Annotated in this window: 52 protein-coding genes (2 of these 52 running past the window's edge); 30 read left to right on the top strand and 22 right to left on the bottom strand. The window is 68.8% G+C overall.

Features of this window, described 5'->3' with window-relative positions; translation table 11 throughout:
- The 3 genes in view from EV137_RS33045 to EV137_RS33035 are tightly spaced (at most 24 nt apart) and all read right to left on the bottom strand, a layout consistent with a single transcriptional unit that may run on beyond the window.
- A protein-coding gene (locus EV137_RS33045; RefSeq protein ID WP_134132081.1) for an NAD(P)/FAD-dependent oxidoreductase crosses the window boundary here: on the bottom strand, window positions 1–392 show its start. Its footprint begins 748 nt before the window's first position; only the first 392 of its 1,140 coding nucleotides appear in the window; it begins with the start codon at window positions 390–392; its stop codon lies beyond the left edge, outside the window.
- On the bottom strand, window positions 368–3,658 hold the full coding sequence (locus tag EV137_RS33040; protein WP_134132080.1) for a LodA/GoxA family CTQ-dependent oxidase: 3,291 nt from the start codon (window positions 3,656–3,658) through the stop codon (window positions 368–370). Before EV137_RS33040 ends, EV137_RS33045 begins: the two co-directional genes overlap by 25 nt.
- Window positions 3,659–3,682: 24 nt before the next feature.
- Window positions 3,683–4,219: a hypothetical protein gene (locus EV137_RS33035; protein ID WP_134132079.1), complete on the bottom strand. Its 537-nt coding sequence runs from the start codon at window positions 4,217–4,219 to the stop codon at window positions 3,683–3,685.
- A gap of 70 nt (window positions 4,220–4,289) precedes the next feature.
- On the opposite strand from EV137_RS33035, the gene EV137_RS33030 reads away from it, so the two are divergent.
- On the top strand, window positions 4,290–4,730 hold the full coding sequence (locus tag EV137_RS33030) for an SRPBCC family protein (RefSeq protein WP_134132078.1): 441 nt from the start codon (window positions 4,290–4,292) through the stop codon (window positions 4,728–4,730).
- Between the two features lie 42 nt (window positions 4,731–4,772).
- On the opposite strand, the gene EV137_RS33025 is transcribed toward EV137_RS33030, so the two are convergent.
- Complete coding sequence (locus tag EV137_RS33025; RefSeq protein WP_202871254.1) at window positions 4,773–5,255, bottom strand: MarR family winged helix-turn-helix transcriptional regulator; 483 nt, start codon at window positions 5,253–5,255, stop codon at window positions 4,773–4,775.
- Between the two features lie 84 nt (window positions 5,256–5,339).
- Between EV137_RS33025 and EV137_RS33020 the strand changes: the two genes are divergently transcribed.
- Window positions 5,340–5,912: an NADPH-dependent F420 reductase gene (locus EV137_RS33020; protein WP_134005360.1), complete on the top strand. Its 573-nt coding sequence runs from the start codon at window positions 5,340–5,342 to the stop codon at window positions 5,910–5,912.
- Here the strand turns inward: EV137_RS33020 and EV137_RS33015 are convergent.
- Complete coding sequence (locus EV137_RS33015; protein ID WP_134132077.1) at window positions 5,909–6,541, bottom strand: LysE family translocator; 633 nt, start codon at window positions 6,539–6,541, stop codon at window positions 5,909–5,911. The two genes, EV137_RS33020 and EV137_RS33015, sit on opposite strands and share 4 nt — an antisense overlap.
- A 106-nt stretch (window positions 6,542–6,647) precedes the next feature.
- On the opposite strand from EV137_RS33015, the gene EV137_RS33010 reads away from it, so the two are divergent.
- A complete protein-coding gene (locus EV137_RS33010) occupies window positions 6,648–7,943 on the top strand; it encodes a BNR-4 repeat-containing protein (RefSeq protein WP_134132076.1) in 1,296 nt (431 codons plus the stop codon).
- A 130-nt stretch (window positions 7,944–8,073) separates the two neighbouring features.
- Here EV137_RS33010 and EV137_RS33005 read toward each other — a convergent pair whose 3' ends face one another.
- Window positions 8,074–9,513, bottom strand: coding sequence for an alkaline phosphatase PhoX (locus EV137_RS33005; RefSeq protein ID WP_134132075.1), 1,440 nt, complete (start codon window positions 9,511–9,513; stop codon window positions 8,074–8,076).
- A 275-nt stretch (window positions 9,514–9,788) separates the two neighbouring features.
- Between EV137_RS33005 and EV137_RS33000 the strand changes: the two genes are divergently transcribed.
- Window positions 9,789–10,043, top strand: a complete 255-nt coding sequence (locus tag EV137_RS33000; RefSeq protein ID WP_134132074.1) for a DUF8738 domain-containing protein — start codon at window positions 9,789–9,791, stop codon at window positions 10,041–10,043.
- Between the two features lie 175 nt (window positions 10,044–10,218).
- Here EV137_RS33000 and EV137_RS32995 read toward each other — a convergent pair whose 3' ends face one another.
- The gene (locus tag EV137_RS32995; RefSeq protein ID WP_134132073.1) at window positions 10,219–11,493 is read right to left on the bottom strand and encodes a S8 family peptidase; all 1,275 of its coding nucleotides are present in this window, start codon (window positions 11,491–11,493) and stop codon (window positions 10,219–10,221) included.
- Window positions 11,494–11,541: 48 nt separating this feature from the next.
- On the opposite strand from EV137_RS32995, the gene EV137_RS32990 reads away from it, so the two are divergent.
- From EV137_RS32990 to EV137_RS32980, 3 genes are all read left to right on the top strand, one after another.
- Window positions 11,542–14,238 carry a CHAT domain-containing protein gene (locus tag EV137_RS32990; RefSeq protein ID WP_134132072.1) on the top strand — a complete coding sequence of 899 codons (2,697 nt, stop codon included), beginning with the start codon at window positions 11,542–11,544 and terminating at the stop codon, window positions 14,236–14,238.
- Between the two features lie 78 nt (window positions 14,239–14,316).
- On the top strand, window positions 14,317–14,901 hold the full coding sequence (locus tag EV137_RS32985; protein ID WP_134005346.1) for an RNA polymerase sigma factor: 585 nt from the start codon (window positions 14,317–14,319) through the stop codon (window positions 14,899–14,901).
- The gene (locus tag EV137_RS32980) at window positions 14,882–15,370 is read left to right on the top strand and encodes a hypothetical protein (RefSeq protein WP_134005344.1); all 489 of its coding nucleotides are present in this window, start codon (window positions 14,882–14,884) and stop codon (window positions 15,368–15,370) included. Before EV137_RS32985 ends, EV137_RS32980 begins: the two co-directional genes overlap by 20 nt.
- A gap of 9 nt (window positions 15,371–15,379) precedes the next feature.
- Here the strand turns inward: EV137_RS32980 and EV137_RS32975 are convergent, their stop codons facing one another.
- From EV137_RS32975 to EV137_RS32965, 3 genes are read right to left on the bottom strand one after another with little or no spacing between them, the layout of a single operon-like run.
- A complete protein-coding gene (locus EV137_RS32975) occupies window positions 15,380–15,811 on the bottom strand; it encodes a VOC family protein (protein WP_134132071.1) in 432 nt (143 codons plus the stop codon).
- Window positions 15,812–15,819: 8 nt separating this feature from the next.
- Window positions 15,820–16,641 (bottom strand): IclR family transcriptional regulator domain-containing protein, encoded by an 822-nt coding sequence (locus tag EV137_RS32970; RefSeq protein ID WP_134005340.1) that lies wholly within the window; start codon window positions 16,639–16,641, stop codon window positions 15,820–15,822.
- 23 nt (window positions 16,642–16,664) lie between these two features.
- Entirely contained in the window at window positions 16,665–18,113 is a 1,449-nt protein-coding gene (locus EV137_RS32965; protein ID WP_134132070.1) for an amidohydrolase family protein, read from the bottom strand.
- 137 nt (window positions 18,114–18,250) lie between these two features.
- On the opposite strand from EV137_RS32965, the gene EV137_RS32960 reads away from it, so the two are divergent.
- From EV137_RS32960 to EV137_RS32940, 5 genes are read left to right on the top strand one after another with little or no spacing between them, the layout of a single operon-like run.
- Window positions 18,251–19,402 (top strand): CaiB/BaiF CoA transferase family protein, encoded by a 1,152-nt coding sequence (locus EV137_RS32960; protein ID WP_134132069.1) that lies wholly within the window; start codon window positions 18,251–18,253, stop codon window positions 19,400–19,402.
- Entirely contained in the window at window positions 19,399–20,172 is a 774-nt protein-coding gene (locus EV137_RS32955; protein ID WP_134132068.1) for a citryl-CoA lyase, read from the top strand. The genes EV137_RS32960 and EV137_RS32955 overlap by 4 nt, the downstream gene beginning before the upstream one ends.
- Window positions 20,173–20,193: 21 nt before the next feature.
- On the top strand, window positions 20,194–21,057 hold the full coding sequence (locus EV137_RS32950) for a DODA-type extradiol aromatic ring-opening family dioxygenase (RefSeq protein WP_134132067.1): 864 nt from the start codon (window positions 20,194–20,196) through the stop codon (window positions 21,055–21,057).
- Window positions 21,054–21,416, top strand: a complete 363-nt coding sequence (locus tag EV137_RS32945; protein WP_134005331.1) for a hypothetical protein — start codon at window positions 21,054–21,056, stop codon at window positions 21,414–21,416. Before EV137_RS32950 ends, EV137_RS32945 begins: the two co-directional genes overlap by 4 nt.
- 9 nt (window positions 21,417–21,425) lie before the next feature.
- Window positions 21,426–22,391 carry a quinone oxidoreductase family protein gene (locus EV137_RS32940; RefSeq protein ID WP_134132066.1) on the top strand — a complete coding sequence of 322 codons (966 nt, stop codon included), beginning with the start codon at window positions 21,426–21,428 and terminating at the stop codon, window positions 22,389–22,391.
- 70 nt (window positions 22,392–22,461) lie between these two features.
- Here the strand turns inward: EV137_RS32940 and EV137_RS32935 are convergent, their stop codons facing one another.
- Complete coding sequence (locus EV137_RS32935; protein WP_134005327.1) at window positions 22,462–23,148, bottom strand: ClpP family protease; 687 nt, start codon at window positions 23,146–23,148, stop codon at window positions 22,462–22,464.
- A 65-nt stretch (window positions 23,149–23,213) separates the two neighbouring features.
- Window positions 23,214–24,149, bottom strand: coding sequence for a nucleoside hydrolase (locus EV137_RS32930; RefSeq protein ID WP_134132065.1), 936 nt, complete (start codon window positions 24,147–24,149; stop codon window positions 23,214–23,216).
- 66 nt (window positions 24,150–24,215) lie between these two features.
- Here EV137_RS32930 and ftsH point away from each other — a divergent pair, with 66 nt between their 5' ends.
- Entirely contained in the window at window positions 24,216–26,261 is a 2,046-nt protein-coding gene (gene ftsH, locus EV137_RS32925) for an ATP-dependent zinc metalloprotease FtsH (protein WP_134132064.1), read from the top strand.
- Window positions 26,262–26,328: 67 nt separating this feature from the next.
- Here ftsH and EV137_RS32920 read toward each other — a convergent pair whose 3' ends face one another.
- The 3 genes from EV137_RS32920 to EV137_RS32910 all read right to left on the bottom strand — a co-directional run bounded on the left by EV137_RS32920 (window position 26,329) and on the right by EV137_RS32910 (window position 30,686).
- A complete protein-coding gene (locus EV137_RS32920) occupies window positions 26,329–27,738 on the bottom strand; it encodes a DUF4832 domain-containing protein (protein WP_134132063.1) in 1,410 nt (469 codons plus the stop codon).
- 9 nt (window positions 27,739–27,747) lie between these two features.
- Window positions 27,748–29,490, bottom strand: a complete 1,743-nt coding sequence (locus EV137_RS32915; RefSeq protein WP_134132062.1) for a DUF4832 domain-containing protein — start codon at window positions 29,488–29,490, stop codon at window positions 27,748–27,750.
- A gap of 62 nt (window positions 29,491–29,552) precedes the next feature.
- A complete protein-coding gene (locus tag EV137_RS32910; protein WP_134005317.1) occupies window positions 29,553–30,686 on the bottom strand; it encodes an ROK family transcriptional regulator in 1,134 nt (377 codons plus the stop codon).
- A 180-nt stretch (window positions 30,687–30,866) separates the two neighbouring features.
- Here EV137_RS32910 and EV137_RS32905 point away from each other — a divergent pair, with 180 nt between their 5' ends.
- Window positions 30,867–31,847: a Gfo/Idh/MocA family protein gene (locus tag EV137_RS32905; protein WP_134132061.1), complete on the top strand. Its 981-nt coding sequence runs from the start codon at window positions 30,867–30,869 to the stop codon at window positions 31,845–31,847.
- A 12-nt stretch (window positions 31,848–31,859) separates the two neighbouring features.
- The gene (locus tag EV137_RS32900; RefSeq protein WP_134132060.1) at window positions 31,860–32,861 is read left to right on the top strand and encodes a Gfo/Idh/MocA family protein; all 1,002 of its coding nucleotides are present in this window, start codon (window positions 31,860–31,862) and stop codon (window positions 32,859–32,861) included.
- A gap of 14 nt (window positions 32,862–32,875) precedes the next feature.
- Here EV137_RS32900 and EV137_RS32895 read toward each other — a convergent pair whose 3' ends face one another.
- Window positions 32,876–33,778 carry an SDR family oxidoreductase gene (locus EV137_RS32895; RefSeq protein ID WP_134132059.1) on the bottom strand — a complete coding sequence of 301 codons (903 nt, stop codon included), beginning with the start codon at window positions 33,776–33,778 and terminating at the stop codon, window positions 32,876–32,878.
- Window positions 33,779–33,877: 99 nt separating this feature from the next.
- Here EV137_RS32895 and EV137_RS32890 point away from each other — a divergent pair, with 99 nt between their 5' ends.
- Complete coding sequence (locus tag EV137_RS32890; RefSeq protein WP_134005309.1) at window positions 33,878–34,441, top strand: TetR/AcrR family transcriptional regulator; 564 nt, start codon at window positions 33,878–33,880, stop codon at window positions 34,439–34,441.
- Here EV137_RS32890 and EV137_RS32885 read toward each other — a convergent pair.
- Window positions 34,431–35,612 (bottom strand): low temperature requirement protein A, encoded by a 1,182-nt coding sequence (locus EV137_RS32885; protein ID WP_202871253.1) that lies wholly within the window; start codon window positions 35,610–35,612, stop codon window positions 34,431–34,433. The two genes, EV137_RS32890 and EV137_RS32885, sit on opposite strands and share 11 nt — an antisense overlap.
- A 127-nt stretch (window positions 35,613–35,739) precedes the next feature.
- On the opposite strand from EV137_RS32885, the gene EV137_RS32880 reads away from it, so the two are divergent.
- From EV137_RS32880 to EV137_RS32855, 6 genes are all read left to right on the top strand, one after another.
- On the top strand, window positions 35,740–36,495 hold the full coding sequence (locus EV137_RS32880; protein ID WP_134005307.1) for an SDR family oxidoreductase: 756 nt from the start codon (window positions 35,740–35,742) through the stop codon (window positions 36,493–36,495).
- Window positions 36,468–36,707 carry a hypothetical protein gene (locus tag EV137_RS32875; protein WP_134132058.1) on the top strand — a complete coding sequence of 80 codons (240 nt, stop codon included), beginning with the start codon at window positions 36,468–36,470 and terminating at the stop codon, window positions 36,705–36,707. Before EV137_RS32880 ends, EV137_RS32875 begins: the two co-directional genes overlap by 28 nt.
- Window positions 36,700–37,566, top strand: coding sequence for an RNA polymerase sigma-70 factor (locus EV137_RS32870; protein ID WP_134132057.1), 867 nt, complete (start codon window positions 36,700–36,702; stop codon window positions 37,564–37,566). The genes EV137_RS32875 and EV137_RS32870 overlap by 8 nt, the downstream gene beginning before the upstream one ends.
- Before the next feature lie 12 nt (window positions 37,567–37,578).
- Window positions 37,579–37,944, top strand: coding sequence for a sigma-70 family RNA polymerase sigma factor family protein (locus EV137_RS32865; RefSeq protein WP_134005301.1), 366 nt, complete (start codon window positions 37,579–37,581; stop codon window positions 37,942–37,944).
- Between the two features lie 67 nt (window positions 37,945–38,011).
- Window positions 38,012–39,049 (top strand): LLM class flavin-dependent oxidoreductase, encoded by a 1,038-nt coding sequence (locus EV137_RS32860; protein ID WP_134132056.1) that lies wholly within the window; start codon window positions 38,012–38,014, stop codon window positions 39,047–39,049.
- Window positions 39,046–39,717, top strand: coding sequence for an NADPH-dependent F420 reductase (locus EV137_RS32855; RefSeq protein ID WP_134132055.1), 672 nt, complete (start codon window positions 39,046–39,048; stop codon window positions 39,715–39,717). Before EV137_RS32860 ends, EV137_RS32855 begins: the two co-directional genes overlap by 4 nt.
- A gap of 381 nt (window positions 39,718–40,098) precedes the next feature.
- Here EV137_RS32855 and EV137_RS32845 read toward each other — a convergent pair whose 3' ends face one another.
- Window positions 40,099–40,989, bottom strand: coding sequence for an EamA family transporter (locus EV137_RS32845; RefSeq protein WP_202871251.1), 891 nt, complete (start codon window positions 40,987–40,989; stop codon window positions 40,099–40,101).
- A gap of 72 nt (window positions 40,990–41,061) precedes the next feature.
- Here EV137_RS32845 and EV137_RS32840 point away from each other — a divergent pair, with 72 nt between their 5' ends.
- From EV137_RS32840 to EV137_RS32820, 5 genes are all read left to right on the top strand, one after another.
- On the top strand, window positions 41,062–41,949 hold the full coding sequence (locus tag EV137_RS32840; protein WP_134132054.1) for a LysR family transcriptional regulator: 888 nt from the start codon (window positions 41,062–41,064) through the stop codon (window positions 41,947–41,949).
- A 129-nt stretch (window positions 41,950–42,078) separates the two neighbouring features.
- Window positions 42,079–42,426: a hypothetical protein gene (locus EV137_RS32835; protein ID WP_134132053.1), complete on the top strand. Its 348-nt coding sequence runs from the start codon at window positions 42,079–42,081 to the stop codon at window positions 42,424–42,426.
- A gap of 161 nt (window positions 42,427–42,587) precedes the next feature.
- Entirely contained in the window at window positions 42,588–44,624 is a 2,037-nt protein-coding gene (locus EV137_RS32830) for a hypothetical protein (RefSeq protein WP_134132052.1), read from the top strand.
- Window positions 44,625–44,633: 9 nt separating this feature from the next.
- Entirely contained in the window at window positions 44,634–45,746 is a 1,113-nt protein-coding gene (locus EV137_RS32825; protein ID WP_134132051.1) for a hypothetical protein, read from the top strand.
- 6 nt (window positions 45,747–45,752) lie between these two features.
- Complete coding sequence (locus tag EV137_RS32820) at window positions 45,753–46,526, top strand: hypothetical protein (RefSeq protein WP_134132050.1); 774 nt, start codon at window positions 45,753–45,755, stop codon at window positions 46,524–46,526.
- Window positions 46,527–46,543: 17 nt separating this feature from the next.
- Here the strand turns inward: EV137_RS32820 and EV137_RS32815 are convergent, their stop codons facing one another.
- Window positions 46,544–48,274 carry an L-aspartate oxidase gene (locus tag EV137_RS32815; RefSeq protein WP_134132049.1) on the bottom strand — a complete coding sequence of 577 codons (1,731 nt, stop codon included), beginning with the start codon at window positions 48,272–48,274 and terminating at the stop codon, window positions 46,544–46,546.
- A gap of 132 nt (window positions 48,275–48,406) precedes the next feature.
- Here EV137_RS32815 and EV137_RS32810 point away from each other — a divergent pair, with 132 nt between their 5' ends.
- Both EV137_RS32810 and EV137_RS32805 read left to right on the top strand, forming a co-directional pair.
- Window positions 48,407–49,120, top strand: a complete 714-nt coding sequence (locus EV137_RS32810) for an alpha/beta fold hydrolase (RefSeq protein WP_134005293.1) — start codon at window positions 48,407–48,409, stop codon at window positions 49,118–49,120.
- Between the two features lie 63 nt (window positions 49,121–49,183).
- Window positions 49,184–50,524 carry an NAD(P)/FAD-dependent oxidoreductase gene (locus tag EV137_RS32805; RefSeq protein ID WP_134132048.1) on the top strand — a complete coding sequence of 447 codons (1,341 nt, stop codon included), beginning with the start codon at window positions 49,184–49,186 and terminating at the stop codon, window positions 50,522–50,524.
- Here the strand turns inward: EV137_RS32805 and EV137_RS32800 are convergent.
- From EV137_RS32800 to EV137_RS32790, 3 genes are all read right to left on the bottom strand, one after another.
- Complete coding sequence (locus EV137_RS32800; protein WP_134132047.1) at window positions 50,502–51,851, bottom strand: peroxidase family protein; 1,350 nt, start codon at window positions 51,849–51,851, stop codon at window positions 50,502–50,504. The genes EV137_RS32805 and EV137_RS32800 overlap by 23 nt on opposite strands.
- Window positions 51,852–51,935: 84 nt before the next feature.
- Window positions 51,936–53,942, bottom strand: coding sequence for a heparinase II/III domain-containing protein (locus EV137_RS32795; RefSeq protein WP_238175724.1), 2,007 nt, complete (start codon window positions 53,940–53,942; stop codon window positions 51,936–51,938).
- Window positions 53,943–54,029: 87 nt separating this feature from the next.
- Window positions 54,030–55,403, bottom strand: coding sequence for an MFS transporter (locus tag EV137_RS32790; RefSeq protein ID WP_134132046.1), 1,374 nt, complete (start codon window positions 55,401–55,403; stop codon window positions 54,030–54,032).
- 160 nt (window positions 55,404–55,563) lie between these two features.
- Here EV137_RS32790 and EV137_RS32785 point away from each other — a divergent pair, with 160 nt between their 5' ends.
- Window positions 55,564–56,816, top strand: the start of a protein-coding gene (locus EV137_RS32785; protein ID WP_134132045.1) for a GH116 family glycosyl hydrolase. 2,368 nt of this gene lie beyond the right edge of the window; the window shows 1,253 of its 3,621 coding nt (coding positions 1–1,253); its start codon is at window positions 55,564–55,566; its stop codon lies off the right edge, out of view.

Raw genomic sequence — 56,816 nt, 5'->3', positions numbered from 1 at the left:
GCTGCGGCTGCCGCGTCGCACAGCATCCGGTCGAACAACCGGCGATCAACATGCCAGCCGCTGCCGTAACCAGTTTCGAGATGCGAATGCGCAGCAGGTGCCGTGCTGCTCCAGATGCTCCGCGTGCCCCACGATGGCAAGGGGCCCAAGGCAACAAACCGCTCCCAGACCCCGAGGCCCTGCAACAGCGGCTGGATGCTCGGGGCAAGCGTTTCGCCGACGCGCGGCCGGTCGAAGCGACTGCGTTCCAGCAACGCGACGGAGAACCCAGAACCAGCCAGCCGCAAGGCGGTCGCTGCGCCGGCGGGACCTCCGCCGGCGACAACGACGTCATACGCCGTGACCATGTCGACCACGTCGAGCATGGTCAGCAGCCGCAACCGCGCAGGCACTTGCGGAGCGCGTCGAGGTCGAACCCGAGCCGCCGCAGCCGCTCGATCAGCTTCTCGTCGATGACCCCGTCCTTGAACAGGCACGACAACCACTCGCAGAACGCATCACCGCCAGGAGTAGTCGGTGGGGTGTCGCCGCCCCGCCACACCGCCGCCGTGAGCGTACGTTCCCGGGTGAACGGCCGTCCCACGCGAGTACGTCCGCGAGCGCGCACGCGGATCCGGTAGACACCAGGCAACGCCGTACCGAAGCTTGCCGCGAACTCACCGGCCGCAACCTGATCCAGAACGAGCGTTGCCGGCGATCCGTCAGGGCGCGTCACGTCGGCCCACACAGAAGGCTCGCCGTCGACCGGTACGCCGGACTGTGTGAGCGTCGCGTTGATCGTCACCAAGGCGCCGGGCTCGAAGGATCGCTGGTCGGCCGTGGCGCGCAGCGACACGTTCGAGTAGGAGTGCACCACCAGGCTGTACGGAAGACCACGCCGCCCGGGCTGCTCACCCTCGATCGGCTCGTTCGCGACGGCGAAGGCGCGCTCGAACTCGAACGGGCGCCGCGCGGGTGGAGCCGATCGCACCGGCTGGTTGGCGCGGCCGCGGAGGATCGACAGGTCGACGCCATCGGAGTCATCAGGGGTCCTCCCGGTATGCGGTCGCCCGATCGTCAGTAACGCGTGCCAGGTCCCGGCCTGGTCGAAACGGCTCGGCCGGAGCTGGACGGGCAGCGTGATCCGGTAGTACGCGACGCCGTCGCCGGTCACGTACCGCATCGCCGGCTCCGCCTGCGCCCGCCATGGTTCGATCAGCAGACCGTTCGGCGTCTGGAGCCGGAAGTCGACGGCCTCCGGACGTGGTGTCAGCAGTACGACGTCCACACCCGAGTCCCCGTCGGAGAGCTGGAACGGGATGCGGTGCACCGCACCGGCACTCAGCTCGCCGTCCGGGTCGAGCACCACCTCGGCGTTGCTGATCCCCGCCAGCACCTGCAGGAAGTACTTCTGCAACAGGAACCTGTTGTCGGTGGTGATCGCGCCGGTCACCAGCAGGTACCCGCCGTTGTTGCCGGAGATCGTCTGCAAGGCGGGCACGCTGATGTTCTGCGGCTGCCCGAGCCCGACGGTGTACGTGCGCTCGTTGATCTGCGCGGCGACGTCGGAGATCAGGCGTGGACTGTTCTCGATGCCGTCGGTGAGCACGACCAGCGATTTCACGTCGTACGGCGGTGCCGCGTCGAGCAGCGCGCGGCCCTCGAAGATGCCGTCGCCGATGGAGGTCGCGCCCTGCGGATCGAGGCCGGTGCCGTTGATCGTGTCGTGGGTCGCGTTGCGGTTCAGATCGGACAGCCCGCCCGCGCCGAGCTCGAGAACGGACTGCAACGGCTGCGCGTCCTCGTTGTAGCGGACGATGCCGACGCCGTCGCCTTCGAGCATCAGGTCGACGAAGATGTTCGCGGCCTGCTGTAGTGCCACGTGTTTGCTCTGGCCGTCGCCGCGGTCCTCAGTCATGCTGCCCGAGCGGTCGAGCACCAGTGCGGTGGCTGCCGTCTTGCGCGCAACGGTGTTGCCGGTGACAGTCACGTCCCAGGTCTGACCGGACGCGGCTTCGCGGACCGTGAGTACCTGCGGCGGGATGGAGGACGGCGCCACGCCGGTCCTGTACACGACCCACAGCCGAGCGGTCGCCACACCGTTGGGCGCGGTCGGTCCGACCGTGACCGAAGTAGTGGCGGCGACCAACTGGGGATGCGCCGGCGCACCTCCGGGCGCGTAGTCGAGCGTGACGGCGGATCCGGGCGACAGCACCTCGAAGCTGATCGCCAGTGCGGCCTCGCGCACCATGCCCATCGGCCCCTGCGGTACGTCGATGAAACGCAACTCCGGCGTGAGCAGCGTGATGGACGACTCGTCGCAGTGCTCGACCTCGACGTGCTCGGCCCCTTGCTCGACGACGAACCCGAGGGTGTGCCACAGCGTCACCATGTCGTCCATGCTCGTGACGTCACGATCCCAGCGGGCCTGGCTGCCGGTGTCCTGCGCGATCACGTCGTTCGGTCGCGGCACCGGCCACCAGTTGTCACCGCACGCCTTGAAGTCGGCGTGCCACGGCAGCGCCATCGCCTGGCTGATCGTGCCGGCGGTGGACGAGATCCGGAACGCCGCGGCGTACGACGTCTCGATGATCGGCCGGTCGCCCGCGGACAGCCCGCCGGCCTCGATGCCGGGGAAGAACGCGCCGCCGACACAGGCCTCGAGGGCCGCGCGATCCATACCGTCCGGGGTCAGGTCGGTCTGCGGCGCCGGTACGCCGGTCCAGTCCGCGGCGTAGTTGCCGGCCTGCCACCGCTGCATGTGTGCGTACTGGGTCGGCGTCAGCGCGGAGTCGCCGCCGTTGAGCCTGGGCATGTCGCCGGGCGGTCGCAGCCGCGCGAAGATCGCGTCGACGAGCGGCTGCGACGTCACCGGATCCGGCCAGCTGTGCGCGCCGAAGATCCCTTCCACCCAGCGCATGTCGCGGGCGCGCTGCAGGATCGGATAGACGTCGTTCGTGTACGACGTCGTGGTCGGCGCCGGCACGAGTCCGAGGTCGATCATGTGCTGCAGGACCCGGTCGTAGAGCGTGGTCACATTGTCCTGGTGCGGGGCGAACTTCGGCGGCGCGACGATCGCCCAGGCGCCCTCGACCGGTGGTGTCGAGTTGTCTGAGCGCAAGGTGATCGTCGCCGTCACGGGTCCGTCCGACACGTCGTCGTACCAGCCGGCGTTTCCCCAGAAGCTGCCGATCACATTGCCGGCCGGGGACGCGGCGGCGCCGTGCCCGCCGAGGACGAGCAGGTGGTTGTCGTCGTCGCTGCGGATCTCGCCGAGCGGTACGGTCACCGACGGCTGTCCGGAGAAGTCGATCGTGCCTGTGTCGAAGAGCTCCCGCTGGTCGGGCCCGGTCAGGGTTCGTGGGCCCGGGTCGATCGCTAGCTGACCGATCGGCTCGCTGTTGCCGCGGTTCGGGTGCGCGGCCTTGGCGTTCACCAGGTGAACGGTCCACGAGATCTCGGCGGAGGCGTCGTCGATCTCGTCCACGCTGCCGTCGTCGTGGTGCGCGAAGATCCGGAAGCGTGCCGCCTGCCGTTTGACGCGGCACTGGGCGTCCTTGAATCCGCCCGGTGGTTCCGGTCGCTCGCCGAGGTGCTCCGGTCCGACGAAGAACTCGTCCGGGCTGTTGCCGACCCGGGCGATGCCGATCGCCGGATGGATCTTGTAGGTCGTGGCCATTCGTTCTCCCCCTGAGTCAGTGCGCTAGCTGGTTCTGGTCCGGGCGCCGCGGTCGAGCATGCGGCGGAGGCGGCGCAGGACCTGATCGGTGAACAGGCCGGCCAGGCAGCCGGTCAGCACGAGTACGGCGATCGCGGCGCTGGATGTGCTGTCGTCGCCGATGCTGAGCAGACCGGTGTTGACGGCGATGACCGACACCGAGCCGAGCAGGGCCGACCAGAGCGGCCGCATGACGTACCACGCGGCCGGATGATCCGGCGCGGCGTTGCGAGCGAACGCCATACTCTGCTGGATCACGCTGCCGACCGCCCCGGCGGCGGCGCCGACGATCAGCAGACTCATGTTCAGCGTGATCGCGAGGTGCGCGACCGACTGGCTCGCGACGTGGTGCGGTCCGGCGGTCTCCTGGACCGCGACGAGTCGCTCGGCAAGGCCGTATGCCGCGACAAGACACGGCAGGGCGACGACGGCCTCGGTGATGTTGATGGTGACGATCGCGCGCCGTGTGTTCCGCCGTACGGCGGTGGTCCGCTTCCGCTGTGGCCCGAGTGTGTTGCTCATGACAGTTCCTCCCCTTACTCGGACGGAGTCGTCCGCGGCCGCGGCGATACATTCGAATCCAGGAGGAGCCATGACAGTCGACGTACTGACCGAGATCGTGATCGAGCGGCCGGTGGAGGCGGTGGCGGAGTACGTCGGGGATCCGTCCAACGCGCCGCAGTGGTACGCGAACATCGAGTCGGTGGTGTGGCAGACAGACCCGCCCGTCGAGGTGGGGTCGCGGATGGACTTCGTCGCGCATTTTCTGGGGCGGCGGCTGGCCTACACCTATGACGTGGTCGAACTGGTCCCGGGCCGGCGGCTGGTGATGCGGACGGCGCAGGGACCGTTCCCGATGGAGACCAGCTACGAGTGGTCGCCGGTGGGGGAGGCGGCGACCCGGATGACGCTGCGGAACCGCGGTGAGCCGAGCGGGTTCGCCGGAGTCGCGGGGCCGTTGATGGCGGCGGCGATGCGGCGGGCGAACAACAAGGACCTCGGCCGGTTGAAGGACCTTCTCGAGGCGACGTGATTGTGACCGACCGCGCGGTCGCGTCGACGGTGCTGCTCGACCTCAGCGGCGATACACAGCGCTGAGGTTGCCCTCGGGGTCGACCGACTCGAGGATCGCGCCGGTGATGTCGGCGAGCTGGGCGATCTGCTCGGGCGTCAGTACGTCGACCACATGCTGCCGGACCGTCTCGACATGGCCGGGTGCGGTCGCGCGGATCTTCTTCCAGCCGGCCGCGGTCAGTCGCGCGTTGGTGGCGCGGGCGTCCTCCGGGCAGGGGAACCGCTCGACGATGCCGCGGTCCTCGAGGCGCTTCACCACATGCGACAGCCGGGGGAGCGTGGCATTCGTCCGCTGCGCCAGCGCGGTCATCCGCAGCGTCCGCTTCGGCGCCTCGGACAGCATCGCCATCACGTAGTACTCGTAGTGCGTCAGCCCGGCGTCCCGTCGCAGCTGCGAGTCGAGGACACCGGGCAGGAGCTCGAGTACGGCGGCCAGCCGCACCCAGGCCGTCATCTCCGCGTCGTCCAGCCACCGTGTGCTCACGGAAAACATTCTGCCACACATGGTTGTAGCTACAACTATTCTGCGCTATCGTGATGGTTGAAGGTACAACCAAAAGGAGTGAGTATGGCGCACGTCAGCATCATCGGCAGCGGGAACATGGGACAGGCGATCGCGGCCGTCGTCGCCAAGGGCGGCAACACCGTCGAGCTGTTCAACTCCACCGACAAGGACAAGCCGGTCACCGGCGACGTCGTGATCCTCGCGACGCCGTACCCGGCGTATGACCAGGTGCTCGCCGACCGCGCCGACCAGCTGGCCGGCAAGGTTGTCGTCGACATCAGCAACCCGCTGAACTTCGAGACCTTCGACTCGCTGGTGGTCCCCGCGGACGGCTCCGCGGCCGCCGAGCTCGCCACGCGGCTCCCGTACTCCACGGTGCTGAAGGCGTTCAACACCAACTTCGCAGCGACCGTCGCGACCGGGAAGGCCGGCGAGGCGCCGACGACCGTTCTGATCGCGGGTGATGACGCGGACGCCAAGGCGCAGCTGGCCGGGATCGTCTCCGCCGGTGGCCTGAAGGCGGTCGACGCCGGTGCCCTGAAGCGCGCCCGCGAGCTCGAAGCGGCCGGCTTCCTTCAGCTCACCCTCGCCGTCGGCGAGAAGGCATCCTGGACCGGCGGTTTCAACCTCGTTTAGCGCAGGAGGGCGAGGCGGACGCCGAGTCCGATGAAGATGCCGCCGGTGGCGGTGTCGATCCGGCGCCGGGCGGTACGGCGGGTGCGCAGCCAGTTCCCGATCCGCCCGGCCAGCAGGCCGACCGTCCCGTCGACCAGGAACTCCAGCACGATCAGGATCGCGCCGAGCACCGCGAACTGCAGCCACACCTGCCCGTGGGACGGCACCACGAACTGCGGCAGGAACGCGATCGTGAACGTGACCATCTTCGGGTTCAGCAGGTTCGTGGTCAGCCCGGTCAGGTACGCCTTCCGTCCGGACATCGCGGCGTCGCCGGCCGGCCCGTCGTCGACGGCGTCGTTGCGGTGCCGGATCATCTGTACGCCGAGATAGACCAGGTACGCCGCACCGACGATCCGCACCGCGGTGAACGCGACCGGCACCGCCGCGAACAACGCGGCCAACCCGGCCGCGGCCACCGCGACGTGCACAGCCTCACTCGTCGCCACCCCGGCGGTCGCGAGCAGACCGGCCCGCGGACCACTGCGCATCCCGCAGCCGAGGATGAACAGCATGTCCGGTCCGGGCGTGATCATCGCGACGGTCGTGGTCAGCAGAAACGCGAGCAGAAGGTGCAGGTCGATCGGCATACCCCGATCCTCGCACCGCTCGCGCTGCGGGATGCCGTCGTCTCACCTGACCACATGCTGGCAAGCGCTTACCCATTGCGTCGGTTCCCTGCCACACTGGGTGGCCATGGATGCGGCTCGGGTGATCAACGACAACGGTGCATGGTGCTGGTTCCAGGACGAGCGGGCGGTGGTGGATCCGGACGGCGGAGTCCTCGTCGTCGGGTCGATCGCGGCTCCGGAGGGCCCTGGGGGAGACGCGCGGGCAGGCAATGTCGAGCTGACCGTCGTGGAGTTGGACACCGGTTCGGCGGACGTCGTCGTACTGCATGAGCGGTTCGAGGCCGACGATCATGATGTGCCGGCGTTGTGGCGACGCAGGGACGGGCGCTGGCTGGCCGTGTACACGAAGCACAAGACCGACGACCTGACGCGGTGGCGGGTCAGCGAGCCGGGCGATCCGCGGAAGTGGGGTCCGGAGCAGACGTTCGACTGGAGCGAGTTCACCGGCGGCCGCGGCGTCACGTACTCGAACCTGCACGAACTCGACGGCCGGTTGTACTGCTTCGCGAGAGCGGTCAACGACGACCCGTGCGCACTGGTGTCCGACGACGACGGCGACACCTGGACGTACGCCGGGAAGCTCTTCACCCGCCCGAAGATCGGCTACGTCAACGGCTACACCCGCTACGTGTCGACGCCGACGCGCGTGGATCTCATCACGACGGATCACCATCCACGCGACTACAACAACTCGATCTACCACGGGTACCTGGAGGCCGGCGCGCTGCACCGGACCGACGGGACCGTGGTGGACGAGGTCGCGCTGGACGCCGACGCACCGTCGCAGGTGGAACTCACCACGGTCCTCGCGGCGGACTCGGTCTGGGACCGCGAGCCGATGACGCATTGCTGGACCGTCGACATCCGCCGCGCCGACGACGGCACGCTCGCGGCGATCCTGCTGGCCCGGCACGACACTCCCGCGCAGCCGGAGGACGCCTTCGCGCGGCAGCATCCGGTGCCGGATCACCGCTTCTTCTATGCGCGCCTCGCTCCGGGCGGGACCTGGCAGGTACATCAACTGGCCAAGGCCGGGCACGGTCTCCTGCCGCACGAGAACGACTACACCGGCCTGGTCGCGATCGACCCGTACGACCTCGACTCGCTCTACGTCTCCACCCCGATCGACCCACGCGACGGCGCCGCACTGAAGCACCACGAGATCTTCCACGCCCGTACGGCGGACGCCGGGACGACGTGGACGTGGACACCGGTAACGGAGAACTCGACCGCCGACAACCTCCGCCCGATCGTGGCTCCCGGCGACCCGAACCGCGTACCGCTCCTCTGGTTCCGCGGCCACATGACCGCCTCCCAGCACTACGACTGCGAGATCGTCCTCCTCAACCAACCCCGGTAACGCCCGCGGAGTGGCGCGACCTTGGGCTCCGGCCAACCACGGAGCGGCGACCTTGAGCACCGATCAACCAAATGATGGTGATGAAAATGGTTGGTGGGTGCTCAAGGTCGCGTTCGAAGAGGGGCAGGGCTCAGCCGAGGTAGTCGCGCCACGGGCCGGTGATGGCCAGCGTGATGCCCGGCGTCTGGATGTTGACGAAGAGCACCTTGCCGTCCGCGGAGAACGTCGGGCCGGTGAACTCGGAGTCGTTCAGCATGTTCCGGGCGACGGCGTACGTCGGGCCGCCCGGCGTCGCGCTCAGCACGTGGCTGCTGGCCTGGCCGTCCTCGGCGAGGATCAGCGAACCCCAAGGCGTCACGGTGACGTTGTCCGGGCCGTCGAAGTTGAGGTCCTGGAACTTCGACTCGAGGGAGTTCGCGGCGGCGTTCTCCGGGAAGTACGTGACCAGCTGGATGGTCTTCGCGTCGTAGTTGTAGAACCAGACCATGCCGTCGTGCGGGACCGCGTCGGCGGGCAGGTCGGCGGTGCCGGACTCGGCGTACGAGTTCACGACGTACACGCCCTGCTTGGTGCCGTAGACGCCCTCGAACTTCTTGCCGCGGGTGATCTGGCCGTCGGTGAACTGCTTGCGCACCGACGTCGTGGTGCCGTCGCGGTCCGGTACCGGAACCCAGGCTACCCGGAACGGGCGGAGCAGCTGGGCCGACGTCAGGTACGCGACGTCGGGGATCGGCTTACCGTCGTCACCGAGGATGGCCAGCGCCTCGAGGGTGCCGAAGTCCTTGTTCTGCAGGTCCTGCCAGCTGCGCGGGCCGAGCTTGTAGCCGCGCGGCGCCGACCAGCGGTAGAAGGTGCCGTTCGGGCCGGAGGCGTCCTCGGACAGGTAGATGTGGGTCCGGTCCTCGTCGATCGCCAGCGCCTCGTGGGCGTAGCGGCCGAGCGCCTTCAGCGGCACCGGGTGCGCGGTCTTACCGTCGCCCCAGACCTCGAAGACGTACCCGTGGTCCTTCAGCCGGGTGGTGCCGTTGGCCTTGTTCTCGGTCTCCTCGCAGGTCATCCACGTGCCCCACGGCGTCGGGCCGCCGGCACAGTTCGTCAGCGTGCCGGAGATACCGACCCACTCGCCGAGGTTGGTGCCGTCCTTGTCGACGTCGATGACGGTGCAGCCGCCGGCCGCGCCGACGCCGGTGTCGTACACGGTGCCTTCGATCTGCGGTACGCCGAGCTCGCCGGCGCTGCTGATCTCGTGGTTCTGGATCAGCCGGTAGTGGTTCCCGGTGCTGAACACGGCGGTTCCGTCGTGGGCGTTCGGCGTCGCCTGGCCGCTCTTCAGCTTGGTCTCACCGGCCTTGGTGACGACCTTGTACTTGAAGCCGGCGGGCAGTGCCAGGAGACCCTTCGGGTCGTCCAGCAGCGGCGGGAAGGGCTTGTGCTGCGGGAACGGCGAACGGTCGCCGTGCGAGGCCGGCGCGGCCTCGGCGAGCGTCGGCACGGCGCCGACGGTGGTGAAGCCGACCCCGGCGGCGCCGACGGCGGCACCTCGGAGGACGGAACGACGATCGACAGACATGGCTTGACTCCTGCTGACTACGTGGACGGGACGTTGCCGCGATCCTCCACGCCGACGGCTGCCGGACGGCAAACAGAACTTGAACAAAAGACCTGCAACGAACCGGCTGGGGGAGACGTCTACTGTGGGAGGTGATCATGATGCGCAGTGTGACGACCGTGCTGGCGGCAGCCGTACTTTTGGTTGCGTGTGGCAATGAATCCGTGACTGGAGGACAACCGTCGATGACGCCGAGCAGCAGTAGCAGTAGCAATAGTTCCGAGCCGGGTGGAAGTGTGGTCGATCAAGCCAAGGCTGATCTCACCAAGCGGCTGGGCGTGGATGCGGCGCAGGTGTCAGTCGTCAGCTCCGAGGACGTCACCTGGCCGGACGGCAGCCTCGGCTGCCCGGAGCCGGGGATGCGCTACACCCAGGCGCTGGTGCCGGGGAACCGGACGGTCCTCGAGGCCGGCGGCAAGCAGTACAGCTACCACTCCGGCGGTCACCGGGCACCGTTCCTTTGTGAGCACCCGCAGCCGCCCAGCCGTTGAAAACTTTCCGGACAACCGGATGTATCAACCCGCACCGAGGGTGACTCCGCAGAAGTGGGGGGAGGCCTTCGGGCCGCTGCAGGGGGGAGGGCGGCGCGGGGGCACGCAAGAGGGGGAGCTGACGCGGTGCGAGAGTCCGGGCGGCCAGGCCGGAAATCCGCACCGCGTCGGCGCGTTAGTTCTGGCCGAGTGACCCGAGCGCGTCGCCGGCCCGCAGGACCGGCCCGGTGCCCGGCTCGGGTTGCGTGAGCGCGAAGGCCAGCAGGGCGTCGGCCGCCTGCTTGGCGCTCTCACCGGTGACCGACATGCGGCCGGCGATCAGACCGGCCACGAGCGGCGTCGCGAACGACGTACCGCTCCACCGGGCCATGCCCTGGAACGAGCGAAGCTGGCCGGTGTTCGGCGGTTCGGTGCACTCGTAGTCGCCGGTCAGGAACGCGTTCACCAAGTGCTCGCCCGGTGCATAGACGTCGACCCAGCCACCGAAGTTGCTGAACGACGCCCGGTCCCGCCCGTTGTCCGCCAGCGCTCCGACGCCCACAGCCTCGGGGAACGCGGCCGGCCAGAAGTAGTCCCTGGACGACTCGTTACCCGCCGCCGCGACCAGCGTGAGGCCGTTGACGCGGTTCAGCCGGGTCTGGATGAAGACGTCCAGAGCGAGCGGCGCGAGGTCGAATCGCGTCCTGGTGCCCGCCGACAGGCTGATGATGTCGGGCGCCAGATCGAGGATCTCGTCCAGTGCCTGCGCGAGATCGAACTCCCACATCGCGCCGGCCGTGGTGAAGTAGCTCTTCACCACTATCTCCACGTTGCGCGCGATCGCCCGCATCACTCCGGCGATGAAGGTCCCGTGACCGGCGTACGGCTTGATGTGCCCGGACCCGTCGAACGCGTTCTCCGGATCGCCGCTCACCCCGTTCAGCCAGTACGCCGCGGGCGCGTCGGACCAGCCCACATCGAGTACGACGACCTTCACCCCGCGACCGTCCGCGGCGCCCGCGGACAGGAACGGCGTGGGCAGTACCGGGTCCGGCGGAGTACCGGGCATGACCTCCTCGGGCTCGGTCGCCGGGCACGGGCTGACGCTCGGCGTCACGTAGAACAGGTGCTCCGGCGTGACGACACCGCGGCCGAGCCGCAGGTCGGCGTACTTGAGGAATCGTTGGGTGAGCGAGCGATCTTCCGGCGCTTCGGGTGGCACGCGGTCCGGCAGCAGCAACCGGGTGACGCCGCCGATCCCGCCGTCGTCCGGACGGCCGCCCTGGAAAAGCTCGATCACTCGCGGGACGTCCTTGTCGCGTACCAGGACCGCTCCGGTGCGGTACAGGTAGTCGGCCCCCTCCGGCCGCTTCTCCCAGTCCTCCGGGAAAACCTCGACCTGACCCTCGAATGCTCTGAGAATCAGCTCGATCTGCGCAATGTACTTTCGTTCGGTCGTTTGATTTTCCATTTCCCTACATCCCCCCTGGACAGTCGAAATGCCCGATACTATTCCAGAATGCCGACGGCAGGGGGGAGCGCCGAGGCGGCAGAAAATCTGCTGCCTCTCGCGTTGTCACGTCCGCACGACGCGATCGCGTCGGCGCGGTCGCTGCTGGCTGGTGCGCCGGCGGCGGTCGAGGCGTCGATCGCGCACCAGGCCTGGGGTATCAGTCTGCGGCAGCTCGGCGACGTGACCACGGCGGTCCGCGAGTTGCGCACCGCGCTGCGGCTGGCGGAACAGTCCGGGCGGTCGGAGCGGCAGGCGGATGTCCTTGCCACGTTGGGCGCAACGCTGGGTCGCGCGGGCCGGAGCCGGGAGGGTCTGGCGCGGCTCGATCGTGCGGTCGACCTCAGCCGCGGTGCGCTGACCGGGCGGGTGCTGCTACGGCGCGCCGACGTACTGCTGGTCCTCGGGCGGCATCGCGAGGCGCTCGACGATCTGCGGGCCGCGATCACGCGGTTGCGGCGTTCGGGCGATCAGGTCTGGGAGGCGCGGTCGCGGAACTATCGCGGATTCATCCAACTCGCTTTGGGCGCCACGTTGCGCGCGGATGCGGATTTCGCGGTTGCGGAGAAGTTGTACGCCGCGACCGGTCAGGAGTTCGAGTACGCCGAGGCCCGGCAGAATCGGGGATTGGTCGCGTACTCGCGAGGCGATCTGCCCGCAGCGCTGCGGTACCTGGACGAAGCGGGCCGGCGGTTCGCGGCAGTCGGTATGGTGTGGCCGGATCTGGCGATCGATCGGTGCGGCGTACTGCTCGCGGCCGGGCTCAGTACAGAGGCGCTGGCGGAGATGGATCAGGCCGTCGCGGCCGAGGGCGGTACGGCGACCAAACGCGGGGAACTGTTGTTCGCGGCCGCGACCGCTGCGTTGGCGGCGGGGGATCCGGCGGCGGCACAGGAGCGGGCGGATCGGGCGCGGCGGTTGTTCTCGGCGCAGCGCCGGGAGTGGTGGTCGGTGCGTTCGTCGATGGTGCTGCTGGAGGCGCGGTATCAGTCGGGAGAACGCGGAGAGCGGCTCCTTCGACGCGTCAGCGCGGTGGCTGGCCGGCTGGATACGTTGGGTGCGTCGGAGGCGTCGGCCGCGCATCTGCTGGCGGGGCGGTTGGCGTTGGCCGAGGGGCGGGCTCGGGCCGCGGATCGTCAGCTGGAGTTGGCGGGGCGGCACAGCAAGGACGCGCCGCCGATCGCCCGGAGTGCGGCGTGGTTGGGGAAGGCGTTGCGGGCCGAGGCGCGGAGTGACGTGCGAGGGATGTTGTCGGCGTGCGGTCGTGGGCTGGATGCGTTGGACGAGCATCGGCTGGCGATGGGCGCGACCGAGTTGCGGGCGTTGGCGACGGGGCATGGTGCCGAGTTGGCGGAGCTGGCGCTGCGGGACGCGTTGCGGCGCGACGATCCGCGGCGGTTGCTGAGTTGGGGTGAGCGGTGGCGGGCGACCGCGCTCGGGGTGCCGCCGGTGCGTCCACCGGACGACGAGCAACTCGTCGGCGAGCTCGCGGCCTTGCGGGACGTCGTACGACGGCTGGACGGGTCACCCGATCCGTCCCTGGAGAAGGAACGCCGCCGCCTGGAGAAAGCAGTCCGAGACCGAGTCCTACGAGCCCAGGGCAGCGCACTGCGCGGGGCAGCGAATGGGATGAAGGGTGGGGCGGCGAGCAGGCCCGGAGGCGCAGGCGCGCTCGGGGCGAAGGGCACGGCTGCGGGCGGGGTGATGGCGACGGGCGGGTTGCTTCGGTTCGACGTTGACGAGTTGGTGGGGGCGCTCGGCGAGACCCTGCTTGTCGAGCTGGTTGAGGTTGGTGGTGTGCTGCACGCGGTGGTGGTGCGGGACGGGCGGATCACCCGGCACGAGGTCGGCCCGCTGTCCGCCGCAGCACTCGAGGTGGAACGCTCCCGGTTCCGCCTGCGCCGGCTGGCCCACACCCGAGCACACGGTCGACCTCAAGGTGGACCGTCACTCGAGGTGCTGGGTGCGCGGTTGGGGGACGCGATTCTTGGGTCTGCTCAGGAGCTGTTCGGGGATCGGCCCGTGGTGATGGTGCCGCCGGGCAGGTTGCACGCGTTGCCGTGGGGGCTCGTGCCGGCGCTCGCTGATCGAGCCGTGAACGTGGTGCCGTCGGCGGCGACCTGGTTGCGCGCGCGGCAGGTGCGGCCGCCGTCGGATCGTCGTGTCGTGCTGGTGCTCGGGCCGGGTCTGTCCGCGGGCCGCGCCGAGGTCATGCAGCTGGCGAAGCAGTACCCGGACGCCACAGTGCTGGCGGACGGCGACGCGACCGCGGAGAAGGTACTGCGAGAGCTCGACGGCGCCTGGATCGCGCACATCGCGGCGCACGGCACGTTCCGCGCGGACAGTCCGCTGTTCTCGTCGTTGCGGCTCGACGACGGGCCGCTGACCGTGTACGACTTCGAGCGGCTGCGCAGAGCGCCGTACCGAATGGTCTTGTCCAGTTGCGATTCCGGGCTGGCGAAGCCGGTCGGCGCGGACGAGTTGCTCGGCTTGAGCAGCAGCCTGATCCCGTTGGGCGCGGCCGGCATTCTGGCGAGTGTCGTACCGGTGAACGACCCCGCAACCGCTCCCTTGATGCTCGCCGTGCACGAGAACCTGCAGGCCGGTCAGTCGCTGGCGGCAGCATTCGCCGCGGCTCGTCTGGAGACGCGAGGTGATCCGGTGGCCGATGCCGCTGGTCGTTCGTTCGTTGCACTCGGGGCTTGATGTATCAGCGGTCATCCGAATCGCTCTGTACCAGTAAGAGAGGTATAGCTGAGCGGTCCGGTGAAGAGAGGGGGCGGCATGCGGGATGACCCGACAGTCGTCGACCTGGTCACCAGGGCCAGGGACGGCGATAAGAATGCGTGGGACGAACTGGTGGAGCGGTATGCGCCGCTCGTCTATTCGGTGTGCCGGCGATGCCGCCTGGCGCAGCCGGATATCGACGACGTCGGACAGAGCGTGTGGCTGCGGCTGGTCGAGCACCTGCCGGGTCTGCGCGAGCCGGCTGCGTTGCCGGGCTGGATCGCGACCACGACCCAACGCGAGTGCTTCCGGCTGATCCGTGCGACCAGCCGGGTCGAGCCGGTGGACTTCGAGCAGGCGCCCGACGTCCCCGAGCAGGCGATCGCCGAGGAAGAAGTCCTGCGGCACGAACGCAAGATGATCCTGCGGACCGCGTTCGCGGAACTCTCACGGCGCTGCCAGATGCTGCTCGGGCTGCTGATGCAGGACCCACCGGCGCCGTACGACGAGATCAGCCGGCGGCTCCAGGTGCCGATCGGCAGCATCGGCCCGAACCGGTCCCGCTGCCTGACCCGGCTACGACAGACACCCGCGCTGGCACGGCTGGCGGCGGACGGACCCGATGACAGGACAAGGGGGTGAGAGCACCGTGATGGATCCGGAATGGCACGACGACGAGAAGCTGATCGAAGCCCTGCGGGACGCGCTGGCGTCCACGGACGACGTTCCGCCCGCCTTCGTCGAAGCCGGCAAGGCAGCGTTCGCATGGCGGACCATCGACGCCGAACTGGCGGCGCTCACCTACGACTCCGCACAGGATCCGCTGGACGCGCTCGCGATCCGCTCGGAGAGCGCGATCTTGCGGTCGCTCACGTTCGCCTCGGACGGCTGGACGGTCGAGCTCGAGCTGACGCCGAACGCCGTCCTGGGCCAGCTCGACCCGCCCGAGGTCGGCACGGTCACGGCCCGCGGTGACGGCGGCAAGCTGGCCGAAGCGGAGATCGACGAACTCGGGTTCTTCGTGCTCGGCCCGCCGCCGAACATTCCCTACCGCCTGGTCTGCACGACGCAGTCCGGTACGACGATCCTGACCGGCTGGATCACTCCCTAGTCTCTCTGCTCAGGCAGCGAACACCTGGGAGTCGTCCGCGAACGCCTTGAACTCCAGGGCGTTCCCGGCCGGGTCGAGGAAGAACATCGTCCACTGCTCACCGGTCTGGCCCTGGAACCGCACGTACGGCTCGATGACGAACTCGGTGCCGGCCGCCTTCAGCCGTTCGGCGAAGGTCTGGAACTCGTCGACGGTCAGGATCAGCCCGAAGTGCGGCACCGGTACGTCGTGGCCGTCGACCGGGTTGTGGATGCGCTTCGTCTTCTCAGGCGCGACGTGGGTGACGAACTGGTGGCCGCGCAGGTTCCAGTCGATCCAGGTGTCGGAGCTGCGGCCCTGTTCGAGGCCGAGCACCTCGCCGTAGAAGCGCCGCGCCGCGTCCAGGTCGTCGACCGGCATCGCGAGATGGAACCGGGGAATGGGCGAGTCGAGAACAGTCATACCACCATTCAAGCAGTCGTTTCGTCCCGTTGCTCGACCTCGACGTGCGGGCGCGACTGCCACAGGGCCCACTCCGCGCTGACGTCACCCGCCGTACGCAGCAACAACGGCAAATGGTCGTGCAGCAGCGTGTCGACCGACGTCTCGGCAGCGTGCACGGTGACGTTCATCGCGGCCCGCACGGTGCCCGTGCCGTCGCGCACCGGTGCCGCGACGGAGCGGACGCCCGGCGCGAGCTCCTCGTCGGCCAGCGCCCAGCCGCGCGCCCGGATCTCGGTCAACTCGTCACGCAGTTGTTCCGCGGTCCGGCCGATGTACGGCGGCAGTCCGGCGCGGCTCGGCTGCGCGAGAACGTCGGCGAGCGCATCGGGGGAGAGCGCTGCGAGCAGCACCTTGCCCTGCGACGTCTGCGCAGCCGGGAACCTGGTCCCGATGTCGACCCGCAACGCGATCAGTTTCGGCACCGACACGCGGGCGACGTACACGATGTCCGAGCCGTCGAGCTGTGCCATCGACGAGGACTCGCCGGTGCGTGCGACGAGCGTCTCGAGATGCGGCCTCGCGATGTCCCACAGGCCGAGCGAACCGACGTACGCCATGCCGAGCGTCAGCACCTTGGGCGTGAGCTGGAACGAGCCGTCGGTGGTGCGGACGAAGCCGAGTTCCTCCAGCGTCAGCAGCAGCCGGCGCGCGGTCGGCCGGGCCAGACCGGCCGCGGCCGCTACCTCGGTGAGCGACATGGTGCGGTGGTCGACGTCGAAGCAGGCGAGCACGTCCAGCCCACGAGCCAGTGACTCGACGAAGTCCGGACCTGCGCCACGGCCTGCCATTTTGTCGTCCTCCTGTTGCTCGACTAGTGCTCACCGAAGATGGTGCCACGCGCCTCGCGGGTCGAGTCGGACTTGTACGCCGTGTACTGGTACGGATTGTCGAGCACCTCGCCCTCCGGCAGCTCCGGGTTCATCCCGCTCTGCCAGGCCTCCTCACCGAGCGCCGACCGCAAGTGGGCGACGGTCGCCTCGACCTCCCGTCGTACGGCGGTCAGGTCGCAACCCACCAACTGGTGGTCGTGCTTGACCACCTGGCCGTCGACGATCACCGTGTGCACGTCGCCGCGCTGGGCCTGGAACGCCACCTGGCCGTAGGGATTGATGAGCGGGAACGACACCGGTGACGCGTCGTTCTTGATCAGGATCACGTCGGCCTTCTTGCCCGGTTCGAGGCTGCCGAGGTCTTCGCGGCCGAGCGCCCGGGCACCGCCGCGGGTCGCCCAGTCGACGACGTGTTCGGCCCGCAGGTGGCTGTGGGTCACCGTGTCGCCCTTCATGTGCGCCTCCAGGTGCTCACGGGCCCGGTCCGCGCCGAGCGTGGTCCGCATCGCGCTGAACAGGTCGCCGCTCCACCACACGCTGGTGTCCATCGACAGCGACACCGGAATGTTGTGGCGGCGTACCTGCCAGGTCGGCGGGTAGCCCTGGCCGGCACTCTGCTCTGACTCGGTGGAGACCGAGATCGAGCCGCCGGTCGCGGCGATCCGCTGGTACGAGTCCGTGGTGAGGGTGGCCGCGTGGACGTAGATGTTCTGCGGTGTCATGAAGCCGTTCTCGTGCATCAGCTTGATGCCGTTGTCGTTGGTCGCACCCCAGACGCCCGCATGGGTGGTGACGCCGAGCCCGAGCTCGCGCGCGACCTCGAACGCGGCCCGCTCCGGGAAGGCCGGGTCACCGGTCACGTCGAAGGCCAGCTGCAGACCGAGCTGCGCGTCGTCGCGCAGCCGTTCCAGGAAAGCGCGCACAGACGGATCCGCGGTCCACTCCCACGGGCCGGCCTGGATGTTGCCGTAGGCAAGGACGAATCGGCCGGGTACGGCGCGCAACGCGTCCACGGCAGCCTCGGCGTGCTCGACGCTCTGCAGCCCGTGCGACCAGTCGACCGTGGTCGTGACGCCGGCCTCGAGCGACTCCCACGCCGACGTCAGGTTGCCCGCGTGGATGTCCTCCGGGCGGAAGATCTTGCCGTGCTCGAGGTAGTACCAGACGAAGTACTGCGTGAGCGTCCAGTCGGCGCCGTACGCGCGCATCGCGGTCTGCCACATGTGCCGGTGCGTGTCGATCATGCCCGGCATCACGATGCCGCCGGACGCGTCGACGACCTGGGTGCCCTCGGGTACGTCGAGCCGTTGGCCGGGCTGTCCGACGGCCGCGATCCGGTCGCCGTCGATCAGTACGTCGCCGTCCGTGACGACCGTGTGCTGGTCGTCCATGGTCAGCACGGTCCCGCCCCGCAACAGCACTGTGGTCATCGATGCCTCCAAGGAGTTGCCCGGACATACGTCCGCATGACGGTCAAGGGGCGGTCAGGCTCACTATCTGAGCGCTGCCCGATGGTGTCAAGGGCCTGTTGACAGGTCATGTGAGGAGATCGAGACTGTGCGGACAGATGTCCGTAGATCCGGGAGGTCAGGTGAAAGGTCCGCTGTCCGGGCTGCTGGTGGCCGACTTCTCGCGGATCCTTGCCGGTCCGTACGCGACCATGCTGCTCGCCGACCTCGGGGCCGACGTGGTGAAGGTCGAGTCGCCCGGCGGTGACGACACCCGGTCCTGGCAGCCGCCGGTCCGCGACGGCATCTCGACGTACTACCTCGCGGTGAACCGGAACAAGCGGTCGGTCGCGCTCGATCTGAAGGATCCGTCGGACCTCGCCGCGGCGCAGGAACTGGCGCGGCGCGCGGACGTGCTGGTGGAGAACTTCCGGCCGGGCGGGCTGGCGCGCTTCGGACTCGACTACGAGACCGTTGCCGCAGGCAACCCCGAGCTGATCTACGCCTCGATCAGCGGCTTCGGGTCGGGGCCGGGCGGCGCCGAGCTGCCCGGGTACGACCTGATCGTGCAGGCGATCTCCGGGTTGATGAGCCTGACCGGCGCTCCGGACGGCGAACCGTTCCGCGCCGGCATCTCGGTCTTCGACGTGATGGCCGGACTGCACGCGACGATCGGGGTGCTGTCCGCCCTCAACCTGCGGCACGAGACCGGTCGCGGTCAGCACGTCGAGGTGAATCTGCTGTCGTCGGCGCTGTCCGGGCTGGTGAACCAGTCGAGCGCGTACGTCGCGGGCGGCGTCGTACCCCTGCGGATGGGGAACAGCCATCCGAGCCTGTTTCCGTACGAGCCCCTGCCGTGCGCCGACGGGGACCTGATCATCACGGCCGGGAACAACGGGCAGTTCCGCAAGCTGGTGGAGGTTCTCGGCGTACCGGAGTTGGCCGACGATCCGCGGTTCGACCGGAACGAGAAGCGGACCGAGCATCGGGACGAGTTGCGGCCGTTGCTCGTGGCACGGCTGATGACTCGGACGAAGCTGGAGTGGTTCCGGGACATCATCGCGGCCGGGGTGCCGTGCGGGCCGATCAACACCGTCGACGGCGGGGTGGCGTTCGCCGAGGACATCGGGCTGGACCCGGTGGTCACAGTCGGCGAGATCCCGACGGTCCGCAACCCGATCACGTTCTCCGACAGCGCAGCGTCGTACCGGCTTCCACCGCCGTCGCTGGACGAGCACGGCGCCGAACTACGGAAGTGGCTGATGGAATGACGACTTTCCCGACGTCCCTGGGTACGTCGACCGCCGATGAGATCCGCCTGCTGGGACAGGATCTCACCGCCGACCTGATGGGCAAGGTGGGCTTCGGCGAGCTCGCGTTCTGGCTGGTCGCGTTGCGCAGGCCGACGCCGTCGGAGACCCGGGTGTTCGAGGCGGTGCTGGTCGCGCTGGCCGATCACGGCTTCACGCCGACGGCGATCGCCGCCCGGCTGACCTATCTTTCCGCGCCGGACTCGCTCCAGGGTGCGCTCGCCGCCGGTCTGCTGGGCGGGGGATCGCGCTTTCTCGGTGTGACCGAGGACTGCGGCCAGTTCCTGCACGAGGCTCTCGAAGGACGCGACCTGCCGACTGACGAGGCCGGATGGGACTCGTTCGCGCTCGAGGTGGTGCGCGGGGCTCAGGGGAAGTACCTCCCGGGGCTCGGGCATCCGGTCCACAAGGTGCAGGATCCTCGGACGCCGGTCCTCATCGGCATCGCCCGGGAGGAAGGTCTGGAAGGCCCGCACCTCGAGCTCTTCCAGGCGATCGGCCGGGTGCACGAGCAGGTGCTGGGTCGCAAACTCCCGTTGAACGGCGCCGGTGTGTGCGGAGCGGCGCTTGCCGATCTCGGGCTGCCGGTCGAGCTGCTGCGTGGATTCGCCTTGCTGGCAAGGGCTGCCGGGCTGCTCGGCCAGCTCGCTGAGGAACGCCGCCGGCCGATCGGCATGGACGCCTACCTGACCGTCGACCGCAACGCCGTGTACGTCGATCCGGACCGCTGAGTTACACCGAAGGAGCACCACATGGCCACAGTCGCCGCGGTGATCGCCTCCACGCATCATCCCTTCTACTACCGGGCCAGCACCGCGACAGGCGCCGATCGCCCGCCGTTCGCCGACGAGTGGGTGGCGAAGATCGAGGCCTTCCGGGAGACCCTGACGAAGGCACGGCCGGACATCCTGGTGATGGTCGGCAGCGACCACTTCCACCAGTTGTGGCTGGACAACATGCCGCAGTTCCTGGTCGGCAAGGCGCCCTACTTCGACGCGAACTGGTACAACGAGGAACGTGAGTTCGGGTTGCCGCGGATGCGACTGACCGGGGACGAGCAACTCGCCGGGCACATCCTGCGCAACGGGCTGGACGCCGGATTCGACCTTGCCTTCAGCAACGAACTGCGGATCGACCACAGCATCACCTGCCCGATCATCACGCTCCGCCCGGACGCGGACCTGCCGATCGTGCCGATCTACACCAACATCTTCGCGCCTCCGTTGCCGCGACCGGGACGGTTCGTCGAGCTCGGCCGGACGATCCGGCAACTGGTCGAGTCGTGGCCGATCGACAAGCGGGTCGCGATCATCGGCACCGGGCACCTGTCGCTCGAGCTCGGCGGGCCGCGGCAGTTCGGTGCGCACGGGCCGGACCCGGAGTTCGACCGCAAGGCGGTGGACTGGATCGCGAGCGGCGACCTCGACGGGTGCCTGGCGGAGGTGACGCTCGACAGCCTGCATCTCCCGGGCAACGCAACGCACGGGTTCATGGACTTCATGTTGATGATGGGCGTCGCGGGGGCCGGCGCGAAGGCGGATCACGTGGACTCGCTCGACCTGTTCCACACGATGGAGGCGTACTTCACCTGGTACCCGAACGGAGTGCCGGCATGAGCAAGTACCTGCTGAACAAGTTCCTCTACACGATCGACCGGGATCCGGAGCTCGTCGAGCGGTACCGCGAAGATCCCGCCGGCACGGTGGCGTGGTGGGAGCAGGAGATGGCGAACGAGATCCTGAACTGTGCGGTCGCGGAGAAGTCGACGTGGCTCGCCTTCACCGACGACGAGCGGAAGGCGTTGCGCGAACAGGACCACGTCGCCCTGTTCGGATTGGGGGCGCACCCGTTTCTCACCCTGACCCTGTTCATCGCGATGTTCGAGCGCGACCACGATCCGCTCGAGTACCAGAAGGCGTACGGCCGGGTCCTGCAGCAGCACTACACGTTGCCCTACCCCGATATCGCTACCTGAGGAGTCCGCGTGCGAGCCGCAGTCCTGCACACCCACGGCCAACCACCGTCACATGCCGAGCATCCCGACCCGGTGGCAGGCGAAGGGTTTTCGGTCGTCCGCGTCACCGCGGCCCCGATCGTGCCACTCGACCTGCTGTGCGCTTCCGGTACGTCGTACTTCGGCCCGCCGGCGCTCCCGTACGTACCGGGTGTGCAAGGCGTCGGTGTGGTGGAGGAATCCGCGACAGTCGCCCCCGGCACACGAGTGTTCTTCGCAACCTCGGCCGGGATGGCCGCGGGGGATGGGAGTCTCGCGGAGCGGGCCGCCGTACCGGATGGCGACCTGATCGTCCTGGACGCACCAGTGCGGGATGCGGCGGTGGCCGCGATCGGGCTGTCCGGGGTTGCCGGGTGGATGATGTTGACTTGGCGAGCGCGCCTGCAAGTGGGCGAGCGTGTGCTGGTGCTGGGCGGTGGTGGCGCGGTCGGGCAGGTCGCGATCGGGGCTGCCCGGGTGCTCGGGGCTTCGCGCGTGGTGGCCGTCGTACGGTCGGATGCGTCGCGGGAGCGGGCACTGGCGGCGGGTGCTGACGAGGCGGTTGCTCTGAGCACCGACGTCGACGAGTTGACGGCCCGGCTGGGCGAGCCGACGTACGACGTGGTGATCGACTCGGTGTTCGGCGTCGCGGCAACGGCTGCCTCGCGGGCGCTGGCTGCCGGCGGTCGCCTGGTGAACCTCGGCGGCTCGTCGAGTGATGAGGCGGTCTTCTCGTCGGCCGTCCTCCGGAGCAAATCGGCGAGCATCCTCGGCTACACGAACAACGCGCTCACCGAGGACCAACGCCGCGACGCGCTCACCGCCGTACTCCAACACGCCGCCACCGGCGAGATCACCGTCGCCTACGAAACGGCCACCCTCGCCGACGTGGAGAGCGCCTGGAAGCGCCAGACGACCGGCAACACCCCGGGCCGCCTGGTCCTCACCATTCCCTGATGTGGGAATAGCCCCTGGCGACTGGAGACAGACTATTGCCTATCTCCAGTCACCGGCGGGTATGCCGTGTTCAGCGGAGCCGGGTGATCAGACCGTAGGCCTGCGCATCTTCCGCGGTGAGGACTCGGCCGGTTTCGAGGTCGGCGGCTACTTCGTCGGCGGGGCGGTCTGTGGCGTGGGCGATGAGGTCTCGGAGGCGGGCCGCCTGGTGATCGTGTTCTTCGGAGAAGGTGGCGAGTTCGTCGGCGGTGCCCTCGGCGGTGAAGCGGGGTGCGGAGAGGACGAATGTCGTGTGGCGGTGGGCCTCGCGTTCCTCGGCGGCGGCGAGTACGGCGATCGCGGGGCCGCGGACCGTGCCGCGGGCGACGACGTTCACCGGGGCAGTGATCAGGTCGATCGCGGCGGCGACGGAGAGCGCCGCCTCCAGGTCGGACTCCGTCGACGACAGGTGGAGCGTGACCGGGTCGTTGCCCTGGGCATTCAGTAGCAGCAGCTGCGACGCGATGTGGTTCGCCAGCAGGTCGTCGAGGCGGCCGCCGATCAGGATCACCCGCTCCGCCAGCAGCCGATCGGCCAGCTCCCGCTCGAGCGTGATCGACGTCGGCTCGTACCACGACGGCAGAATCGGCTGCGGCGCCGGCCGCTCGGGCGTTCCCGGAACCCCCGGCCGCGGCACCCCGGGAATCTCCGGCCAGGGCCGCCCCGGAATCCCTGGCTGACCCGGGACGGTCGCGTCCGACTGCTGTTCGACGTACATGTGTGTCCTCCTTCGACACCTCCACCCTGAGGCAGCAGGCGGCCGGGGAGAAGGCTGTTCCGCTGTCAGCAGACGGAAAGCTCAGCGATCGCGGCAATGACCTTGTCCCAGAAGGCGTCCCGGTCGAGGTCGACGGCGATCCGGGCGTTCGCGGGGCGGCCGGTGTAGCCGTCCAGGTCCACGACCGTGGCGCCGGCGGTCCACTCACCGGCTGTTTCGATTACCAGATTCGCCTCGACGCAGCGCACGATCGCAGGATCGACCACCCGTGCGACCGCGACCGGATCGTGCAGCGGCGGCGCCTCGAACCCGAACAGCTCCCGGTACGTCGACGCGAAGAACGTCATCCACTCGCTGCAGACCCGCGCCAATGGCGTCCCGATCCGCTCGAGCCGCGCGAGTACGTCGTCCGTCACGAGCGCCTGATGCGTCACGTTCAACCCACACATCGTGAACGGGACACCCGACCGGACCACCACGTCGGCCGCCTCCGGATCGACGTACGCGTTGGCCTCGGCCAGCGGTGCGATGTTGCCGCGCTCCGTGGACCCGCCCATCCAGACGATCTCGGTGATGTTCGCGGCCAGACCAGGTTCTTCGACGAGCAGCCGCGCGACATTCGTCAATGCCCCGGTCGCGACGATCGTGGCCGGTTTCGAGCGCAGTACGTCGACCAGCAGCTCATGCGCAGAGTATGGCGACTCCGGGACAGACGGCTCGTCCGTGAAGTGCGGACCGTCGAGCCCGGTGCTGCCGTGGACGTCGTCGGCGATGCGCAACCGGCGTACCAACGGCCGGTCGGCGCCCCGCGCGACGGGGATGTCGGAGGCACCCGCGAGGGACAGCACGCGGCGGGCGTTCACGGTACATTTGTCGACGGTCTGGTTACCCGCCACGGTCGTCACGGCGAGCAGCTCGACGGCCGGATCGGCGACCGCGAGCAGGATCGCCAGCGCGTCGTCGTGGCCGGGATCGCAGTCGAGGATCAGGGGCGTGGCCATGCGTCAGGGTATGACGGACGAGTTTCTGCTGTGTCCGAAGTGGGTTCAGGTCCTATGTTTGGCTTCATGAGCGAGAAGGAGCCGCCGGCGAAGGACGAAGCCAGCGCCGACCGGGGCCAGGGTGCCGACCAGGGTGACCGGAAGAACGACGGACCGCAGCGGCCGCACAAACCGTGGCGGACCGAGGGACTGCCGGCCGGCCACGACGGGAACGGCGACAAGCCGCGCCGGCCGGGGTGGTGGAAGTGGGCCGCGTGGATCGTCGGCGGGTACCTCGTGCTCTTCCTGCTCACCACGATGCAGGACCAGATGTCCGGCGGCGAGCAGACCATCGCCTACACCGACTTCACCTCGCAGGTGCAGAAGCAGAACGTTGCCGAGATCTTCTCCCGCGGCGACACCATCGAGGGGCGGCTGAAGCAGGCCGCGGAGGTGCCGGGCAAGAGCGGGTCGACGTACACGAAGTTCACCACCGAGCGGCCGACGTTCGCGAACGACAACCTGTACGGCGACCTGCAGAAGGGCGGCGCCACAGTCCGCGCGACGCCGGTGGTCGCGCAGCGCGGCGTGCTGCTGAACCTGCTGATCTCGCTCGGCCCGTTCATCCTGATCGCCGCGTTCTACTTCTGGCTGTTCCGGCGCAGCCGCGCCGGTGGCGGCCTGGGTGGTGGTCTGGGCGGTCTGCTCGGGGGCGGCGGCCAGCAGAAGAAGCCGGTCGACCCGAACACCGTGCGGGTGACGTTCGCGGACGTCGCGGGGATCGACGAGGTCGAGTCCGAGATCGAGGAGGTCGTCGACTACCTGAAGGACCCGGAGAAGTACCGGCGGCTCGGGGCGCGGGCACCGAAGGGCGTGCTGCTGGCCGGCGCGCCTGGTACCGGGAAGACGCTGCTCGCGCGGGCGACCGCGGGGGAGGCCGGCGTCCCGTTCTTCTCCGCGAGTGCCTCGGAGTTCATCGAGATGATCGTGGGCGTCGGTGCGAGCCGGGTGCGGGAGCTGTTCGGCGAGGCGCGGAAGGTGGCGCCGGCGATCATCTTCATCGACGAGATCGACACCATCGGACGCGCCCGCGGCGGCGCCCGGTCGGTCGGCGGGCACGACGAGGGTGAGCAGACCCTGAACCAGATCCTCACCGAGATGGACGGATTCTCCGGTACCGAGGGCGTCGTGGTGCTCGCTGCCACGAACCGTGCCGACGTACTCGACCCGGCGCTGCTCCGGCCCGGCCGCTTCGACCGGACGATCACGGTGCACGCGCCGGACCAGCCGGGCCGCGAGGCGATCCTCAAGGTGCACGCGCGCGGGAAGCCACTCGCGCCGGATGCCGACCTGGCTGCATTGTCCCGGTCCACGCCCGGCATGACGGGTGCCGACCTCGCCAACCTTTTGAACGAGGCCGCGCTCGCGGCGGCGCGGCAGGGCGAGTCGCAGATCACCCATCGCGACCTGACCGACGCGCTCGAGAAGGTCCAGCTCGGGACCGCGCGGAACGTGGTGATGCCGGAGGAGGAGCGCCGGCGGACGGCGTACCACGAAGGCGGGCACGCGTTGCTCGGCATGATCCAGAAGGGTGCGGACCCGGTCCGGAAGGTGTCGATCATTCCGCGCGGGCGGGCGCTCGGGGTGACCCTGTCGACGCCGGAGTCCGACCGGTACGGGTACGACGTGGACTACCTGCGCGGCCGGATCATCGGGGCGCTCGGCGGCATGGCGGCCGAGCAGGAGGTCCTCGGTGTCGTCACCACGGGCGCCGAGAGCGACCTGGAGACGGCGACGCGGATCGCCCGCTCGATGGTGGGCCGATGGGGTATGTCGGACGCGATCGGCCCCGTGTCGATCCTGCCGTCCGAGGGCGACGCCCGTACGGCGGGAGTCTCCGACGAACTGCTCAACACGGTCGACGAGGAGGTACGCCGCCTGATCGAGCAGTGCTACGCCGATGCCCGCCGCCTGCTGCGCGAGAACCGCTCGAAGCTCGACTCGATCGCCGCCGAGCTCCTCGAACACGAAACCCTCGACGAGGCCGACGCCTACGCCGCGGCCGGCATCACCCACGGCCCCCGCGCCACCGCAGCACCCGAGCCGCAACCCGCACCCCGCGACAGCGCCTAGCGCGCAAGCCTGAAGCGGGGAACCCTGCCCACCTGTACCGGCCAGCAGAGTTCCCCGCGGATGGCGCTTATCCGACAGTCACGGTCTGGGCTAGGTCGTTGTAGCCGGTGGTTGGTTGCCAGGTGTTGTTGTTGGCGAGTTGGATCGAGTATTCGGGGCGAGTCGACAGGAGCGGGTCCGGCAGGTTGATCAGCAGGCGGTACCTGCCGGGGACGGGCGGTGCGGCAACCTTCCAGTCGAGGTTGGTCGTCGTACCGCTTCCCCAGCGACGGGGATCGGCCGGAACGTTGACCTTGAACGTGTGCTCGTCGTTCTGGAAGATCAGCTGCACCTGGTGCGGGTTGTACGGCGCTGCCCACCCGTCGTTCCGGATCTGTACGCCGACGTTGACCTGACCGCGCGGCTTCGCCTTGGTCGTGACCGTGCTCTGGGTGAGCGCGAACCGGTAGCCGAGTTTCTGCTTTGCGGTCTCGATGTTGTCGCCCCACGTGTTCAGCACGTCGTGGTTGTAGTCGGTGTTGAGGAACGAGAAGTGCAGCCGGGCCATCTCGGCGGAGGCAGACTCCCAGTCCGACCGCGGGGAGTTGACTGCGCAGGTCTCGCCGCCCTCAGGGACGTAGTTGGTGTCCTGGGCAACGAAGTCCTTGTCCAGCTCGATCGGGTCGCTGAGGTACGTCCCGAAGTCGTCCGGGCTGGCCAGGAAGCAGTCGTTGTGATGCCCGATCCTGGCCAGCGGCGAACCGTCGTACGCCTGCTCGGCGGTCAGCGCGCCCTCGGTGCCGGTCGGTACGCCGTACATCCGCTGCTTCATGTACGGCGTGCGCACCTGGATCATCCGGTCCTTCGGGAGAGCCGTCAGGAGGGCGTCGGTCACGGCCTTGCGGTCGGCCCAGTTCTGGTCCGAGACCTGGCTCGGGTCCTGCGGGTTGCTGAAGTAGTCGGTGTAGTAGCCCTCGCCCCACAGACCGACGAAGCCGGACTGGACGAGTTCGATCACGTCGGCGTTCTGACGCAGTACCGGCGTGAGTTGCTGGATGTGCTTGAGCACACGGGCGACCGGAGCGTCGCCGTACGGCGTCGGCGGCGGCCAGCCGGCACCTGGCAGCGCGTACGCGAACCGGACGATCACCTTGACGCCGGCCGCGCGGGCGGTGCGGAAGTCGGCGCGGACCAGGTCGAGGTACTGCTTGTCGATCACGTCCCGGCCGGCGAACTTCTCCAGGTAGAACACGCGGAGGATCTGCGTGATGTGTTCCTCGGTGCGGAACTTCCGCAGCGTGGTGACGTCGAGCGGGACGTAGCCGGTGTTGTCGGCCTTGTAGTGCGTTTCGGTGTGGTGGTAGAACCCGCGCTCCGGGTTCGCGATCACCTCGTTGCTGGTCGTGTAGGTGCGGGTCGTCGTCGGCGGCGCGGCGATCGCCTGCTGCGCAGGGAGCAGCAGTCCGATCGAACAGACCGCTGCAGCAAGCCTTCTCATTGTCGTCTCCTAGCTGATGTTGACGGTGTGCAGGAGCGAGTTCATCCCGGTCGCCGCGTCCCAGGTGTTTTGGTTCGCGAGGCGGATCGAGTACTCGGGGCGAGTGGACAGGAGCGGATCCGGCAGGTTGAGCAGCAGGGCGTACGAACCCGCCGGAAGTGTGGTGGGCACGGTGAGGGTCTGCGACACCGTGGTCGACGTACCCGCGGTCCAGCGGCGTGCGTCGGAGGCGATCGGAAGCTTGTAGGTGGCGCCGGTCGAGGTGTTCCGCAGTACCAGCTCGAGGCCGCGCGGGTTGAACGGCGTCGCGTAGCCGTCGTTGTGGACGGTGAAGGAGATCGGCAGGCTCCCGCCGGGGGAGGCAGTCGCCGGGTAGGTGCCGGATTCCAGGCGGAAGCGGTAGCCGAGGTTCTTGCTGACGGTGCCCAGGCAGCCGCCGGTGTTCCACGAGTTGAGGACGTTGGGCTCGTAGTCGGTGTTGATGAACGACCAGTGGAACTGCGCGAGTTCAGCGGTCGCGGTCGGGCACGCCGAGCGCGGTGCGTTCACACCGCAGGTCTCGCCGCCCATCGCGACGTACGTCGTGTCGGCCTGCAGGTACGGATACTCGACGGACGGGTTCTCGTACGTGCCGAAGTCGTCGGCGCTGGCGAGGAAGCAGTCGTTGTGGTGGCCGATCCGGGACAGGCTCGATCCGTTGTAGGCGTTACCGGGCTGGACCGGGGTGGTCGAGTACATGGTCCGCTTGAACTTCGGCGTACGGAGCTGGATCATCCGCGTCGACGGCACGACACTGAGCAGCTTGTCGGTGACTGCCTTGCGGTTCGCCCAGTCGGTGGCGGAGACGACGCCGGCGTTCCCGAAGTTCTGCGTGTAATACCACTCACCCCAGGCGCCGATCAGACCGGTCTGAACGACGGCGATCACGTCTTTGCCGGCGTTGAGGTACGGCGCCAACTGGTCGAGATGCGCCAGTACGCGGTCCTTCGTGGCGTCGTCGCCGGTGGTGGATGTGGTGTAGGCGAGGCGGAGCACCATTTTGAGACCGGCTGCGCGGACCGTGGCGAGCTGCTGCTGCAACTGGTCGAGAGCGGCCTGGGCGATCGGGCCGTTCTTGTACTCGGCCAGGTAGAAGACGCACATCACCAGGGAGATGCCCTGACTGGTGCGGTAACTCTGCAGGGTGGACTGGGAGAAGTCGGCTTTGTCGCAGTCGCCGGTGTGGTGGTAGAAGCCGCGCTCGGGATTCGCGAAGTTCTCGGTCGAGGGCGTGTAGGTCACGCCTCCGCTGCTGCCGCCGGTGTAGGTCTGCGTGTACTTCGCGGACGTCTCGAGCGGCGCCTCCGCCTGGAAGATCAGGTCGGCGTCGTTCGGGGTGGCGGATTCGCCGAGGTCCGCTCGGTCGACCGTCCACTGCGCTACGCCGCCGGTGTTGGTGAACGTGACCGAGCGGACGAGCGTCCAGCTCCAGCCGGTGCCGGTGTGCTGGTAGAGGCTGCCGTTCTCGAGCAGGTAGTCGGCGCCGGTGCCGGCTTGGGCGAATCCGGTGGACGGGTTGCGGTCGGTGTCGACGTACACGCGGAGGAACTGCGGGGTGCCGGTGTAGGAGAAGCGGTAGGTGACGGTCGTGGCGGTGTTGGTCGCGGTCGCGCCGCTGATCGTCGCGCTGGCGGGGGAGACCAGCAGCGTGGCGAGCAGGGCGGTACTGGAAACTGCGGTGGCAAGTGTGGTCAACAGTCGGTACGGACGCATCACGATGCTTCCTCTCGCTGGGCGGGGCGATGGGGATAATCATGGAGTCCAGGAAAATTATGTCAAGGTCTGAGGCCGGTCGTGATGGTCGACTCGACCTCGTCGAGCGCCAGCCGGACGGCGCCGAGCGCGACTCCTTCGTCGGCGAACGCCGACACCCGGATCTCCGGCGTCCGCAGGCACCACCGGTCCAGCTCCCGCCGCAGCGGCTCCACCATCACGTCCGCCGACCGCGAGAACCCGCCCCCGATCACCACCAACTGCGGATCCAACGTCAATACCAACGCCGAAGCGCCCACCGCGAGGTCCTGCACGTACGCCCGAACCGCAGCCAGCGCCTCCCGATCACCCGCCCGAGCCGCCACAAACACCCGCTCGAAACCGTCCGCTCCAGGCGGAGCGGTCTCGAGCCAGGTGTGCAAGTGGTGCGGGGCCTGTTGCCAGCCGGCCGCTGGTAGCGCGCCGATCTCGCCGGACCAGTTGGCGAAGCCGCGGTGGAGTTTGCCGTCGATGATGAGGCCGGCGCCGGTGCGCAGGCCGGCGAGCAGGAACACGACGTCCTTCGCGTAGCGCGCGACCCCGCGCCAGGTTTCCGCCAGCGCCGCCAGCTTGCAGTCGTTCTCGACGCGGACAGGGCCCGGCACGAGCCGCCGTACGTGAGCACCCAGATCGACGCCGGTCCACTCCGGCAGCGAGTCGGACAGCATCACCTTCCCCGTGCCGTCGACGAGCCCGGTCGTCGCCACCCCCGTCGACCAGATCTGACCCGCCTCGACGCCCGCACCCGCCAGCGCCTTGCGCACGCACCGATCCAGCACCGCTAGCCGCTCGCGCCGGCCGAGCTCCGGGTCGACCTCGATCCGGCTCTGGTTCAGCACGTCGCCGTCCAGGTCGGTGACCAGCGCGAGCGCCTTGTGCCCGCCGATATCGATCCCGAGCAGCCGCCCAGCGCCGGCGTTGAACCGGTACCTCCGTGCCGGCCGCCCGACCGACCCGGACGCCGGCGCCACCTCGGTCAGCCAACCGCGCCCGAGCAGGTCCCGCGCCACGTCCTCGGTCGAAGCGCGCGACAGCCGTGTCCGCTTCGACAGCTCGGTGAGCGTCAGCGGCTGATCGCCGCGCAACTCCCGCAGTACGGCGGCCGCGTTGAGCTGTCGCAACCGGGACAGATCCCCGCCGGCCGGCTGTTCACTCATCGCGACACCTCGCCTATTTCCTGGACTCCTGGATAACTATAAGCATCCCGATTGCGCGCGGGTCTCACCGTGTGAACGGGCGCGCCGGAAGTCTGTTGCGCACTCCTGACAACGTTGTACCGTGATCTGCCGACGGTCGAACAGAAACGTTTCCGAAGGTTTCCACTGAGGAGGACCCGCGTGTCCAACCCGTTGAAGATCGCGACGCTCAGCTTCTGGCACGTCCATGCCGGCGACTACTCCAGGCAGGCCCAGGCGCATCCCGGGACGGACCTGGTGGCCGTCTGGGACGACGATGCCGAGCGCGGCCGGGCCGGTGCCGAACAGTTCGGTGTGGAGTTCACCGGCGACCTTGACGCACTGCTCGCGCGGGACGACCTGGACGGCGTCGTGATCACGACTCCGACCGACGTCCATCGCGACATCATGGTCAAGGCCGCAGAGGCCGGAAAGCACATCTACACAGAGAAAGTGCTCGCTCCGACGGTCGCCGAGGCCGAGGAGATCGTGGCCGCGACGGACGCGGCCGGCGTGAAGCTGACGGTCTCGCTGCCGCGGCTCGCGCACGGCTACACGACCGCGATCCGGGAGGTTCTGGACAAGGGTTCGCTCGGGCAGTTGACGTACGGCCGGGTCCGGCTCTCGCACGACGGCGCGATCCCGCGGGACGGCAAGGAAGGCTGGTTGCCGCAGCGGTTCTTCGAGCCGAAAACCGCGATCGGCGGGGCGCTCACCGACCTCGGCTGCCACCCGGTGTACCTGATCCAGCTCTTCCTCGGCGCGACGCCGGAGACCGTGAGTGCGACGTACCGCTCGGTGGCGAACCGGGGGCTGGAAGACAACGCTGTCGTGGTGGCCGGGTACGGCGACCAGAAGATCGGGGTGATCGAGGCGGGGTTCGCGAGCAGCAACCCGTTCACGATCGAGCTGTTCGGGACCGAGGGCACGCTCACGTACACCGACGCGGGCAACGTGCTGACCGTGAACGGCGAGCAGGTACCGGTGCCCGAGCACTCGCCGGATCCGTTCGCGCAGTGGGTCGATCACATCGTCAACGGCACGCGTGCGGACGACAACATCGAGCGCGCGGTCGAGCTGACCCGCCTCGTGGTCGCGGCGAACGCGGCCGCCGAGTCCAACCGAGTGATCTCCTACAGCTGAGAGGACGTCCCGATGAGCAAGGTCGGTCTGATCGGCGCCGGAGGAATCGCTTCGGCGCACATCAAGGGTTATCAGCAGCACGCGGACCGGATCGGTGTCACGGCGGTCGCGGACGCGGTGGCGGAGACGGCGAAGAAGCGCGGCGAGGAGCTGCGTGCCACGGCGTACACAGGCAGCATGGCGTTTCGCGAGATGCTCGCGAACGAGGAGCTCGATGCGGTCGACATCTGCCTGCCGCATCATCTGCACCGGGACGCGATCGTCGCGGCCGCCGAGGCGGGTAAGCACATCCTGTGCGAGAAGCCGCTGTGCCTGTCCGCCGAGGAGGCGGCGGATGTTCGCAAGGCGGTGACCGAGAACGGCGTGACGCTGATGTGCGCGCACAACCAGTTGTTCATGCCGGCCGTCGCGAAGGCCCGGGAGCTGCTGCAGGCCGGGACGATCGGCACGGTGTACGAGGTGCGGACGACGGACAGCTTCTACAACGACTTCGACCCGAGCTCGATGGGCTGGCGGGCGAGTAGCAAGACAAGTGGGGGTGGCGAGCTCATCGACACCGGGTACCACCCCACTTATCTGATGCTGCACCTCGCAGGCGGGCTGCCGGTCGAGGCGACCGCGATGCTCTCCACGCACCGCTTGAAGTTCATGGAGGGCGAGGACTCCGCACAGGTCCTGATCAGGTTCGACAACGGAGTCGTCGGCCAGCTGGTGACCAGCTGGGCGTACCAGCCGGCCGCCGGCACCGAGCGGTTCTCGGCCGTCGGCGAGCTCGGCTCACTGACCAGCGACGGTACGACGCTGTCCTACCGCCTCCGGTCGGGTGAGACCGAGACCTTCGAGTTCGAACCCGTCGACACGTTCGTCGCCGAGATCGGCCACTTCGCCGACTCGCTGCTCGGCAAGCAGCGTCCGCTGCACACCGAAGAGGAAGGCATCGCCGTCCTCGGCATCCTGCTCGCCGCGTACGAAGGCTCGAAGTCCAAGGTCATCGCGCCGGTCTTGAAGGTCTAGAAGGTCTTGAAGGTCTAGAAGTAGAACCCCTCGGCGAGGTCGGCCAGGAGGTCCGGGTGGGTGGGCTGCCAGTTGAGCAGCTCACTCGTCCGGGCCGCGGAGGTCGGGATGTCCATGGCCGCGAACCGCGCGAGGAAGCCCAGGTACTGCGGGGCCTCGTCGGCCGTGACGGAGTGCGTCGGGAGGTCGAGCCCGCGACCGATCGCCTCGGCGATCGGGCGGAACTCGATGGCCTCGTCCTGGATCGCGTGCAGACGAGTGCCCGCCGGGGCGGACTCGAGGGCCAGGCGATAGAGCCGGGCAGCGTCGAGCGTGTGCACCGACGACCAGCGGTTCGTCCCGTCGCCGATGTACGCCGCGAAGCCGTTCCGCCGCGCGAAAGCGATCAGCGACGGCGCGAAACCCTGGTGGTCGAGCCGGCTGTGAGTGATCGGCGGGAGCCGGAGGACTGACGAGCGGACGCCCTTGGCGGCCAGGTCGACGACGTAGTTCTCGGCATCGATGCGGTACCCGCCGTTCGGGTCGTAGTCGTCCTCGGTCGCCACCCGCCCTTGGACCACGCCGGCGAGCATGCCGGTCCCCGACGTACTCACGAGCGGCTTGTCCGTGCCGGCCAGAGCGTCGCCGATCGTCTGCAGCGCGGCGAGATCGGACTCCGCCGCACCGGCCAGATCGCCCGCCTGCATGGCGTCGTGCCGGAAGGCGAGGTGTACGACGCCGTCCGCGGCGGCCGCTGCCGCGCGGAGCCGGTCGAGATCGTGCAGGTCGCCGCGGACGGCCTCGGCACCCCACTCCGTCAGCCGCTTCGCCGACTCGTCGGAGCGGGCCAGGCCGAGGACCTGGTGACCGTTGTGCAGGAGCTCCGGGACGAGGGCCGAGCCGACGTGTCCGGACGCTCCGGTGATGAAGACGCGCATGAAAAGTCCCTTTCAAGTGATGTCCCAGTGATGTCATTGACTGACATCACCGATGCTACACCCTGATGTCACTCGATGACATCGGCTAGGATCGACCGCATGGGACGGTGGGAGCCGGACGCGGCCGGGCGGCTGCGGGAGGCGGCGATGGCGCTGTACGCCGAGCGCGGGTACGACGGCACGACCGTCGCCGAGATCGCCGACCGGGCCGGGGTCACCGCGCGGACCTTCTTCCGGCACTTCGCGGACAAGCGTGAGGTGCTGTTCGCCGGGTCCGAGCAGCTCGAGCAGCACATGGTCGAGGCGCTCGCCGCGGCGCCGGCGGACGCGACCCCGATGGAGGCCGTCACCGCGGCGGTCCTTGCCACGGCCCAGTTCTTCGACGACATCCGCCGGGACTACTCGCGCCGGCGCGCCGCCGTCATCATGTCGACGCCCGAGCTGCGCGAGCGCGAGCTGATCAAGATGGCCACGCTGACGACATCGCTCACCGACGGCCTGCTCGAGCGCGGAGTCGCCCCGGACGTCGCCGCACTCGCGGCCGAGACCGGGGTCGCGGTGTTCAGGGTGTCCTTCGAGCGCTGGATCGCCGCACCCGACGACGTACCGATCGGAGACGTCATCCAGGCGACCCTGAAGACGCTCGCGGGTCTCACCGCCTAGCGTTCCACGAGGCGACGGCGACCACTCCCACGCAGGTCGCGGCCGTCAGTGCGAGGTCCGCGACCGCTCCGACGGCCGGTGTCGCCAGCGGCAGCGCGAGCAGGATCACGATGCCCGCGAGCGCCGTCCCCAGATGGGCTTTGGGCGCATCGGCGATGGATCGGTGCACGCCCCAGAGCAAGGCGATGAAGGACGCGGCCGGTACGGCGACCGCGTAGCTTGCGCCGGTGGGGGACAGGTGCAGTTCGTGGCTGGTCTGTTCGACCGCGACCTCGAGTCCGGCGCCGAGCGCGGCGAGGGCCGCGAACAGGCCGTAGTGGCCGTAGCCCCAGCGGTACGAACGGTCCCGTCGGTCCTCGAGCCGTGGGCCGGCCGGGTGCAGGAAATACAGCCACCACAACGCGAACAGGATCACCAGGCCGCAGCCCGCAACGGCGATCAGCTCGGCGTTGACGTCGGTCTCCTCGACGGCTCGCCGTACGGCGTTGGACGCGGCGAGAACCGCTTCGCCGAGCAGGATGATCGTGAACAGTCCGTACCGTTCCGCGATGTGGTGCGGATGCCAGTTGGTGGCCCGTGGACGCTCGGCCCACAGCGGCACGGACAGCTCCAGGATCGCCAGGACGATGAAGGCGACGAGCAGTACGCCGTCGGACGCGCCGGAGTCGGCGAGGTACAGCCGGCCGAACCAGCCGAGCTGCAACGCCCCGATCCCGATCGCGTAGCGGAACGCCGTACGCCGGGATGCCGGGTCCTCGATGCCCGCGCGCAACCACAACGAGATGAGGCCGAGCCGCATGACCAGATAGCCCGAGGTGACCATCAGGTAGTCGCCGTGATCCGCCGCGGCCGGGACGCCCGCGGCGAGCAGCAGGACGCCGGCCATCTGCACCATGGTCAGGATCCGGTACGTGACGTCGTCGGTGTCGTACGACGACGCGAACCAGGTGAAGTTCATCCACGCCCACCAGATCGCGAAGAACACCTGGAGGAACGGCAGTACGGCGGCGTGACCGTCGGCGATCGTGTGCGCGAACTGCTCGGTGACGGCGGCGACCGCGACCACGAACGTCAGGTCGAACAGCAACTCGAGGTTGCTGGACGCCCGGTGCGGCTCGTCGATCGGGCGCGCGGTCATCCGCACCCGGATGCGGACCGTGGCTTCGGGCACGGGCGGCTCCTCTCGATCGGGGGTCACCGGTAGAGACAGGGCAGGTGCTCTGGATGTGACTGTCACAGGATCGGTGGGTGCCCTGTCTTACCCGGTGACAGCTGAAGACAATCGAAAGGGTTCTGCGATGAAGATCGTCGTGATCGGCGGCACTGGCCTGATCGGCACGAAGTTGGCGGCGAAGCTCACTGAGCACGGCCACGAGGCGGTGCCGGCCGCGCCGAGCACCGGTGTCAACACGATCACCGGCGAGGGCCTGGCGGACGTGCTGAAGGGCGCCGACGTCGTCGTCGACGTGGCCAACTCGCCGTCGTTCGAGGCCGGACCGGTGATGGAGTTCTTCAAGACGTCGACCGGGAACCTGCTGCAGGCCGAGGACGAGGCGGGTGTCCGGCACCACGTCGGCATCTCTATCGTCGGCACCGAGCGGATGCCGGACAACCACTACTTCGCGGCGAAGATCGCCCAGGAGGAGCTGATCAAGTCTTCCGGCATCCCGTACTCGCTGGTGCACGCGACGCAGTTCTTCGAGTTCGTCGCCGCGATCGCCGACGAGGGCACCTGGGACGACGGCAAGGTGCACATCGCGCCGGTCGCCTGGCAGCCGATCGCCGCCGAGGACGTCGCCAAGATCCTCGGCCGGACCGCGGTCGCCGAGCCGCTGAACGCGCGGATCGACATCGCCGGGCCGGACGAGTTCCGGATGGACGAGTTCTTCCGCAAGGCGCTGGCCGCGCGCGGGGACGCCCGTGAGGTGGTCGCCGACGAGCACGCGCGGTACTTCGGCTCCGAGCTCACCGAGCGCAGCCTGGTCCCGATCGGCGAGGCCACCCTGGGCGAGCTGCACTACGACGAGTGGTACGCCGCGCAGGGCGGGCGATGATCATGGGCAAGGACGACTTCCTGCACGAGCTGGCCGTGGAGGTCGAGGCCGACATCGAGCTGGACAGGGCGGGCACACCACCTGACGATGAGGCCGACGGGGTGCTCGACCCGTACGAGGCGCAGGTGGAAGCAGCGGACCTGAACAGCTTGCACAGCGCGATCGAGGCACTGGAAACGGATGCGGGGTCGTATCCTCCAGCTCATGACTGAAGAGCTCGATGACGCGGTTGCGGTCTTCGACGCGGTGCGGCCGCGGCTGATGGGGATCGCGTACCGGATGCTGGGCAGCCACGCCGAGGCCGAGGACCTCGTCCAGGAGGTGTGGCTGCGCTGGCAGGCCGCGGACCGCAGTGCGGTCCAGAGCCCGGTCGCGTACCTGTCGACGGCGGTGACCAGGCTCGCGATCAACGCGAGCCAGTCCGCGCGTGCCCGCCGGGAGACGTACATCGGGCCGTGGCTGCCCGAGCCGGTCGACACCAGCGCCGATCCGTATCTCGGCGCCGAGCGCGGGGAGGCACTGAGTTTCGCGGTCCTCCTCGTGCTCGAACGGTTGTCGCCCACCGAGCGGGCGGCGTACATCCTGCGGGAGGCCTTCGACTACCCGTACGACGAGTTGGCTGCGATGCTGCAGTCGACCGAGCCGGCGGTGCGCCAGCTCGTCAGCCGGGCGCGCAAGAGGATCCGTGCGGAACGCCGTACCGAGGTGTCCGGAGCGCAGCAGAAGACGTTGCTGACGGCATTCATCGCGGCGGCGCGGGCGGGTGACGTCTCCGTTCTCGAGGAGTTGCTGGCGAAGGACGCGATCAGCTATTCCGACGGCGGCGGCGCGGCGCGGGCGTCGAAGTTCCCGGTGGTCGGGCGGCTGCACGTGGCGAAGTACCACCGGGCGTTCCACCAGCACTTCTGGATCGGTGTCGAGGTCGAGTTCGGTACGGCGAACGGCCGCGCGGTCGCGATGCTGCGGCGCGACGGCGAGGTGTTCGCGGTCTGCACCGTGACCGCATCGGACGAAGGAATCGACGAGGTGCTGTGGCAGATGAACCCGGCGAAGCTCACCACGGTCGCTTGAGCAGGAGGCGGAGTGTTCAGGCGTGGCGATCATGCCGTCGTGCACCGGTTCGCGACGGCCTGCCGGGCGGGCAGTGTCGGGGCGCTGCGGAGTGTGCTCGCGCCCGAGGTGGTGGCGGTCAGCGACGGCGGCGGCCGGGTGGCTGCCGCATTGAGCCCGGTCCGGGGCGCCGATCAGGTCGCGCGCTGCGTGACGGAGCTCGTGGGCCCGGAGACCGTGCTCAGTGTGGAGGCGGTCAACGGGGAACCGGGCGTCGTACTGCGGGTCGTCGGTGGCGTCGTCGCAGTACTGAGTCTGAAGGTGACACGGTCGAAGGTGTCCACCGTCTGGATTGTCCTGAACCCGGACAAGCTCCGGCACTGGAGCTCCCGGGAATGAACCCGCTCGGTCTGGTGTTGACGTGTCAACCTAGACTTGTTGTGTGAGCGGACAGGAGAGTGCGGATATGGCTGAGGTGGCCTTCGGGTTGGACACGTTCGGTGACATCCCGGTGGACGACAGTGGTGCGCCGGTGACGGCTGCGGCGGCGATCCGGCAGGTGGTGGACGAAGCCGTCCTGGCCGACCAGATCGGCGTGGACGCGATCGCGCTCGGCGAGCACCACCGGCCGGAGTTCTCGATCTCGTCCCCGGAGACGGTGCTGGCCGGGATCGCGACCCAGACGTCGAACATCAAGCTCGGGTCGGGCGTGACAGTGCTGAGCTCGGACGACCCGGTGCGGGTGTTCCAGCGGTTCTCGACCGTCGACGCGCTGTCGAACGGGCGCGCCGAGGTGATCCTCGGGCGCGGATCGTTCACCGAGTCCTTCCCGCTGTTCGGGTACGACCTGGCCGACTACGACGTACTGTTCGAGGAGAAGCTGCAGCTGTTCGTGCAGTTGCTCGACGAGAAGCCGGTGACCTGGGAAGGCACCGTGCGGGCGGCGCTGGACAACGTCGAGGTCTATCCGAAGACCGAGTCCGGCCGGCTGCAGACGTGGGTCGGGGTCGGCGGGTCGCCGCAGTCCGTGGTGCGTACGGCGTACTACGGGTTGCCGCTGATGCTCGCGATCATCGGCGGTTCGCCCGAGCGGTTCTCGCCGTACGTCGATCTGTACAAGCGGGCGGCGCAGCAGTTCGGGACCGTGGCGCATCCGGTCGGGATGCATTCGCCGGGGTTCGTCGCGGAGACCGACGAGCAGGCGAAGGAGATCTACTTCGCGCCGTACAAGGTGATGCGCGACCGGATCGGGGCGTTGCGCGGCTGGCCGCCGCTGAAGCGCGAGGAGTTCGAGTCCGAGGTGCTGCACGGGTCCATGTACGTCGGGTCGCCGGAGACGGTCGCCCGGCGGATCGCCGACGCGGTGAAGGTCCTCGGCGTGGAGCGGTTCGACCTGATCTACTCGGGTGGCCCGCTGCCGGTGAGCGCGCGGCTGAAGGCGGTCGAGTTGTACGGGACCAAGGTGATCCCGCTGGTCCGCGAGATCCTGGCGGAGAGCAAGTGACCAGGATCGCGATCCTCGGCGCCGGGAAGGTCGGGACGGTGCTGGCTCGGCTGGCGGTCGCGGCCGGGTACCGCGTGCTGATCGCGGGCTCTGGTGACGTCTCGAAGATCGCGCTGATCGTCGAGGTCGTCACGCCCGGCGCCGTGGCCGCGACCGCTGCCGAAGCCGTCGCCGAGGCCGATGTGGTGATCCTCGCGCTGCCGCTGGGCAAGCACCGGACCGTTCCGGTCGAGGCCTTGCGCGGCAAGCTGGTGATCGACGCGATGAACTACTGGTGGGAGGTCGACGGCATCCGCGACGACCTCACCGATCCGCGCACGTCGTCCTCGGAGATCGTGCAGCGGTTCCTCCCGGAGTCCCGCGTCGTCAAGGCCTTCAACCACATGGGCTACCACGACCTCGACGAAGGTGCCCGCCCTGCCGGAGCTCCCGGCCGCAAGGCGATCGCGATCGCCGGCGACGAGACCGACGCGGAGCAGGTGGCCCGGATCGTCGACGCGCTCGGCTTCGACCCGGTCCTCGCCGGACCGCTTGCCGAGGGCAAGCGTCTCGAACCGGGCACCGAGCCCTTCGGCGCCAACGTGGACGCGGACGAGCTGCGGGCGATGCTCGCGCGGTTCCCGGACACCGTGCGCGGCCAGGAGATCCGGCAAGCCCGCGCTTCCTAGGGACGGTTCACCCGCTGGAGGGAGTTCAGCGGGCGGCCGAAGTTCTACTGTCGGGATATGAGGAAGTTTCCCGCGTACGGAGTCGCCGTTCTGATGCTGGGGTACGCCGTCGGCAAGGCGGTGTTCGCGGTCGAAGGGCGGCTGGGGTTCCCTTCGGGGCCGATGGTTTCGGCGTCCGAGCAGGAGGCGTACTTCCTGAATCCCGCTGTGGCGCAGGCGTTTGCGGCGGTGTCCGGTGTCCTGGGGGCCGCCTTGGCGCTGGCCACCGTGAGCCGGTTCGGTCGCCGGGTGCCGCGGAAGCTCCTGCTGGCGGGCGTTGCGATGCTCGTTCTCGGCGTCGGCGCAGGAGCCGTGGTGATGGTGCTCGACGGGTTCGTCGGGCTAGGCATCGGCTGGCAGTGGTACCACGGAGTCGTCGGGCTGGTCATGCTCGGTCTGCTGGGCGCGACGGCTCGCGGCTTTCTCCGCGCCGATCCCGGCGGCGATCACGCCCGCGATGCCGAACGCCTGGAGCAACGTGGGGGACTGGCCGAGCAGGAGCCAGCCGATCATCAGCGCCAGCGCCGGCTCGAGACTCATCAACGTGCCGAAGACACCGGCGTCCAGGCGGCGCAGCGCCAGGTACTCGAGGCTGAACGGGATCACCGGTAGCAGAAGCGCCAGACCGAAGCCGATGACCACCAACTCCCAGGTCATCACCGGGATCGTGGCGGGGCCGGCGACGGCGGTGGCCACGACCGCGGCGACCGGAAGCGAGACACCCATGCCCTGCAGCCCGGTGACGTTGCTGCCAACATGCTGGGTGAGGACGATGTACGCCGCCCAGCACGCGGCGGCACCGAGCGCGAACAGTACGCCGGGACCGTCCACCGACCCGTGCCACGGCTGAGTCAGGAGCAGTACGCCGCCGAACGCCAACGCCGGCCAGATCAGCCGCCCGCGGCTCCGCAGTACGGCGACCGACAGCGGACCGAGGAACTCCAGTGCCCTCGCCGTACCGAGTGGCAGGCGCGCCGCGGCCGCCATGAACAGCAACGTCACGCCCGCGGTCGCGACGCCGAGACCGACCGCCGCCAGGAACGCGTTGCGATCGAACGAGCTCGGCCGCGGCCGGAACAGCACCAGCACGATCAGACCCGCGCACACCAGCCGCAGCCAGGCAGCACCCTCAGGACCGACCCGGTCGAACAGCCCGACCGAAGCGGCAAGTCCCAGCTGGACCATCGTCATCGACAGGACCGCGAAGGCGATCCCGGTCTCCCGTGTGCGCATACGGTCCAGTGAAGCCCGCGATTCCGTTCGCGTCCACGTGAGAATCCTGGACAGATCGTTCATGATCGATGAATGGATGTACGCCGCCTCGAACTCCTGCTCGCCCTGTCCCGGCTCGGCTCGATGCATGCCGTGTCGGAGGTTCTCGGCGTCACCACCTCCACCGTCTCGCAGCAGATCGCCGCACTCGCCAAGGAAGTGGGCACGCCGCTACTGGAGCCCGACGGCCGCCGCGTCCGGCTCACCCCGGCCGGCCGCCGACTCGCGGGTCACGCCGTACACATCCTGGCTGCGCACGAAGCGGCGCGCGCCGACCTCGACCCGTCGGCCGAACCGTCCGGGACCGTCCGCGTCGCCGGCTTCCACACCGCGATCCGCGACACGCTCATGCCCGTCGTCCACCGGCTCCGGCAGGAGTACCCCGCGGTCCGGCTGGAGATCCAGGAACAGGAACCCCCCGACGCCCTGGCGATGCTCGAGCGCGACCAGGTCGACCTCGCACTCATCTACGACTACAACCTCGCCCCCGCGGCCCTCGACCCGTCCCTCGAAGCCGCCCCGCTCTGGGAATCCAGCTGGAGCCTGGCCGTCCCGTCCCGCTCCCGCCGCATCCGCGGTACGGCGGTCGACGTCGTCGCAGCCTTCGCCGCCAGCGACTGGATCGTCAACTCCCGTCACGTCGCCGACGAACAGGTCGTCCGCACCCTGGCCGCCCTCGCCGGCTTCGAACCCCGCATCACCCAACGCGCCGACACCCTCCAACTCGTCCAGGAAATGATCACCGCCGGACTCGGCGTCGGCCTGATGCCCGCCACCTACCCGAAGACCACCGGCATCTCCCTACGCCGCCTCCGCGACCCCGAACCCCGCATGCGAGCCTACGTACTTATTCGTCGCGGGCGCGCCAGCTGGCCCGCACCGGCAATCGTCCTCGACCTGCTGTCGAAGATGCGCGAATAACCAACGAAAACACCGCGGCAATTCGGCAGAAACAACCGCTGCCCGCGGAGGCTTTCCGTGCTCGTCACTGTGCGCTACGCTCCATCAATTGGAACACCGGGGAGGGATGTTCCAAGGGGGGAGTCTGGGATGTCTGATGTTGTGAACGATGCTGCGCAGGTTCTGGTGCCGCTGTTGGCGGCCGGAGCAAATGCTGCAGTGGAAGAAGCTTCGAAAGCAGCGGGAAAGAAATTCGCGCGGGCCGTCGGATCGGTCATCGAGCCGATTCGGAAAGCCCTGCATCGAGCGCCGAAGGCTCCGGAGGTGGCCGCCGCGCTGCAGAGCGCCCTGGATGACGGCACGATCAGGATCACCGATCTCGAGAAGGTCGTGCGCTTGTCCCGCGGTCGGGTCGGCGATACGCGCGTGCGAGTGACCGGCGACAACACCAAGGTCCTCACCGACCCGGTCTTCAACGACCCGGTGACGTTCCAGTAGCCGGCGGGTAGTTCATGGCGGAGGAACCGGGGGCCTCCGCGGGTGATGAACGCCTGGATGGCGGTCAGCAGCCCGCAGAGGTGGTAAAACAAGGGGATACGGTCACATCCGAACCGGAGAAGCCGGCGGATGAACAGGCCGGGAAGGCGACTCCGGGGGAGTTGTCGAAGTCGCCGGGGGAGAAGGAAGCCCCGGCGAAGGTACAGTCGGACGAGTCCGAGGACACGGCCACACCGTCGCAGCCGGTCGACGCCGGGGTCCGAGCCAAGAACGCCCTGATCAACCCGCAGTTCTACGGGTCGGTGTCGTTCCAGGACGGTGCCGGAAAGCCGCGCCTGTCGAGCAACCAGACCGGGGTCGCCGTCGAGCTCGCCGAAAGCCATGTGGAGTCCGGAACGCTGACCGCGCTCGGCGACGCATTGTCCGCCGGTGCTGCGATCGTGGCAGTGTACGGCAGTTCCGGGATGGGAAAGAGATCGGCCTGTCTGGTCGCCCTGCAACGTGGCGGAATGACGCCAATCCTGCAATTGCCGGCCGATCTCGGGTTCGATGATCTGGCGGCTTCAATCGAGCAGTTGAAAGTCAAGCATAAGAACGCTTGTTTTCTCCTCGCGAATGCTCAGGTGTCGTTCGTGGAGAGACTGAACAAATTCGAGCTCGAGCTGCTGACCGAGAAGCTGGGCGAATCCGGGCAGTCCCGGCTGCTGATCACGACGCAAGGGTCGCCGTCGAGGACCGACCGGGCCCTGCACGTCGTCCAGGCAGCGGAGGTGCCGAAGTTCGCACTGGTCGCGGCCTACTTCGATAAGCACCCGGCCGACGAGGAGACCGTCCGCCGGATCAGGCAGGTCGCCGGTGCGCAAGCGGGCCCGATCTCGTTTACGGTCATGGACACAATGGTCGCCAGGCTGCAGGCGGATCCGGAGGTGTCCGACGAGGACCTCCTGCGGTCCTTGCCCGGGGTGGTCACGACGGCGGCGCTCGACCGGTGGTTCGAGACGGAGCGGTCGGCGCGCGAGGTCGCCGCACTCGCATGTGTGGCGACCTGCGTGGGTACACCGCGGACCGATCTGGACGAACAGATCGACGTTCTCGAAGCCAAGCTGCTCGGGGACGATGCGACGCCGGGCTTCCGCCGGACCACCGCCGCCACGCTGGCCGCTGGCCTGGTGACGACGACGACCCAGCCGGTGGAGTCCCGGTACGGCGGGATCCACGACGAGAACGTCTATGTGCTGGAGGCGCATCTCGAACACGTGCAGGTGCTGGAGTATTTGTGGAACAACGAAGGCTCCGGCTTCCGGAAGGGCTTCCTGGACTGGCTCACGACACTGGCCGGCCGTCCGTCCGAGTTGTGGTCCGGCGCCGTCAAGGCCGCCGGCGTGCTGCTGACGATCGACCCGCGTTACGTGGAGTCGACGCTCATCGGTCCGTGGGCGATGGGGGCCGGCTACTGGCCGTCGGTGGCGGCTGCGCAGGCTCTTGGGGTGCCGACGATCTTGAACCTCCCCAGCGATATCGGCCTGCGACTGGCCGATGCCTGGATCGACAGCGGGCAATTCGATCTCAGGTTCTGCGCGATCGTCGCGTACGGCGATCTGCTCGGAGCCTGGGACGTCGAGTCCGAGGCGCCGATCCGGCTCTGGCTGGAGACGTTCGCGGACGACCATCTCGCGAGTGTCGCGGCCAGGCGGCTCGGAATGCTCTGTGCGGCCGGCGACGACGCCCGGTTGGTCCGGCTGGCAGTGCTGAACCTACTGGCCGAGGTCGCCTCCGGTCGATGGCCGGGATCCAGGCGCGAGATGCGTCAGGCGATGTGGGTCTTCGGGTACGCCGTTCACGCGCTGACGACCAAGGACGAGGACGCAGCCGACTCGCTCCGGTCGCTTCTGGGCGGCCAGGAAGCCGAGGCGATGGGCGCCTTCGTCGAGTTGCTCGCGCGCACCTGGTCGGCGCCGTACGCCCGACGGGCCACCGAGAAGACCGTTCGGGATCTGGTCCGTGCGGTGGAGGAGCAGCGGATCGACCGGCATGTGCTGGCCGAGTTGATCCGGGCCGCGAAGGACGCGGCCAGGAAGTTCGGCACTCTCGCCGAACTGGGCGCAGGCCTGCGTCGCGCGCTGGCCCTAGAACGCCGTGACAACCCCGATGGCGTGATCGCACGCCGGCTGCTGGACCAGTTCTTTCCAACTTCGTGAGGTGACCACATGACGCAGACTCAGATCAACCGGCCGCTGGTCGTACGCAGCGGCACGTTCGAGCGCGACCGGCGCAGGTTCAAGTTCCGCCGGCTCCGCCTGGAGTTGCCCGACCTGGAGCACGGTCAGCAGCTGATCCTGCTCGATGCCGGCGGACAGGCCACGATCGCTTCCGGAGCGACGGCCGGCGAGCGCACGTTCGCCGGCTACGTCTCGTGGGTGATCGTCGACGCCGGGGGACGGGACCTCCAACTCGACTACGCCGACGTGTTCAGTACGTCGTACGCGCGCTACATCGTGACCGTCAACGTGCATGTCGACGTCGACGTGGACGCCACGTTCGGCCGCCGGCTCGCGCTGAACGGGATCACTTCGCTCGAGGACCAGTTCCGGCCGACCTTGTCGGCAATGCTGAAGCGCACTCTGCGGAATCAGGAGTTCCCGACCGAGAACCTGGCCGATCCGGTCCTCTACCTGCGCAAGCTGGCGGAGGATCTCCTGAACGACGAGTTGGTCGGTAGGGATCTGACCGACCTACCGCCATGGCTCACCGTGACCGTTCGCGACGTCGTAGTTCGCGACGACGACGCGGCGGCTACCCACCTGGTCGAGCTGCGGCAGGCCCGGACTGCCAAGCAGCTGACGGTGGCCAGGGGTGTCGACAAGCTCGCCGGTCTCGAGCTGACGCTCAAGCAGCGGGAGCTGCTGCAGCAGGCGATCGGCGACAACCTGAAGTCGGCCGGCGGGGCGGCGATGGAAGCGGTGCTGATGGAGCCGTCCGCGCAGAACATCCAGATGGCCATAGCGACACTCCAGAACTCCGAGGCGGGCGAGCAGAACATGTTCCTCGAGTTCATCAAGCGACTCGAGAGCGGCGATCTCGCGGCCGATCCGAATAGCGCGGCGAGGGGTGTCGGGACCTTCATGGACGCCCAGCGGCACCGCGACGTGATCCCCGCTGTCAGTGCGATCGAGGCGGTCGGCGAGAAGACGCCGGACCCGCAGGTGGAGAGCGCCGCGGCGGAGGACGGTACAACGGATCATTCCCGGCCCGCGCACCGCGCAGAGCCGGCGGAGGACGGCGAGCGCCCCGGTGACTCCGACTTCAGCCAAGGCGGGTGATCGGTGATGCTTGTCCTCGGATCACCGCTGGGATGGTTGCTGAACGCGTTGTCGTTCCTGCCGCTCTGGGTTCGGCCGTGGGCGTTGAGTTTGCTGGTCCTGGTGGCGGTCTGGCTCCTCTTCTTCCGCTCCGGTCCGAAGCGGCTCGCCGTCCTGGGCCTGCGGCTGGTGCTGCTGCTCGGAGTCGTCGTACTGACGATCCCGCTTGCCGTCGAATACACGAACACTCGCCGTCGGCGAGCTGCAGGTAAATCGCCAGGGCAGGCCGGAGCTGCGGTGAGTGAGGTCGCGGAGGCGGTCTCGCTCAACCTGGCCGGCGCGGACCAGCGGCTGGCGAAGACGGAGTACTCGAACAGGAGCTGGCCGCGGAAGACGATGGCCTTGCTGGCCGGAGCCGGCATCCTGTCCTGGATCGTGTTCGCGGCCTCACCCGCGTTGGCGGCGCCGACAGCGTTCGGTGGGAAGGCCTACGGGTGGTACCGAGACTTCGAGAATTGGGCCGGCGCCGGCAGCACGCGCATCGTCGTACCGGACAAGGAAGCGGTGCCCACGCTGGTCGGGCGGAAGACGGACGTGATCCTGAGCACATCGCCCGCACATCATGGCGAGATCGCGCGGGTGAGCCCGGTCGGGCAGGAGAAGCGGGCCGTTCAGATCCTGCTCGACCGGAGCGGCAACGCGGTCATCCACGTGACTCCGGCGAACGCTGCGACGTACATGCGTGGAGGCACGTACCTCGTCCAGGCGAAAGACCTGCGCGTGCTCGTCAGGCTCCAGTAACGAGTGTCAGGTGCGCCTCACTCGACCAACTTGCCGTCGGTTGCGACGTGTCGCATCAGGTGCCGCAGGTCGTCGGGGATTGCCGGGATCGGTTCCTTCTCGATCGTGTCCGGGCCTGACCAGACGAGGTTGACCTGCAGCGATTCGTCGAGTTCCGGGTAGTCCGAGCGGTTGTGGCAGCCACGGGTCTCCCGTCGCACCAGGGCCGCATCGAGGGTCGCACGTGCGGCCAGTGCCGACGCCTTCAGATCGAACGCGTGGGCCAGGTCCTGGAAGCCGGCGATGTCCGGATGTACGCCGACCTGCGTGATCCGCTCCTCGACCTCGGTCAGCTCCGCGATCCCGGCCCGCAGTCCGTCCTCGTCGCGGACGACACCTGCCCGTGCCGTCATCGTGTCGCGCAACGCGCGCTGCAGAGCGCGGACGTTCTCCGGCCCGTCGTTCGTCAGCAGGTGGTCGATCTCGGCGCGTGCCTCGGCGACGGCGTCGGCCGAACGCACCTGGGCCTGCCGGCCGATCGAGTACTTCGCGGCTTCCTCGGCGACGATCCGCCCGAAGACCAGCAGCTCGATCAGTGAGTTGCCGCCGAGCCGGTTCGCGCCGTGCAGTCCGCTCGCGGCCTCGCCGATCGCCCACAGCCCGTCGACGCCGGTGCCGTGGTCCTCGGGACGGACCCACACGCCACCCATCGAGTAGTGCGCGGTCGGCGCGATCTCGATCGGCTGCTTGGTGATGTCGAGCATCTGCAGCTCGAGCAGCGTCTGGTACACCCGCGGCAGCCGCCGCATGATCGTCTCGCGGGGGAGATGCGACACGTCCAGCCAGACACCGCCGTTCTGGGTCCCGCGGCCTTCCTTGATCTCCGTGTACTCCGCGAGCGCGACCCGGTCCCGCGTGGACAGTTCCATCCGCTCCGCGTCGTACCGCGCCATGAACCGCTCGCCGAGGGCATTGCGTAGCTGGCCGCCCTCGCCGCGGGCCGCCTCGGAGACGAGTGTGCCCGCCGCGTTCTCGGGCTCGATCAGTCCGGACGGGTGGAACTGGACGAGTTCGGGATCGCGGAGCCTGCCGCCCGCGAGGAAGGCGAGCCGGAACGCGTCGCCGGTGTTCTCGTCACGGCGAGACGACGTACGGCGCCAGATCCGGGTGTGACCGCCCGCGGCCAGGATCACCGCGTCGGCATGGATGACGTACCGCCGGCCGGTCGTGACGTCGAAACCGTAGGCGCCGAAGACCGTGTTGTCCTTCACCAGGATCCGGGTCACGTAGACGGTGTCCAGGATCGGTACGCCGAGCTGGACCGCGCGGTTGATCAACGTGCGCTGGATCTCCAGCCCGGTGTAGTCGCCGGCGAACGCGGTCCGGCGGTAGGTGTGCGCGCCGAAGAACCGCTGCGAGATCCGGCCGTCGGCCTCGCGCGCGAACGGCATACCCCAGCGTTCGAGGTCCTCGATCCCGCGCGCCGCGCCCTGGGCGACGATCTGCACGGTGACCGGGTTCGCGAGCAGGTAACTCTCCTGGAGCGTGTCGGCTGCGTGCTGCTGCCAGGTGTCCTGGGCGTCCATGGTGCCGAGCGCCGCGTTGATGCCGCCGGCCGCGAGCGAGGTGTGCGCGTCGGAGCGCGGGCGTTTGCCGAGCGCAAGAACCTCGACACCCTGCTCGGCCAGCTCGATCGCCGCCCGGAGCCCGGCACCACCGGTCCCGATCACCAGGACCGACGTGGCGATCTGCTGTTCGGCGATGCTCATCTGTTCTCCTTAGGGGCATTGGCTGTACCTACACACCAGGACAACCCGGAGTGGCGTTCTGTGACTGTCTCGCCGGTCACAACCTGGCTGTCTGTCTGGTCTCATCAAGTAGTCCGAGAAAAGGAGAGCCCCATGAGTGAGAATCCGGTCGTCGTCCTGGTGCACGGCGCGTTCGCCGAGTCGGCCAGCTGGAACGGCGTCGTCGAGCGGCTGCGGGCGCGGTCGATCGAGACGGTCGCGGTGGCCAACCCGCTGCGCAGCCTCGAAGGCGACGCGCAGTACGTCCGCGACGTCATCGCCGGTATCGGGAAGCCAGTGGTCCTGGTCGGGCATTCGTACGGCGGCATGGTGATCACGCAGGCCGCGGCGGACAACGACGCGGTCAAGGCGCTCGTCTATGTCTGCGCGTTCGCCCCCGACCACGGCGAGACCGCCTTCCAGCTGTCCTCGCAGTTCCCGGGCAGCACGCTCGGCGACGCACTGACCGCGTACCCGGTCAGCACCGGCGGCAACGAGCTCGCGATCCGGCAGGACGTGTTCCGTCAGCAGTTCTGCGCCGACGTACCCGCCGACCAGGCCGCGCTGATGGCCGCGACCCAGCGTCCGGTGACCGAGGCGGCGCTGACCACCGGTCTGCCCACCTCCACGCCGGCATGGAAGACGATCCCGTCCTGGTTCGTGTTCAGCGACCAGGACCTGAACATCCCGGTGGCCCTGCATCGCTTCCTCGCCGAACGCGCGGGCGCGAAGGACACCCGCGAGATCGCCGGTGGCTCGCACGCGCTGAGCGTCTCGCAGCCGGAAGCGGTGACCGCCACGGTCCTGGACGCCCTGGGCGCCCCCTAGCAATGTCACATCCGGACGGGCCGAGGTGTCTTACCTGTGAGAAGTCGACGGACGGAGAGTGTGGTGCGCAGGATCTTGGTGGTGGGCGGCGGGTACGCCGGGTTCTACACGGCATGGCGGTTGGAGAAGAAGCTGCGGCGCGGTGAGGCCGAGGTGGTCGTCGTCGACCCGCGGCCGTACATGACGTACCAGCCGTTCCTGCCCGAGGTGGTCGCCGGTTCCGTGGAGGCCCGGCACGCGGCGGTGTCGCTGCGCCGGAACCTGAAGCACACGAAGGTCGTGGCCGGCATGGTCACGAACATCTCGCACGCGGACAAGACGGTGACGGTCCACCCGGCGGACGGGCCGGATTATCAGCTGACGTACGACGTGATCGCGGTGACCGCCGGTGCGGTGACCCGGACGTTCCATGTACCGGGGGTGGCCGATCGGGCGATCGGGATGAAGCACGTCGAGGAAGCCGTGGCGATCCGGGACCGGCTGTTCACCGCGTTCGACGAGGCGGCCGGACTGGAGCCGGGGCCGGAGCGGCGCAAGCTCCTGACGGTCACGTTCGTGGGCGGCGGGTTCTCCGGTGTCGAAGGGTTCGCCGAGCTGCTGTCGCTGGCGCGGTGGTTGCTGAGGAAGTACCCCGAGCTGTCCGAGAGCGATCTCGCGTTCCACCTGGTCGAGGCGACCGGGCGGATCCTGCCGGAGGTGAGCGACCGGCCCGGCGAGTGGGTGGTGAAGATGCTCGAGAAGCGCGGCGCGGTCGTGCACCTGAACACCTTCATGCAGTCGGCCGACGACGGGCACGTGGTGCTGTCCGACGGGACGGAGTTCGACTCTGAGCTGATCGTGTGGACGGCGGGCAATGCGGCGACCCGGCTGCTCCGCAACCACACCGACCTGCCGCACAACGAGCGTGGACTGGTCCAGGTGCGGGCGGATCTACGGATCGGCACCGAGACCGAGGTCATCCCGGACGCCTGGGCGGCCGGCGACGACGCGGCCGTGCCTGATCTGGCGGCGCCTACCAAGGACGCGTACACGGTGCCGAACGCGCAGAACGCCGTACGGCAAGGGAAGCTGCTGGCGAAGAACCTGCTGCGGTCGCTGCGGGGACGGGAGCCGAAGAACTACGTGCACAGCAGCCTCGGGGTGATCGCGACACTCGGCCTCGGCAACGGGATCTTCCAGTACAAGCGGATCGTCATCAAGGGCCTGCCGGCCTGGTTGATGCACCGCGGGTACCACGTCCTCGCGGTCCCGACGTGGGACCGGAAGATGCGGGTGCTGTCGATCTGGCTGGTGTCGTTCTTCTACAGCCGCGACATCGTGTCGCTGGCCTCGGTCCAGAGTCCGCGCGATGCGTTCCAGACCGAGGCCAAGGCGCGGTCGCTCAGTGCGAGCCGGCCGGGATGAGCAGGTCGGTCAGGCCGAACGTCTCGCCGGCGGCCGGGAGGTTCGGCTGCCAGTCCGGTTCGAGGCTGAGGTAGCTGGCCGGGTCGGCCCGGAGCAGCCCGATCAGTACTTCGGCGACGATCCGCCCGCCGACCGGTCCGAGGCGGTCGCCCGCACCGAGGTACTCGGACTCCTTCAGGATGTAGAACCACAGCGGCGTACCGCCCGGCCAGGTGCCTTCGGTGAGCGGCGGTACGCCGAGCAGCTTGGCGACCTCCTCGCCACTCGGCAGACCGGTCGTGTCGCCGCGCAGCAGATCGCGGACCGCCAGGGACTTGTACGCGGTCTCGTCCACAGCGCCGGTGACCTGCTCCGGCAGGCCGATCAGGCTTGCGGCGAGCCGGCCGTCGAGCCGCTTGGCCCGCTGCGCCGGCGGATGTCCTGGTACGTCGAACACCTGCGTGAGATCGAGCCGCTGCCGCACCGGCCCGAACCCGACCAGATCGGGGAACAACGGCAACTCGGGACCGCCCTCGACCAGTCGGTACGCGTGCCGGATCTGGCCGTGCCCGTAGCGGTACGCCGCATCCGCGAACTCCAGCGGGATGAACGCCTGCAGGGGCTCCGGCGCGAACCACTTCCCGCCGTCCTCGAGCACCTCGTCCACCAACGGCCGCCCGACCAGTCGCGGCAGGAAGTCGTGGACGACGATCCACTGGTAATGCCACGTGAGCGTGACCCGCGCCTGCTCGAACACGTCCTCCTCAGGTACGCCGCTCGCCCGCAGACTGTCGACGATCCGGTTGTGCGCCCGCAGAAGCGCGACGTGGAGACTCAGCGAGAACAGGTGGACGTCGTTGCGCGGGTCACCGATCAGCGCCACACCCTGGGGATTCCGCGGTACGTCGTACCCGCCGGCGCCGAGCAGGAACTTGGCGGGGTCGTCCCGATCGAACAGGTACGGCGCACCGATCGGCCCGTCGGCGCACAGCATCTCGAGGTTGAGCCGCGGCGAGCGGGCGTTCCGCAACGCGTCGGTGTCGACTCCGCCCGCGATCGGCGACCGGTCCGCGGTGGTGTCGTGCGCCAGCAACTGCCCGAAGAACGGCCAGCCGGCCGCCTGCTCAGCGTCGCCCCCTGCCTCAGGATCCAGCGCGGCCCCGGGATCGAGCGCCGCCGCGGCGTCACAGATCCCGCCGTCGGCGCCGGCCCGCATCAGCACGTGCGGATCCGTCCCCAAGGGCTCCAGGTCCGGAAACATCCGCCCGTACCGTGCACCACCTGTCGGCCGATCCACGCTGCGCACCAAACTCAAGCAGTGGTCCCGCGTCGCCGGATGCCTACTCATCCACAACCTCCCGAAGAATCGATTCAACAGGAGAGACAAGGCAGGTACGACGGTTGTGACCGGGTGGCAGCTGCCGAACAGTGATCAGCTGATGCGGGTGAGGCGGCCGTCCTGCTGGACCCGGACGGTCGTCTTTCGGGTGCCGACGGTCAGGTCGACGAACAACATGCCGCTGACGGTTCGGGTTTTGTAGGTGACGGTTTCGGTCGAGTCTGCCGGGACGATCGCGCTCAGGATGGTCGCGCTCGTCCCGTTGCGGTTGAACTTGACCACCGGAGCCGACTGGCGGTGGAAGATGTCGGGGTAGTACCAGCCTTGGACCGGGTCCTGCTGACCCTGGACGACGGTGATGCCGTCGGCGGCCGGTTGTTGCTGGTACGGGATCTGCAGCAGGTACGTCTTCGCCTTGTCGCCTGGTTTCGTTGCGACAGCAGTAGTAGGGGATCGGACCGTCACCTTCTGGTCCGGCGCGAGGTGCCAGAGGGTCTCGTACCGCTGGGTCTCGGTCGCCTGGCCGCGGTCGAGCGTGATGATCAGGTCGGGATCCTTGAGCACGAGTACGTCGCGCTTCCGGGTCACACCCGGCGCCGGTGAATCAGCGAGCGAGTACGACTCCCAGGTCGGTGTGATCGATGCGCGGACCAGTTGGGTCACCACGCTCGCGGTGTCCGCCGACGGGATGGTCATCACGTTGTGCGCGGCCTGGCTCTTCGACCACGCCTGCCACTTGTCGAGCTGGTACCCGGAGTGCCCCGGGTCGATCAGCACGTCCCTGCCGTGCGACGAGTAGGTGATCGACATGTGGTCGTCATGACCGTGCAGTGTCCGCGCTGCGCCGTACCGGATGCTGTACGTCGACTCCTGCGCGAACGGCCGCGTTTCGCCCCACCCGGTCCGGCCGAAGATGTAGCCGGCGTCGAAGACCGCGACCCGCTTGGACGGTCTCGTGCCCTTCTTCCCGAGCGAGGCGACGTAATCGAGCGCGGTCCCGGCCGCACCGGTCGGCTTTTGCCGTACGGCGTCACCGACCTGCTGCAGCTCACCTGTGGCCTTGGTCGCGAGCGCCAGCCACTCCGACAGAGCGGCACGCCGCTGTGCGATCACCGGTCCGGGGTTCGACCCGCACCGCTGCAGCGCAGTCGTCGCGCGACCCCACAGCAGGTAGTTGAACATCGCGTACCCGACGGACTGCTCGTTCGTCGAGCCCTGCGTGTCGATCGCCTTCGTGATCGCCTGCGACAAGCGGTCCACGGCCAGCGTCTTCAGCTCCGGCCGCTTCAGCGTGCACCCGACGCCGAACAGGGCGATGCTCTCGTCCGTCCCGTGGTTCGACGGCCCGCTCCAGTTCACGATCATGAACTGCGCATGGTCGATGAGCGCCTTGTCGAGCCAGGCGTACTGCGTCGGCAGCGAGCTGACCTTCAAGCCGGTGAGGACGGCTTGGCGGGCGCACAGCAGCACGTTGGTGCGGTGCATCGTGGCCTCCCACGCGCCGACATCGCCCTTCCACGTGTACGGGTTGTCCCGCACCCAGTCATGGATGATCGCCATCACGTGCGTCAGCGCCTTGCGATCACCACGCTGCCCTGCGGTGATGCCGTTGCCCAGCCAGCGCAGCGAGTGCAGCCACATGTACCAGCTCGGCTTCTTGTACGGGTCGGAACGCCAGTTGACGTCACCGCTCCCGTTGCCGACCTTGTACGGCGGATCGTCGCCCCAGGAGAACGTGTCGTTCATCAGCATCGACAGCGGGACGTTCGATTCGATACCGCTGAATCCGGGGCATTCGTAGGTGCCGGTGTTCGCGACCGGGGTCGACGGCGGGGGAGTGGCCGGGGTGTCGACGCCCGGCAGCGGCTCCTCGCTCGAGGTCGAGTCCGGGACGCTCGGCCTCGGGGTGGGTCGCGGGCCGGGAGTCGACGGCGTCGCGGAACCGGCGGCGATGGGCGTCGTACTGCGGTCCCGAGCGCCTGGCATCAGGACGAAGACGGCACCGGCGAACGCGACGCCGCAGACCAGGACGCAGGCAAGCGTCAGCGCGACCGTCGTCCCCAGCCGTCTCTTCGACTGCCCGCTCGACTGTGCAGCCACCCGCCCCCCTCTCCACCCCACCCCTGCCCCAGGAAAGCTACCTGCCTGAGTGAAACACCCTTCAACCCGGCCGTGGTTGCAGGCGGATCACGAATCGCAGGCCGCCGAAGGTACGAGGACCGGCGTACGGCGGCCGAAGGCGGTCACGCACAGACCCGCGATGCTCGCGGCGGCGGCGACGATCGCGCAGGTGACGAAACCGCCGGCGAGGTTGTGCGCGGTGCCGAGCAGCGGGCCGAACGTCGCGACGCCGATCGCTCCGCCGATCTGGCGGGACGTGTTGAACGCGGCCGAGGCGGCGCCGTGCAGGTCGGGTTCGACCGCGGCGATGGACTGCGCGGTCATCGTCGGGACGAGCAGCCCGGAGCTGAATCCGATCGGAATCAGCGCGAGCACCATCGGCCAGACCACGGACGACGTACTGGCCCAGGCGAGCGCCAGCAGCGCCAGCGTCAGGACCGCCTGGCCGATCGCGAGGACCGCCGGTCGGCCGAGGCGACGGGCGAGCGGCGCTGAGCCGAGGTTGGCGATCGAGATCAGGCCGGTCAACGGCAGGAAGAGCAATCCGGTGACGAGTGCGCTGAGGTGGCGTCCTTGCTGGAGCAGCAGGCTCATCGAGAACAGCACGCCGTAGAAGGCGAAATTGAGCAACGTGCCCTGAAGTGCGGCAGTCGCGAAGCCGCGTTCGCCGTACAGCTTGAGTGGGAGCAGCGGTGCCCGGACGGAACGCTCGATCACGATGAAGGCGACGAGGCCGGCCACGGTCAGTGCGACCGCGCCGAGCACCGCGGGATCACGCCAGCCGCGTGCCGGTGCCTCGATCAAGGCGAACACCAGCCCGCCGATGAACGCGGTCGCCGTTCCCATCCCGGCCAGATCAAGTCGTCGCATACGTCGAACCACGGCAGGCATCGAACGCAGTGCCCAGATCGCGGCGGGGATGCCGATCACCAGATTGACCGCGAAGACGGCTCGCCAGTTCGCGAGCGCGACGAGACCGCCGCCGAGCAGGGGACCGGCGGCCATCCCGGCGCCGCCGGCCGCGGCCCACCAGCTGACCAGGCGATGGCGAGCGTGTTCGTCGGTCGCGGACGCGGTCGCGAGGACGAGGGCGCTGGGCAGCAGGAGGGCGGAGCCCGCGCCCTGGACGAGCCGGGCGAGGTTCAGCATCAGCATCGAACCGGCGGTCGCACAGACCGCCGACGAGACGGTGAAGACGAGCAGCCCGGTGAGGAACGCGCGCTTCGCGCCGAGGGTGTCGGCGATCGCCCCGGCGCCGAGCATCAGCGCGGCGAACGACAAGGTGTAGGCGTTCAGCGACCACTCGAGCTCGGCGCGGGACGCCTGCAGGTGGGTCGCGAGCTGGGCGAGGGTGACGTTCACGATCGTGCTGTCGACGAAGACCATGAACGAGGCGATCAGCGCGAGCGCGACGACCGACCGGCGGTGCTCGAGAGGCATGCCACCACCTTACGACGTTGTTCGATGTACGTCGAACAGTATCTCGGCCGGCGGGACCCGTTGACCTCGGGGCGGGTGCTGGCTACGGTGTCGGAAATCGATTTCTCCCGCACCGTCCTCGCTGAACTTCTCCCGCACCGCCCTCGCTTAGGAGAACCGAATGACGACGCATGAACTGCCGCCCGGTTGCGCGAACCGATCCTGTGCCGGCGACTGTCCCCGGGCGCACCTGAGCCGCCGTACCTTCATCTCCCTGAGCGCCGCCGCGGTCGGTGCCATGGCCGTCCCGGGCCAGGCGCTGGCAGCGCTAGCGGCACCGCCGCGGCGCGATCCCGCGGTGCTGTTCGATCGCGGTACGCCCACGACGTACACCGGTGCCGCACTGCCCAAGATCGGAATGCCGGTCGGCGGTGGTACGACGGGACAGGTGTATCTGGCCGGCGACGGGCGGCTGTGGGCCTGGGACATCTTCAACCCGACCTCGTTCCCGCTCGGCGGCGCCGACTTCTCCGGGCACAACTACGCCTTCCCGCTCTCCGCCGACCAGCCGGGCGCGTCGCAGTTCGGCCAGGGTTTCGCGCTCCGCACGACCGCTCACGGCCGGACCACCACGCGTTCCGTTGACGCGGCCGGCTTCAAGGACGTGCGGTTCACCGGTTCGTACCCGATCGGCCGGGTCGCGTACGCCGACCCGGACAGCCCGGTGTCGGTCCAGCTGGAGGCCTTCTCGCCGTTCGTCCCGCTCGCCACGCCGGACTCGACGCTGCCCACCACGATCATGGCGTTCACGCTGCGGAACACGTCGTCCGCGGCAGTTCGCGCGACACTGCTCGGGTACGCCGAGAACCCGGTCTGCATCAACAGCCGTCTCCAGCAACCCACAACGCTGCAGGCGCGGGCCTTCACCGGCGGGATCCAGTTCGGGGCGATCGACGACACCACCGCGGAGCAGGGCGACATCCTCTTCGAGGACTGGGAGAAGGACACGTACGACGGGTGGACCGTCACCGGTGACGCGTTCGGTGCGGGCCCCGTGCGGCCCCTCGACGTACCGAATCTGATGAAGCGATTCGGCGACCTGAATGTGTCGGGCACGCGGTTCGTCACGTCGTACGACTTCCGCGGCGGCACGAACGACGGGTCGACCGGGAAACTGACGAGCCGGGAGTTCACCGTCGAGCGCCGGTACGTCGCGGTCGGAATGAGCGGGGGCCGTCATCCCGGCGAGACGTGCGTGAACGTGGTCGTCGACGGGCAGGTCGTGGCGTCGGCGACGGGTGACGAGAGCGAGCCGTTGGTCCCGCAGATGCTGGATCTGGCGGCGTACCGGGGGCGGACGGCGCGGATCGAGATCGTCGACGCGAGCACCGGCGCGTGGGGGCACCTGAGCTGCGACGCGATCGTGTTCACGGA

The organism is Kribbella pratensis (assembly GCF_004366075.1).
In the GTDB taxonomy this organism is placed as follows: Bacteria; Actinomycetota; Actinomycetes; order Propionibacteriales; family Kribbellaceae; genus Kribbella; species Kribbella pratensis.
The sequence above is the reverse complement of the archived record's forward strand: the minus strand, read 5'-3'. Positions and strand labels throughout refer to the sequence as shown.

Bases quoted from the DNA above. Each gene is read 5' to 3' on its own strand.
- EV137_RS33040 (WP_134132080.1), bottom strand. From the start codon at position 3,658: ATGGCCACGACCTACAAGATCCATCCGGCGATCGGCATCGCCCGGGTC.
- EV137_RS33035 (WP_134132079.1), bottom strand. From the start codon at position 4,219: ATGAGCAACACACTCGGGCCACAGCGGAAGCGGACCACCGCCGTACGG.
- EV137_RS33030 (WP_134132078.1), top strand. From the start codon at position 4,290: ATGACAGTCGACGTACTGACCGAGATCGTGATCGAGCGGCCGGTGGAG.
- EV137_RS33020 (WP_134005360.1), top strand. From the start codon at position 5,340: ATGGCGCACGTCAGCATCATCGGCAGCGGGAACATGGGACAGGCGATC.
- EV137_RS33015 (WP_134132077.1), bottom strand. From the start codon at position 6,541: ATGCCGATCGACCTGCACCTTCTGCTCGCGTTTCTGCTGACCACGACC.
- EV137_RS33010 (WP_134132076.1), top strand. From the start codon at position 6,648: ATGGATGCGGCTCGGGTGATCAACGACAACGGTGCATGGTGCTGGTTC.
- EV137_RS33005 (WP_134132075.1), bottom strand. From the start codon at position 9,513: ATGTCTGTCGATCGTCGTTCCGTCCTCCGAGGTGCCGCCGTCGGCGCC.
- EV137_RS32995 (WP_134132073.1), bottom strand. From the start codon at position 11,493: ATGGAAAATCAAACGACCGAACGAAAGTACATTGCGCAGATCGAGCTG.
- EV137_RS32990 (WP_134132072.1), top strand. From the start codon at position 11,542: ATGCCGACGGCAGGGGGGAGCGCCGAGGCGGCAGAAAATCTGCTGCCT.
- EV137_RS32985 (WP_134005346.1), top strand. From the start codon at position 14,317: ATGCGGGATGACCCGACAGTCGTCGACCTGGTCACCAGGGCCAGGGAC.
- EV137_RS32980 (WP_134005344.1), top strand. From the start codon at position 14,882: ATGACAGGACAAGGGGGTGAGAGCACCGTGATGGATCCGGAATGGCAC.
- EV137_RS32975 (WP_134132071.1), bottom strand. From the start codon at position 15,811: ATGACTGTTCTCGACTCGCCCATTCCCCGGTTCCATCTCGCGATGCCG.
- EV137_RS32970 (WP_134005340.1), bottom strand. From the start codon at position 16,641: ATGGCAGGCCGTGGCGCAGGTCCGGACTTCGTCGAGTCACTGGCTCGT.
- EV137_RS32965 (WP_134132070.1), bottom strand. From the start codon at position 18,113: ATGACCACAGTGCTGTTGCGGGGCGGGACCGTGCTGACCATGGACGAC.
- EV137_RS32960 (WP_134132069.1), top strand. From the start codon at position 18,251: ATGTCCGTAGATCCGGGAGGTCAGGTGAAAGGTCCGCTGTCCGGGCTG.
- EV137_RS32955 (WP_134132068.1), top strand. From the start codon at position 19,399: ATGACGACTTTCCCGACGTCCCTGGGTACGTCGACCGCCGATGAGATC.
- EV137_RS32950 (WP_134132067.1), top strand. From the start codon at position 20,194: ATGGCCACAGTCGCCGCGGTGATCGCCTCCACGCATCATCCCTTCTAC.
- EV137_RS32945 (WP_134005331.1), top strand. From the start codon at position 21,054: ATGAGCAAGTACCTGCTGAACAAGTTCCTCTACACGATCGACCGGGAT.
- EV137_RS32935 (WP_134005327.1), bottom strand. From the start codon at position 23,148: ATGTACGTCGAACAGCAGTCGGACGCGACCGTCCCGGGTCAGCCAGGG.
- EV137_RS32930 (WP_134132065.1), bottom strand. From the start codon at position 24,149: ATGGCCACGCCCCTGATCCTCGACTGCGATCCCGGCCACGACGACGCG.
- ftsH (WP_134132064.1), top strand. From the start codon at position 24,216: ATGAGCGAGAAGGAGCCGCCGGCGAAGGACGAAGCCAGCGCCGACCGG.
- EV137_RS32920 (WP_134132063.1), bottom strand. From the start codon at position 27,738: ATGAGAAGGCTTGCTGCAGCGGTCTGTTCGATCGGACTGCTGCTCCCT.
- EV137_RS32915 (WP_134132062.1), bottom strand. From the start codon at position 29,490: ATGCGTCCGTACCGACTGTTGACCACACTTGCCACCGCAGTTTCCAGT.
- EV137_RS32910 (WP_134005317.1), bottom strand. From the start codon at position 30,686: ATGAGTGAACAGCCGGCCGGCGGGGATCTGTCCCGGTTGCGACAGCTC.
- EV137_RS32900 (WP_134132060.1), top strand. From the start codon at position 31,860: ATGAGCAAGGTCGGTCTGATCGGCGCCGGAGGAATCGCTTCGGCGCAC.
- EV137_RS32895 (WP_134132059.1), bottom strand. From the start codon at position 33,778: ATGCGCGTCTTCATCACCGGAGCGTCCGGACACGTCGGCTCGGCCCTC.
- EV137_RS32890 (WP_134005309.1), top strand. From the start codon at position 33,878: ATGGGACGGTGGGAGCCGGACGCGGCCGGGCGGCTGCGGGAGGCGGCG.
- EV137_RS32880 (WP_134005307.1), top strand. From the start codon at position 35,740: ATGAAGATCGTCGTGATCGGCGGCACTGGCCTGATCGGCACGAAGTTG.
- EV137_RS32870 (WP_134132057.1), top strand. From the start codon at position 36,700: ATGACTGAAGAGCTCGATGACGCGGTTGCGGTCTTCGACGCGGTGCGG.
- EV137_RS32860 (WP_134132056.1), top strand. From the start codon at position 38,012: ATGGCTGAGGTGGCCTTCGGGTTGGACACGTTCGGTGACATCCCGGTG.
- EV137_RS32845 (WP_202871251.1), bottom strand. From the start codon at position 40,989: ATGCGCACACGGGAGACCGGGATCGCCTTCGCGGTCCTGTCGATGACG.
- EV137_RS32840 (WP_134132054.1), top strand. From the start codon at position 41,062: ATGGATGTACGCCGCCTCGAACTCCTGCTCGCCCTGTCCCGGCTCGGC.
- EV137_RS32835 (WP_134132053.1), top strand. From the start codon at position 42,079: ATGTCTGATGTTGTGAACGATGCTGCGCAGGTTCTGGTGCCGCTGTTG.
- EV137_RS32825 (WP_134132051.1), top strand. From the start codon at position 44,634: ATGACGCAGACTCAGATCAACCGGCCGCTGGTCGTACGCAGCGGCACG.
- EV137_RS32820 (WP_134132050.1), top strand. From the start codon at position 45,753: ATGCTTGTCCTCGGATCACCGCTGGGATGGTTGCTGAACGCGTTGTCG.
- EV137_RS32815 (WP_134132049.1), bottom strand. From the start codon at position 48,274: ATGAGCATCGCCGAACAGCAGATCGCCACGTCGGTCCTGGTGATCGGG.
- EV137_RS32810 (WP_134005293.1), top strand. From the start codon at position 48,407: ATGAGTGAGAATCCGGTCGTCGTCCTGGTGCACGGCGCGTTCGCCGAG.
- EV137_RS32800 (WP_134132047.1), bottom strand. From the start codon at position 51,851: ATGAGTAGGCATCCGGCGACGCGGGACCACTGCTTGAGTTTGGTGCGC.
- EV137_RS32790 (WP_134132046.1), bottom strand. From the start codon at position 55,403: ATGCCTCTCGAGCACCGCCGGTCGGTCGTCGCGCTCGCGCTGATCGCC.